Genomic DNA, 55133 nt, shown 5'->3' with positions numbered 1-55133 from the left:
TTGTCCTTGAGAACCCCAGCGACCTTGAGATCGCCGAAGCGATGGGGGTGACGCGGCCGCCGCCGGCGGACAAGATTTTCGATGTGCTGGTGGTGGGAGCTGGTCCTTCGGGTCTTGCGACCGCCGTTTATGCCTCCTCCGAGGGCCTGTCCACCATGGTGGTGGAGGGGGAAGCTGTGGGGGGCCAGGCCGGTACCAGCTCATTAATCCGCAACTACCCTGGCTTCTCCCGGGGTGTGAGTGGCGCGCACCTGGCCTACCGCTCCTTCCACCAGGCCTGGACTTTGGGCACTGACTTCCTGTTCCTGCGGAAAGTGGAGGGGCTCGAAAGCGAGGGGGCTTTGTACGTTGCTTCAATTTCGGATGGCAGCGTCGTGCGCTGCCGCACTGTCGTGGTGGCCACCGGAGTGGACTACCGCCGCCTCGGCCTGCCTCAGCTGGAGGATCTGGTGGGCAGGGGCGTCTTCTATGGCGCCACGGTCTCCGAGGCCCCGTCAATGGCGGGGAAGCACGTCTGCGTCGTGGGCGGCGGCAATTCGGCCGGACAAGCGGCGCTGCATCTGGCGAAGTACGCGAAGAAAGTGACGCTGCTGGTGCGCGGGCCCTCGCTGTCGGCCAGTATGTCGGAGTACCTCATCTCCCAGCTTGGGGCTACCCGCAACGTTGCTATCCGCTACCGCACCAGGATCGTGGGGGGCCGTGACCAGGACGGATTCCTTTCCGCCGTCAAAATCTCTGCAACGGGAGCGCATGAGTCAACCCCGAGCGAGGAAATTGAAGCCGGCGGCTTGTTCGTGCTGATCGGTTCGGTGCCGCGGACCGCCTGGCTGCCCGACGCCGTCGAGCGCGACCCCGCAGGCTTTCTGCGCACGGGAGTCAGCCGGGAGGTCAGCGACGCCGGGCCTGTCACGTCGGGGAGGCCTCCGTTGGCGCTGGAGACCAGCATGCCCGGCATTTTCGCCATCGGCGACGTGCGGGCCGGTTCGATCAAAAGAGTGGCTACCGCAGTCGGCGACGGGGCCACGGTGGTCTCGATGCTGCACACCTACCTCGCCGAGAACCCCCTGCCTGCCCCGCTCCCTGCCCCTGCTGAGGCACCCCTATCGGAGGAGTTGCCCGGCGATGCCGGCTTCAACTGAGGTCACACCCCTCATCCCGCCGATGCGGTGGCTGCTCTACGCCGCTGCATTTCTCGTGTTTCTTGCCGGGCTCGTGTTGTTCGTGTTTCCGCTCCGGACTGCGGAGTGGTTCGCATGGACAGTCAATCCGCCCATGACCGCGGTCTTCCTCGGGGCGGCTTACTGGGCGAGCGCTGGCCTGGAGGTGACAGGCGCCCGCTCAGCGACTTGGGATCTGGCGAGGCTGGCAGTCTGGCCCGTGTTCATCTTCACGACCTTGACTTTCGGAGTCACCCTGCTTCATCTCGATCGCTTCCACCTGTCCTCAGACACTGCCTTCCTTGCCCAGTTAGCCGCCTGGGCATGGCTGGCAATCTATGCCATTGTGCCCGTGGCCATGCTCGCCGTCAGCTGGATGCAGGTCCGGTCCCGGCCCCCGGCTACCAGAACCGCAACGGCGGGACGGCCCGTGCTGCCCCCGGCGCTCCGGTTGCTTTTGGCGGGAATCTCCGGGGTGCTGCTGCTATATGGCTTGGCGCTCCTGGCGATTCCCCTTCAGGCCGCAACCTGGTGGCCGTGGCCACTGTCCGAGCTCACCGCGAGGGCGATCGGCGCGTGGCTTGTCGGTCTTGGGTGGGCGGCCGCGCAGGGACAGTTGAGCCGCGACCTGAGCACCGTCCGGCCCGTGGCCGTAACGTCCGTTGCCTTCGTCATTCTGCAGGCGCTCGCACTGCTGCGGTACGGCTCCGCCCTGACCTGGTCAAGCGCCCCGGCGATCGGTTTCGTAACCGTGCTGCTTGCCATTGGAGTAGCGGGCGGATGGGCGCTCGCACTAACCCGTGACCGGGCAGCCCGAGCTAGGTAGAACAGCTGCGCATCACCCCTGGCGAGCCCAGGGGCGACGTGAACCGGGGACGACGAGGGGAGTCGCAGAGACAGCGCGGGACGCTTCAACCGGCAGCGGTTACGCGGACTCCGCCCACTGCCCCTGTCCAGGGCGTATCGCCCGGGCCGGGCAGCACCAGATGAGTGAAGACGTACGCCTCCTGAAGTTCAACGACTCGCGAAGAAGCGCCAGTGCAGTCCAGTGCAATCTCGGTAGGACGGAAGGGAGCGCCCGGATGCTCTTGTCCAACGGCGACCTTCGCTCCGGGAGCACCAACGCAGGCTGCGGTGACGGTGTACTGGCCGGCTGCGGGCACCTTCTCGGTTTTGCCAAAGCCCCGGACGGGGCCGTCCAGTGGCCCCACTTCGAAAAGGAGGGCCCGGCCCGGAGACGCCCGCAGGAGACGGTACAGCTCAGCGTAGTTCTTGGCCTCCTGCTCCAGGATCTGTGGGTCGCTGTAGGGCTTCGGTGCCCCTGTTGCCGGCGCCGAATCAGCTTGTGTCCGCACGGGCCCGGAGGTGGCGGCTGTTGTCTGTACGGGATCAGGGTAGTCATAGACACACGCTGATGTACCTGCGAGCAGGATCAGCGGCCACAGGGCAAACGCCCGCCGGTGCCCTGTGTTCTTCCTCGCCACACTTCCATAGTGGGCAAGCCTTCTGTTCAGTACAACCACCACCCGGCTAATTCGACCGCCGGGGCTTACTTCGACGTGAAGTCAGGGGTCTTTGGACACCGCTTATCTCTTGCAAGCGTGCCCCCTGCCGTCCATCCTTTCTGTAACCGTCATTGAAGCCTTGGTGAGGTGGCCGATGCTGCAGCTTGCCCCTGGCGTACGCCAGTTATCCGGATTCCCGCGCAACCAGATCAACATCTATCTGTTGGGGGACGTGCTTGTGGATGCAGGAACTGTCGCCGCGCGGAACCGCGTCCTTCGACAGGTCAAGGGCCTGGGCCTGCAGGCAAACCTCATTACCCATGCCCACCCGGACCACTTCGGCTCATCACGGGCCATCCGAGCCCGCCTCGGCATACCAATCTGGGCAGGCGCCGCGGACCGAGGGGCGATCCAAACGGGGACCACGGCGGCCGGAGAAGGTCGAGGATCCCGTTTCATGTCCAAAATTCCGCTGGCGCCGGCATGCCCGGTGGACAGGGAACTCAAGGAGGGGGACAGGGTGGCAGGGTTCACGGTCCTTGAAGTGCCGGGACACTCGCCGGGCCACATCGCCTTGTGGCGTGAATCCGACCGGGTACTGCTGTGTGGGGACGTCTTCTTCAACATCCGCCGGCTGTCCAGGCCTCCGAACTTCGTTACGTGGAAGCCTGAACTCAACCGGCAGTCCATGAAACGGCTGGCGGATCTGCGCCCAAGACTCGTTCTGTTCGGCCACGGCGCGCCAGCCGTTTACGGACCAGGGGAACGGATGCCTGTGTGATGACGACAACGCCGATTGCGGATTGCGCGGACTCTTTTCCCCGTTGCTGGCCTAGAAACTGGTCACCAGCTCGCCGAGCACCTCTTCGAGTCTTTGTGGATCTGTCGCGTCATAGTAGTGGGCCCCGCTTGCCCTGGCGATCTCCAGCAAAGTGGGGACATCCGCGTCAGGCCCGTAAGCGAGCGTAAAGACGAGCACCGGCGTCGAGTGGTTCTGGTGGCTTAACTGTTCTGCGAGCCCGCTGAGGTCTCCCGGATGCGTCGTATCGTTTTTGCCGTCGCTCAAGAGCACGATGGTGTTGATGTAGGTGTCCTTGTATTCCCTGGCCTGGTCGCCGGCGAAGCGGCTCACCGCCTCAAAGAGAGGCGTGGCATCGACGGCCTGGAGCTCGTTGAGCTTTGCGATGAGGTGGTCCTTGTTCGTCTTGAACGGGGCAACCGGGCTTACGACGCCGGGCGTCAAAGGGCCGTCCCCCACTTGGGAGAAAGCGGCAAGGCCAATTTCATCCTCACCCACAAAATGGTCCAGTGCTTTCAGAACGGCATCCTTCGCCCGCTGCAGCTTGGTCAGGCCGGGCTCCTGCACCATTGACTCCGAAATATCGAGCAGGAACAAGGCCCTGGCCCGCTTTCGGACCTCGGGGAAACTGCCCTGAAGGCCAGAAAGCACCTCCGACCTTGGCAGCGGCAGTGGCTGAAGCGTCTCCGCGTATCGGCCCACTCCGGCCACCCCGGCATCCAGCTTGCCCTGAATTGTGCGGTACCCGGACGCCTTGACAACCTGCTGGCCCTGCTCAGTCACCGCGAACGCAAGGAAATCCTGGGCCGCCAAGCGCTGCTGGCTATCCACCCATTCACCGTCAAGAATGACAGCCGGGTTGTCAGCCACGTGCACCCCGTCGGAGGGATAGATGGCACGGAGGGGCTCCCGGGGTGGGGGACCGGTTTGCTGGGCCTTTCCGTCCTCGCTGAATACTCCCCGGTTGTAATCCCAAACGGATTTTTCGTCCACAATCACTGCGGAGAGGAACTCTGCGACCTTCCCGGCGTCATCAGCCTCCCTCGCATGCCACAGGAAATGCTCGGGGGTGGCCATGTAGTGGCTGGTGCCCAATTCCACGGCGCGCACCTTTTCCTTCAAGGAAGGAGTATCCAGGTCCATGTCGTCCAAGCCCCCGACACTGCCCCCTGCGGCGCCGTAGGAAGCTGCCAAGGCCATCAAGCCCGACGTCGAGACCAGCGGACTCGCTTTGCCGAACTTGAATTTCCCCCAGTCGCCGTGGCCGAGGCGTTCCCAGACATCTTGATCCTCGGCCATCCGAAAGACTTCCGACCACGACGGCGCTTTGCTGTCCCAACCAAGGGTTTTAGCCATCGTCTCCGGCATGGCCACCACCACAGCACTCCTGGCAAGGCTCACCGCCTCCGACGGGACGGGGCTTCCGGCCGCGTCCAGGGCTGCGAGTTGCAGCCACGCGGAGGAGTCCGGCAGCCACACGGAGGGCTTGTCACCGGCCGGAACGCCGGGAAACAGGGCCGCTGCCTTGCCGGCGGCTACCCCCGACTTTTCCTCGGTAACTGCCGGCGTCACGCACTTGCCGTCCACGCTGCGGGGTTTCGCGGTGTACTCCGCCGCCAGGGCCCGGACCATCCCGGCGTTTTCCAGTGAAGTAAGGATCTTCAAGGGAATGCACGGAGCTGCGCCGGCGACGGCGGCGGGACTGTCCTGTGCCAGCGGTTCTCCTGCTGCTGGTGGGCTGCCATTACCGCCGGAAGTCCCACCTTCGCCTGAAGAGGCGGGGAAGATCAATGCCCGCAGCACAAATGCGCCGCCAACGATGAGAAGTGCCACCGTGGCCGCAGCAGCCATCCAGATCCAGCGCGGATAAGTCGGGTCAGATGCTGCGTGCCGGCGGCCCATGCTGTTTCCTTTGTAATCCGCCGGGTTTTCCCGGTGTGAGTCCAAATATTGAAACTGGCCCGCGGCAGTCACACCGCGGGTGCGCGTAGCCCCCGCCCGGATGCCCCCCACAACTGGATACGCACTTTGAGGATAACCCCGACGGGCGCAAAGGAAGTGCTTGTTTCCAAACCCGTGAGGTCGCGCACCTTATTATGAGCTTGTCATATTAATAGCGTAAAGTTGAGTCAGGCGTAGGGGCCCTCCTCGGCGCCGGGCAACCTCCCCACGTATTTGCAGCCGCCCGTAGGCCTAACTCCCGGTGACCACCGTCCCTTATGGGAAACAGCCTGCACCTACTGCGGCCGGCGACGCCGGCAAGCCCCCAATAACCAGGAGACACCATGACTCTGCAGTCCGAACTGACCGTAAACCAGGAATTCCAGGCGACCATCAGGAACAGTGTGCCCCGGGGAGGAAGCTACGTCAGCCTTCCCACCGACCGCGAAGCCTCACCCCGCCTTGAGGGAAGCTACGTCTCCCGTCCCGGCGCCCTTTCAGGCAGCGCCAACAGAGCCCAGGGCACCTACGTGACGCTCCACTCGGCTCCCTTGGGAAAGACGGAAACCAGCTACACCCGAATCGGCTAGTCCGGCAAAGCACCGGAAAGATTCCCGGCGCTGGCAGGAATCTCCTTGTTGAGAAGTTTCACTTCGCAGGCCCACAATCAAAGGGCCCTCATTTAGTACCGAAGTGAACAGGAGAGGGGGTGGTGGGCATGCCTGCCATCCACGCCACCTCTGGCCAACACTCACGTCTTCGGACGGGAGCCGCCCTGATGACGCTTGCCGGGTTGGCCTTCGTGGCATACGCCGCGGTTTTTTTGGTACTCAACTTCACAGGCGCTTTCCTGGAGTTGGGCATCGGCCCGGATCAGGTGGACAAGGGGAAAGCTGATGTTGAAGCGTTCAGCCCGCAGCTGTCCCACTACATCAGCCACTTGCACATAGCTCTGAGCGGCTTCATAGCCGCAACCGGGCTGGCCCTTGCAGGCCTGTCCTGGTACGGAGTCCGCCGGGGAGAACGATGGGCCCTCACCACAGCCCTTATCGTCTCGGCCGTGGGACTCGCAGTGGCAGTCCCGGCCCACTACCCCTGGGGCTTTGCCACCCTTGGGCACCTGGGCCCGGTGTATCTCGCCGTCCTCCTTTTGGTGGTGGGGGCAGGGGCAGCCTATAAGGGGATGCGAAGCTCACGAGAACCAGCGGACGCCTAAACGTCTTCCTGCCTGCTGTAGGAGGATCCCGAGGCGGTGCGTTGCAGAAGTCCGAAGTCCACCAGATAGCGGCGCAGCAGCACGACGTCGTCCGTATAGCTGAGCAGCCGCTCATTGACCTGCTTCTCAGTCAGGCTCTCGCCCGGCTCCACGGTTTCGCTGGCAATCCAGGCCAAAAGCTCCCGGCGCTCCGACAGGTTGGCCGGATACCTCTCGATCCTGCCCAGCCGCATGAAGCGTGCCAACCCGGTCTGCGCCTGCCGCCGCGGCTGCTGAGCCAAAAGGTCCCGGAAGATCGACTCAGGCGCAACCAGTTCGCCGTCGGCATTCCGCTCAACCAGCCCGGATTCAACGAGCGCTGCGAGCGCCCTGTTTCGCCGTTGGTCCTTAAGGCCGGCAAGCACCTCGGGGAGCTTAGCGCCGAGCACAATTTGCGCGTGGGCAGTCCGGGCGTCTGGGTTGGCAAGAGTAGCCACCACCCGCCGCCAGTGCGGTCCGCCGTATCTTGCCCCCTTCGTCACCGCATTTTCCTCAGCTCAGGTCCTTCAAAATGGAGCGCGCTTCAAGAATCCGCCGCGCATCCTCCTGGGCTGCCAAGGCAAGCGCACTCACCACCTCGCCCCTCATGTGGCCGGAGGCGGCAATGATTTCGCGGAGTTCTGACACTGTGCGCGGCGACACCACGGCGCGGTGGATCATGGCATGGCAATTGGGGCACAGCGGTACGAGGTCAGCCACCGGGTCAAGCTGGTACCCGCCCTCGAGCAACGCCGGGGGCGCTATGTGGTGCACGTCGATGAAACCGGTGCCAAGGTCGCCGTAGGCAGCCTCGAAGGAGAAACCGCACGCCGCGCAGGCTGTTCCGTGGAATGCCAGGCACATCCGGCGTGCGTCAGGGTCCTGCTCGTAGCGGCTCACCTCCACAGTGTTCACAGCGTCTGGCGGGTAAGTTCCGGGAACCAGCTGAGGGGGCTCTTTTACCGCTGGCCCGTAGTCCCGCCACAACCGGCGAAGGTCACGGTCCGCTCCGGGCGGAACGGCGAGGACTGCCTGAGGCATGGCGTCCCTCCACAAGTCTTCGGGGAGGGCTGCAGTGAGGACCTCAGGCCGTATTTGCTCACCAAACGGGAGGAGTGCATCGAAAGCGACCGTGACGTACCAGTCTGTCGCGGCAGGCTCATCCAACTGCCTGGCCTCGGACGCTTCGGACATAACGACGCCATGCCCTATGAGGCCGGTGCCGGCGTCGCTGCTGCCCTGCAGCAGGAGCCAGGCCTCGGCTCCCACGGGAATGTCCGAGTGGCAGCCAACGCTCCAGCATTCCAGGACCTTTCCGGACCGCGCGACCTTCTCGACGACGGCACGGTAGTTCCAACGGTTCCGCTTACTGGGGTCCCACCCCAGAATTACTGCAGCCACCAGTCACCTGTTCCAGACACGCCCGGGTTGCGGCCCCATGGATTATCCGCGGAACCTAGATGGGTTCCTTGGCGAGCGCCTTGGTCTTGGCCGGCGTTTCGCGTCCGAGGCGTTCATCGAGGGTGACGCGCAGCCTGGCTGCTGCCACCTGAACGCGATGCTCGGCAGGGGTGGTTTTCCGTTGCGCCGGTTTGGCGGAAGTGCCGGTTCGGGGAGTATGGACGAAGCGGTGTTCAGATGATGCAGCGCTCATGGTCCAGCCTCCTTGATCTTGCCCTCATCAGTTGTTCCATTCTCGCTTATGTTGCCACCTGAGTCCACGAACATGAACTCCTGGTCCAGGCGGTCCTCCTGCCCGTTGTCATCGCTGGTGTCCTCACCTGCGACGTTTTTCCAGGCGATGTCGAATAACTCGAGTTCCTCGGTACGTGCCAGGTCGCTGCGTGCCAGGACTTCCAGGGTTGCCAGCCCCAAAGCCTTTGTACCTTCGTCCTCGTCCAGTGCCCGGTCCAGCGCCCACTGCGTTCGGCGCCACCATTCAGCACGGCTGTCCGCTTCTGTCTTCTGCTGCAGCGCCTGGGCATCCGCTTCCCGCTTTTGGTCCAACGAGGTCTTGTCTGCTGCCGTGCGTTGCTTGAGTGTGCGCCAGTTGATGTAGAAGGCGAGCAGGGCTGCGACGAGGACAGCCAACGGACCTAAACCGGCGAGGATAACCCACCAGTCGGCTGGCCCCGAGTGGACCACGACATCAAGCGGGCTGGGGGACGGGGCGGGAGTCACCCGGTCAGCCTATGCTGCCGCGGGGGTCGCGCCGGGGAGGAGCGCGGCCGGAAGACCCCTCGTTGGCCGCCGAGGCAGCCTTTCGCAGGCTCCTGCTAGTTGCCGGATACCTGCGACAGGACTTCGGCTGCACCTTGTGCAACCGTGACGACATCGAGGCCGCTGTCCCGCACAGCTTTCATGTCTGCGTCCAGAACTGCAGTGTCCGTGGTGTAGACGCTGCCGCCTATGTTCCCGCCCACCCCGTGATAGGACAGGATCAGCCAGGCGTTGTTCGCTTTGGCGGAGTCGATCCAGCCCTGCACGGTTTCCGTGGTCGTCGTCGCCTCAACGAACTTCACCCTCAGGTTGTAGGGGTTGTAGTTGGTGCGGGTGTTGAAGCCGGAGTCTTCCGTCCCGTCGTCATCAAAGGCGCGGTGATTGGTATACAGGTGGCGGATTGCTGCCAGGGTCGAGTCGCTGTATTCGGCATAGGGGAAGCGAAACTGGTGGCCGCTGACGGGCCGAACATCTGCCGCAACGCGGCCTCCCGTGGCACTGCTTGTCGATACCGGCAATCCCCCTAATCTTCCTGTTGAAGCCCCCGTTTCCGGCCCGGATTACCCATGAGGTGTCAGCGCCGGGAGACGAGCACAGGACCCTGCGCGTGGTGAAGTACCGCGTGGGCGATGGAACCGATGGTTTCCCTGACGAGCCCGCGGCCTTGTGTACCAACAACCACGATTGAGGCGCCCCGTGAGGCATCGAGGATGGCATGGGGGATGGAGGTGTCAGTGAGCAGCACTTCCTGGATGTCTGCCGCGGGGGCGAGTGTGCGTGCGGCCTGGACGGCGGACCGCAGGGCTGCCTCGGGGGCGGCTCCTGCTTCCGTGCCGGCGTGGAAGCGCTGGTAGCCGCCGGGGATGTGCCGGACATGAACGACGGCGAGTCTCGCCCTGGTTGCCGACGCCAGGGTGCACGCATCTTCCAGCGCAACCGGTGAACCTCCTTCATCAACAGCAACCACTACCGGACCATCCGGGCGGAGGTCTGGGCGGATGACAGCGACGGGACAGGAGGCCGTGGCAGCCAGCTCCAGGCTGACTGACCCTACGATCAGGCCCAGGAAGCCGCCGAGGCCCCGGCTTCCCACCACCACCATTTCCTGGCGCGCGGATATACCGGCGAGTTCCTGGGCGGGAAGGCCATGCAGCAGGGTGCAGTCAACCGCCAGCCCCGGCTCGGCAGCGTTGGCAAGGCTGAGTCCTTCCTCGAGGATGGCCTCGGCGGAGCGTTCCAGCCCGCTGTCTGAGACACCGGGAACAGGACCGAGGTGCCTGGTCAGCAGTGGCCATATGGAGCAATGCACCACATGCAGCACCCGGCCCCGAAGGCGTGCCTGCCGCGCTGCCCAGCGGACAGCCTCTGCGGCGGGGGTCGAACCGTCGTAGCCGGCAACTATGGCCCGTGCCTCCTGCATGGCTCCTTCGTGCTCCTGATGGTTGCTGCCTTTGGTTTGCAGGGCTTCCCCCAGTATCTACCCGCTGTCCTTCCCAGCGACAGCAAGTGCCTGACTTCGTGGCTGTTATGGCCGCCAGGCAGGCTGTTTCTTCTTCCTCGCCCGGCGGCAGGAGAGTACGCTTATATGACCGTTTAGAAGCATGCGGCCACCATCGCTCGCTGGGTGTGGATGCCCCGGCAGTCCGGAGCCTGCCCCGTGGCCGTTCACATTCTTCCTGGCACTCCCGCCGTCAAGTTCACTTTTCCCCGCCCGGCGACTCCTGCAGGGCCGTCCAAGGCGTCTTTTCTGCCGGCAACCTCAGCCGGCAAATTCACCCCCAACAATTGAGAGGAGTTTCAATGGATCCTGGAGCAGCATTGGCGCTGATTGCGGGATACATTGCAGCCGCATTTGGTGTTTTTCTTCTGTACTCGCCGGTGCTCCTGCTTGCGGTGGGTCTGTTGCTGGCCGCAGGCGTCCTGCAGCTGCTGGCCTGGCCCTTCCTCATTCTGGTCCGGAAACTGCGCCGCAAGCCCGAACCGCCACAGGACGCATCGTGGCTCCTGCACTGATCCGGAATCTGACGGGGGATAGGGGCGTCGAGGGGCCGGCTGCGCCTTGACCCCAACAGCAGCACGAGCACCGGGAGCGCCATGCAAGCGGAAACCAACCAGAGGGTCATGGATTTTTTCGACCGCTATGCCTCCGCCCTGCTTGCCCGCGACGAAGTGGCGATGGGCCGGCTCTACGCCGTTCCCTCGCTGATCGTTTTTCCCGGGCACTTGCTCGCCGTCACGGAGCAGCGGCAGACAGAGGAGTTTTTCGCCTCCTCGTGGATGCAGTACGAGGGTGTCAATGACGTCGACAAGCAGGTGGAGGTGCTGGCCGAGACGCCAGGCAGTGCCTGGGCCGCTGTCACCTGGTCCTACCGGGGCCACGCCCGCGAACGGTTCTGCTACCAGCTGGTGGACGGCGCCGGGGGCTATCAGGTGGCAGTGCTGACCCTGATGGCACTCGACCAGGAGCAGCCCGGGAGTCAGGCGCAGTAGGGGCCGCAGCTGGCGGCCGCCAGGCTGATACCGGGGCGGACGGTTCACACTGCCGTCCGTTCGTCAGTATGCTTACTATTACCCGTACGCTGCTGAACAGAGAGGCATCACCATGACGGAACAGAACCTGCCTGACGACGAACTTGAAATTGTCGAAGAGAACGACGTGCTCCTCGACGAGACCCCGGGCGCGGCCTCATCCTTTGAACTGGATCCCTTGACCAACGGTGAACCTGACAGCTACCCCGGCGCTGCGGAAAACAACCCGGACCGCTGGCAGGAGGACCCGCTGCTTCAGGATGAGGTTTCCGGCGAGGAGGAAGATTTCCTCAGCGACCAGACCCTGCGGGATGACATGAAAGCAACCCGCGACGGGGCTGGGGACGAATTGCCGGCGAGCACGCCCACCCTTGGCGAGGCGGTGGCCGACGTCGACTTCGGCGAGGACCCCACCGGCCGGGAAGCCGATGCCAGCGACGATCAGGAAAACTTCGGCGGCTCGCCCCTGAGCGAGTTCGATCCCGACGACCTGGAGCGCTAAAACCCGCGGCAGGGCCGGCAAAAGAAACCACGCCCGCTCTGGCCGAAAAACGAAACTGCGCTAAAATAATAAGCAGGCTGATGAATATCGGTTGGCCGGGTCAAGACTGAAGGAGTTTCACATGAACTTGGGAAGCATGATCAGGAATGCCGCTGGACGGTTCGCCGGCAGGTCCGGCACCACCGGGACAGTCCGCGGCACCGGAATGAACACAACAGGGCGGACGCCCAACACCACCGGGGCCATGGGCGGCAGGGCCGGAACCGGCGGCATGGCCGGCAAAATCATGGGCATGCTCAAGCGGCGCTGACCCATCACAACGAACCACGAAGCAGGTCCCGGATGATTCCGGAACCTGCTTTTTGGTCTCCCGCAGACATGCGTGAACTCGTTGTCCTGGGCACCGCCTCCCAGGTACCCACCAGAACCCGCAACCACAATGGCTACCTGCTTCGGTGGGACGGCCAGGGGCTGCTCTTCGACCCCGGCGAGGGAACCCAACGCCAAATGATCCACGCAGGCGTATCCGCAACACACATCACCCGGATCTGCCTGACGCATGTGCACGGCGACCACTGCTACGGCTTGCCCGGGGTGCTGTCCCGCATGGCGCTGGACGGCGTGGCCCACCCCGTCCATCTCCATTACCCGGCGTCCGGAGAGGACGTGGTCCGGGCGCTCGTGTCCATCAGTTCGCCCGGAATAGACCTAAGGCTTCATCCGCACGGCGGCAACGGAACGGTGGCCGAAGGGCTTGAGGTCCGGGCGCTGAACCACCGCCTTGAAACGTACGGCTACCGGCTCCTCGAACCGGACAGCCGCAGCTTGCTCCCGGACCGTCTGGCGGCGGCAGGGATCCACGGGCCGGACATCGGGCGGCTGCAGCGAGAGGGCACGCTGGCGGGGGTCCATCTCGCCGACGTCAGTGTCCCACGGCCCGGCCAGCGCTTCGCCTTCGTCATGGACACCGCTCCCTGTGCGGGGGCTGAGGAGCTGGCCGACGGCGTGGACCTCCTCGTGGCCGAGTCCACCTTCAGCGACGACGACGCCGCGCTCGCCGGCAGGTATCTGCACCTGACTGCGGGGCAGGCGGGGAAGCTTGCAGCCGACGCCGGTGTTGACACGCTTGTGCTCACGCACTTTTCGGCAAGGTACGACGACGTCAGCGAGTTGGTGGCGCAGGCGGACTTGCGCGCCGCGGGCACAAAGGTGATGGCGGCCGAGGACCTGGACCATATCGCCTTTCCAAAGCGCCGGCGGTGGCATGCCAACCCCGTGCCGGGCAGCGGGGACGGCGTGGGGCTGCTGATTGCCAAACACCTGCAGGGGGTAGAGAGTGAACTATCCGGCATACCGCCCGGGCGCAGCCGCCCAACCTCTCGTGGAGGTCGACAATGAGCAAAACTTCCGAAGAAGTCTTCGACGCTACTCCTGAAGGAAAGGAACCCGAGCTCAAACGGGTCCTCGGCCCCAAACTCCTCCTGCTCTTCATCGTGGGCGACATCCTCGGCGCCGGTGTTTACGCCGTCACGGGGACCATGGCCGGAACGGTGGGCGGCATCGTGTGGCTGCCCTTCCTGCTGGCCTTCGTGGTGGCCACACTGACCGCCTTCTCCTACCTGGAACTGGTCACGCAGTACCCCCAGGCCGCCGGGGCTGCCCTCTATACGCACAAAGCATTCGGGATCCACTTCGTCACCTTCCTGGTGGCCTTCGCCGTGGTTTGTTCGGGCATCACCAGCGCCTCCACCTCCGCCAACGTCCTGGCCCAAAACCTCTTCGGCGGGTTCGAGATCAACGGCTGGATGGGACTTCCCGGGCAAGGTGTCATCACCGCCGTCGCCATGGCCTTTATGCTGCTCCTGGCCATCATCAACCTGCGCGGCGTGGGGGAAAGCGTCAAGTTCAACGTTGTCCTCACCCTGGTGGAAATGATCGCGCTGTGCATTGTGATCGGCGTCGGCTTCTTCGTGATGTCCCAGGGCACCGGAAACCCCGGCGAGATCCTTGTCTTCAGCGACTACCAGGACAAGGGATTGTTCCTGGCCGTTACGGCCGCCACCTCCATCGCGTTCTTCGCCATGGTGGGCTTCGAGGACTCCGTGAACATGGTGGAGGAAACCAGGAATCCGGAAAAAATCTTCCCGCGCACCATGCTGACCGGGCTGGGAATAGCTGTACTCCTCTACATGCTGGTGGCTGTCTCGGTGGTCAGCGTACTGACGCCAACCGAGCTTGAGAACATTCGGGAAGCCGAAGGAGCCGCGCTTCTTGAGGTGGTCCACAAAGGTTCGCCCGACTTCCCGATAGACAGGATCTTTCCGTTCCTGGCGGTCTTCGCCGTAGCCAACACAGCACTGATCAACATGCTGATGGCCAGCCGCCTCATCTACGGAATGGCACGCCAGCACGTCCTGCCGCGTACCCTCGGAAAGGTCCTGCCGGGCCGCCGTACCCCGTGGGCCGGCATCGTCTTCTCCACCGTCCTGGCGCTGGGACTCATCCTGTACGTCACCAGCGATCCGGAAAGCAACATCGTGGCCAACCTGTCCGGGACCACTGCCTTCCTGCTGCTCTGCGTCTTCACGGTAGTAAACGTTGCCTGCCTTGTACTGCGCCGCAAGCGGGACCCCAACCGCAAGGTGTTCTTCACCTCGCCCGGGCAGTTGCCGCTGGTGGCGGCCCTGCTGTGCGCTTTCCTTGCCGGCCCATGGGTGGGCAGGAACGTCATCCAGTACCAAATTGCCGGCGGTCTGATGGCCATCGGCGTTGTGCTCTGGTTTGTCACATGGCTGATAAACCGGAGAACGAACCACGAGGAAAGGCTTAACACATGACAGCTGCTGCAGAAACAACTGTCGCTTTGGACGGACGCTTTGCCCGGGAACTGCCCGAGCTGGCGGTTCCCTGGCAGGCAGAGGAAGCACCTGATCCAAAGCTGCTGGTTCTCAATGATGCGCTGGCAGGGGATCTGGGACTCGATCCGGAATACCTTCGGTCCGCGGAGGGCGTACGCCTCCTCCTCGGAAACCACGTTCCGGAAGGATCGACGCCGGTGGCCCAGGCCTACGCCGGCCACCAGTTCGGCGGCTACTCGCCCCTGCTCGGCGACGGCCGCGCACTCCTGCTAGGTGAGCTGACGGGCCCGGACGGCCGGCTGCGGGACATCCACCTGAAAGGGTCGGGCCGCACTCCCTTCGCCCGTGCCGGGGACGGGCGGGCCGTCGTCGGACCCATGCTGCGCGAGTACCTCATCAGTGAGGCGATGCACGCACTCGGCATCCCCTCAACGCGCTCCCTTGCCGTCGTGGCCACTGGCCGGCCGGTGCGCAGGGAGACCATGCTTCCAGGGGCGGTACTGACACGGGTGGCCAGCAGCCATCTGCGCGTGGGGAGCTTCCAGTACGCACGGGCCACCGAAAACATGGACCTCCTGCGCCGCCTGGCGGACCATGCGATCAGCCGGCACCACCCCCAGGCCGCAAACGCCGAAAACCCGTACCTGGCGCTCTTCGAAGCAGTGGTGTCCACCCAGGCGGAACTGGTGGCCCAGTGGATGCTGGTGGGATTCGTCCACGGCGTGATGAACACGGACAACATGACCATCTCCGGGGAAACCATCGATTATGGGCCCTGCGCTTTCATGGACGCCTTCAACCCGGCCGCGGTGTACAGCTCCATCGATGTGGGCGGGCGTTACGCCTACGCCAACCAGCCGGTTATCGCGGAATGGAATCTGGCCCGCCTGGCCGAGGCCATGCTGCCACTCTTCCATGAAGACCAGGAACAGGCCGTTGCCCCGGCGGTGGAAGTACTTGGCAAGTTCCGCCGGCAATACAGTGACGCCTGGTTCGCCGGCATGAAAACCAAACTCGGCCTGGCGGAAGCCCCGGCCGGAAGCGCGGAGGCCGAAGAGGCCTCGGAGCTGGTGGACGGGCTGGTGGCCCTGCTGAAGGACGGACCGATCGACTACACGTCCTTTTTCCGCAACCTCTCGCACGCGGCCAGGGGCAACGACCGCCCCGCCCGCGGAATGGTTCTTGACCTGGCGGCCTTCGACGCCTGGGCCGGGCGGTGGCGCGCCCTGCAACCGGACGGGGACCTGATGGACACGGTCAATCCCGCCTACATCCCGCGCAACCATTTGGTGGAGGAAGCGCTCGCCGCAGCAACGGGGGGAGACCTTGATCCCTTTACCCGGCTCCTGGACGTGGTCAGTGCCCCGTTCAATGAGAGGCCCGGGCTGGAACGCTATGCCGAAGGAGCGCCGGAGGACTTCGGCAGCTACCAGACCTTCTGCGGGACCTGAAAATCCCCACATGGTGCCGGAACCAGGGGAGACCCGATGAAGCAAAACAGGGGCGGCAGCCGGGATTAATCCCGTCTGCCGCCCCTGTTCGGGTGGTGTGACTATGCTACGCGGACGAAGGAAGCGCCGCCGAGCCAGCTGATGGAGTGGACCTCGGTCTTGAAGCCGTCCACGCCGCCGCTGACAACCTGGCCGTTGCCGGCGAAGACGCCAACGTGGCCTGCGGTGATAACCAGGTCACCGGGAGCCGGGGTGGCAACGGTGGTGCCGTACTGGTAGAACTGGCCGGGAGCGAGGTCGCCAACGCTCTTGCCAACTGCGCGGAGTGCCTTCTCCACCATGGCGGTGCAGTCCTGCTGGACGCCCAACTGGCCGTAGGCGTTGGCCAGGATGGCTGCGCCGGTGCCCGTGCCGGTGGCTGCGGGAGCTGCCGGGGCAGGTGCAGCCGGAGCAGGTACGGCAGCCGTGGAGGCGTAGGACAGGTTCATGCCGGTGTTGGCAGGAGCGGCAGCCTTGGCGGGAGCCGGGGCGGCGGCCGGAGCAACTGCAACGGAGCCGGCACCGGGGATCTGGATCTGGTCGCCGGGGTAGATGATGGCGGTGATCGCCAGGCCGTTGGCGGCCAGGACGTCGTTCAGGGCTACGCCGTGGGCTGCCGCGATGGCACCGAGGGTATCGCCGGAAACAACAGTGTGGACGTTGGCTGCGGCTGCTGCCGGGGCGGCCACTGCAGCAGCCGGTGCTGCGTAAGCCTGGGTGTTAGTGGTCTCGGTGGTGTCCGGACCGGTTACGCCTGCGTGTGCCGGGGCGCCGACACCGAAGGCAATGCCGGATGCTGCTGCAACGGCGAGCGCCGGGCGGCCAAGGGACTTGGCTGACACAGCCAAGCCCTGGAGCGCGATTGAGCGGGCCGGAGTCGCGCGGTGACGGGCGGTGATGGAATTTTTTGACACGGTTGATCGCCTCTCCCATGCCTGCGGGGTGAGCTGTCGGGTTCGGGTTGGAGATACCCGGCCGGGAGCACATCCGGAAAAAGCGGAGGTGCTATCGACTTAACCCCAAGGCCTCATATGAGGCCGCGGAAACTTGGTTCCCCCGTCCCTGCCAGCTGAAGAGCGTTGGTTCCCGGGTCAGTGGCAGGGCTCGGCATACTGAGGGGAATGTCCCGTCTGGGAGGGACACCTGAAGACCCTAACCCGCGCGGGGCCCCATTGTCACGTTTGGGTAACATACGAGGTGCTTCTACCGCATTCCGCAAACGACTGGATGGTTGCAGCACCCCAGCCTGACCTTGCGAGATAGGCGCGCCGGAGATGTGGCTCGTGTTCTTTGTCACAGACCTATAACCTCGGCGTGAAACAGGCCGCCCTGGGATTCCGCGGCAGGAGCATATCGGGCTGGAAGGAAGGCTCCGGAATTCGGCCAGGCAACCGGGGCCCAGCGTGGCAGGCACGGCCTGGAACCGCTCCGGTGACGGGGAACAGGCACTGACCGCGCGTAGGCTTTTGCCATGCCTGACTACGAAAGGTTCCGGATCCTGCTGGAGGAGGAGCGGGAGCGCAAAGTTGCTCTCCTCCCGGCCCTCCGCGAGGACATCGCCTCGGCAAACTCGGCCCGGCAGGACTCGAATGTGGATGACGAGCATGACCCCGAAGGCGCCACCATCGCCTTCGAGCTGTCCCAGGCTTCGGCCCTGCTGCAGCAGAGCAGTGCCGGGCTCCACCAGGTGGACGCAGCCCTGGCCAGGATCGCCGCCGGCACCTACGGCACCTGCGCCGTCTGCGGTGAAGCCATTGCCGAGGGCAGGCTGGAGGCAAGGCCGTGGACGCCGTTCTGCATCCGGCACGCCGCGCCAGGCCGCCGATGACCAGCGGCAGGGAGCAGGTGGCGGCTGCCGCCGCATTTATTGACCGCACCCTGCAGAATGAGGGCGCCTGGTACCGGGCGGACGACGTCGAGGCCCGGCTGGGCGGTCAGCTGGCCTCCTACGGTTCTTCAGTGGGCGCTGTCCGGGGAACGGTCCGCGACGCCCTGCGCAAGTTCAAGGATTTTGATCACGACGGCGTTATGCAGCTCGCGTCCGCCCTGTGGGGCCAGCCACGGCCCGGCTCAAGGGCCGTTTATGAACGCCGCTTCGCCGCCGTCGTCCTGCTGCAGTCCAAAGTGTCACTCCTGCGCCACACGGACCTGACCCGGGTTGAGGGCTTCCTGCGGACTGCCGCGACCCAAGAACTGGCCGGCCCCCTGCTGGCCGATGTTGTGGCGCCGTTTTTGGCACGGCTTGACGGACGCGGGCGGCAACGTGCCAATGTCGTCCTCGCCCGCTGGCTGACGGACCCGGACAGCCAGTTGCGCCGCGCAGCGGACTATCTTGAACAGCATTCAGAACCCGAAGCCCCACCACAAGGAGACACCCATGAACGGACCCTTTGACCTTGAACGATTCGTCCACGCCCAGGACAGCGGCGGAACGTACGACCAGGCACTGGCGGAACTGCAGATGGGCAGTAAGTCCGGCCACTGGATGTGGTTCATCTTTCCCCAGCTCGCCGGCCTGGGACAGAGCGACATGTCCCGCCGGTACGCCATCAGCTCCCTCGCTGAAGCCCGGGAGTACCTGGACCATGAGGTGCTGGGCCCGCGGCTGCTCGACTGCGCCCTGGCCCTTACCAACCATGCAGGCCGCACCGCAGAGGACATCCTGGGCGGCATCGATGCCCGGAAGCTGCACTCGTCCATGACGCTGTTCCTGCGCGCGGCACCCGGCGAAACCGTCTTCAAGACCGTCCTGGCCAAGTTTTTTGACGGACAGCCGGACGCCGCGACTGATGAGCTGCTGGCGGGCCAGGACGCGACCTAGAATTTCGAACAAAAGAGCCGACGGCGGTGCCTGCGCTTCCTGCGCAGGGCACCGCCGTCGAACATACCCGGCAGCGCCGGGCTACGGCGAGGGGCTGCCGCCGTTGACGTTCAGTGTTTCCCCGACGACGTAGCTTGACTCCGGCGAGGCCAGGAAGACATACGCCGGGGCGAGCTCGGCCGGCTGGCCTGCACGGCCCAGGGGAGTGGACTGTCCGAACTCCGGCAGTTCCTCCTTGGGCTGGCCGCTGCTGACCTGCAGCGGAGTCCAGATGGGCCCGGGGGCTACGGCATTGACGCGGATGCCCTTGGGCGCGAGCTGCTGGGCCAGTCCCTTGGTGAAGTTATTGATGCTGGCCTTGGTGGTGGCATAGTCCAACAGCGTGGGTGATGGGTTGTAAGCCTGGATGGAGGTGGTGTTGATGATGGTGGAGCCCGGCGGCATGTGTGGGAGGGCAGCCTTGGTCAGCCAGAACATGGCGTACACGTTCGTCTTCAGGGTGTGGTCGAACTGCTCGTCCGTGATGTCGGTCAGCTCCTCCTGGGCCACCTGCTTCCCGGCGTTGTTCACCAGGATGTCCACTCCGCCCAGCACGGCCACGGCGGTGTCCACCACTTCACGGCAAAGCACCGGGTCCTTCAGGTCGCCGGGCACCTTGACGGCCTTGCGGCCGGCGGCTTCGATGAATCCTGCGATGCGGGCGGCGTCCTCTTCCTCCTCCGGGAGGTAGGACAGGACGACGTCGGCCCCTTCCCGGGCGAAGGCGATGGCTGTGGCTGCACCGATACCGGAGTCCGCGCCAGTCACGATTGCCTTCCTGCCTTCGAGCCGGCCCGTACCGCGGTAGGTTTCCTCACCGAGGTCCGCTTTGGGTTCCAGCTCCGCGTCCAGGCCGGGCTCGGGCTGGTCCTGCTTCGGCGGGGAAATTGTCTCGTAGGCGGTGACCGGATTGCGGAAGGTGTACTGGTCTGTCATGGTGGTCCTCCTGTTGGATCGGAGTGGAACACGAGAAAGCTAAGCATGCTTACCGTTCCAGCCTAGGCAATCAGCCCGTCCCTGCCAACCCGCTCCGTGTTCCTGGCCCAGCCCCCGTTCAGTCCCGCTGAACCTCGACGAGCCTGACCTCCGTGATGCCGCCGGAGTCCACCGCCGCCGTCATGTAGGTGCAGGCAGGCTGGCGGCGCCGGTCTGTAGGTGAGCCGGGATTGAGCAGCCGCAGGCCTCCAGGGGCTGTGGTGTCCCACGGGATGTGGCTGTGCCCGAAGACCAGCACGTCAGCATCCGGGTAGAGCGCCCCGCACCCTGCCTCCCGGCCTTTCGCCGGGCCGGTCTCGTGCACCATGGCGAAGCGGACTCCGTAAAGCGTTGCGGTTGCCGTTTCGGGCAGCCTGGCGCGGAGGCCGGCGCCGTCGTTGTTGCCGTACACGCCGATCAGCCGCCGGCTTCGCCGCTCAAGCTCGTCCAGCAGGTCCACCGTCACCCAGTCGCCCGCGTGGAAAACCACGTCAGCATTCCCGACGGCGGCCCACACCTGCGCGGGGAGCGCCCTGGCGCGTTTGGGCACGTGGGTATCGGCGAGCAGGAGAAGATTCAGCGGCATGGGGAAATCCTGCCATGCTGCCGGTTCGGATTGGCCCTTTCCGGCCCTGTTCCCCGGAGGCAGACAGTCGTAATCTGGGGCTGGAGGTGATAGCCATGGAGGCAGCACAGGGCGACAGGATCATCGTTCACGGAAGGACCGTCGGTGCAACGGACCGGCACGGGGTGATCCTCGAAGTCCGCGGCAAGGGCGGAACCCCGCCATACCTGGTCCGCTTTGACGACGGCCACGAAACCGTCATGTATCCCGGCGGTGATTTCGCCGTCGAACGCGGAAACGGGCAGTAGCGCCGCAGTGTGATGCGCCGCTCCACCTGTCAGACTGGAGCGATGGATCACTTCCCGGCTTCAACACAGTCCTCCACGCCGCCTGTCCGCACCGGCCCCCGCGACCCCGGCGATGCCTGGGTGGAAGGGGAACGGGGCCGGTACTGGGGCAGATTCGGCGCCGCCGGGGTGCTTGCCTACGACCCTGCCAAAGGCGTGCTCCTGCAGCACCGCGCCATCTGGAGCCACAATGGCGGCACCTGGGGACTGCCGGGCGGGGCGCTGCACGAAGGCGAGGACGCCGTAGCGGGCGCCCTGCGTGAGGCGTTTGAGGAAGCAGCGGTGCCGCCGGAGAGCGTCGAGGTGCTCTTTACGTCGTTGCTGGATCTGGGCTACTGGTCCTACACCACCGTGGTGGTGCTGGTGACGGAGCCGTTTGATCCGGTGATCAGCGATCCGGAGAGCATCGAACTGCTGTGGATTCCGTTTGCTGATGTGGAACACCAGGAGCTGCATCCCGGTTTCGCGGCGGCATGGCCGGGCCTCCGGGAACGGCTCGCCTCCGGAACCTAGCCCGGACGCCCGGTCAGTAGTCCGGACCGTATTCGGCGGTCACCAGGATGGGCAGGTGGTCCGAGTTCCCGCGCGGGAGGGTCTCCACGCTGGTGATGTCCAGCCCCAATGAGGTGGCAAAGTCGAAATGGCCCTTGAATACCTTGTAGCGGGTGTACGTGCGCCGGTTGCTCAGCGACAATGCGTAGCCTGAATTTTTCATGTGGACATGCAGGTTCTTGGTGAAGAACGGGTAATTGAAGTCGCCCACCATCAGTGTCATCAAACCTTTGCCCATGGTCAGGAGTTCGGCGTGGGCCGCGTGGATCTGCTTCCGCCGCAGCGAGTTGGAGGCCGTCAGGGGCGCGGCATGGAAGGAACCGATCACCAGTTCATGCTGCGTTTCGTTGTCCATCACCCGGGTGCCGATAAGGCGTTCATGCGCCGGGGCCAGCACCCTGTCATGCATGGACTTCTTCAGCGCAAAGGACTGCGTGTCCAGGGCGGTGAACCGGCTGGTGCGGTAGTAGATGGCGAGCCCGAGCCGGTTCGCCTTGGTGGCGTCCGCGAGGTGAAGCGGGCCCAGGGTCTCCGGAAGGTCGCTGGAATCCACCTCCTGGAGGCAGAGCGCGTCAATATCGTGGTTCCGGGCCAGGGCAAGGAGCTCTCCGCTCGCCTTGTGCTCGCGGAGGTTGTAACTGATGACGCGCATGGAACACCTCTTCCGAGGGTTGCTGACAGGACCAGTTCCTGAGTCTACCCAGAGGACAGGTCCCGGGCTCCAAACATTTCACCGCGTCGGCCAGCGTCTCCAGGAGCGGTTCCGGGGCTAAACGATAGAGTTATTGCCACTTCACTGACATCTCCTGGAAGGGCCAACGTTGTCCGCTGATCTGCCTGAACTGGCCGAGGGAAATTTCTACTACCAATCCCTGGGCGGTGGCCGCTTCCGGTCCACCATCCACGCCCAGGGCGCCTGGAACGTCCACGAGCAGCACATGGCGCCTGCGTCCGGGCTGATGGCTGACAGCCTTGAACGGCACCAGCCGCGCACGGACATGCGGATGGCCCGGCTCAGCTACGAGATTCTGGGCCTGATTCCCGGCGGCGAATTCCGCATTGACACCACCACCCTGCGGCCTGGACGGACCATTGAACTGCTGCAGGCCGAGCTGGTGGCCGCAGGCCGGACGGTCATCCGGGCCACGGCCTGGCGGATGATCACCAGCGACACCTCCGACGTGGCCGCAGTGGAAGACGCCGGCATACCCGGACCCGAGGAGTGCAAGCCCTACGACGGCGGGGCGGTGTGGCCGGGCGGCTACATCCGTTCGCTGGAGATGCGCGTGGCGGAAGGGCACCGGCCGGGCGCCGGCAAGGTATGGCTGCGCACTGACCACCCCCTGACGGACAGCGCTGACAGCGGCGACCTCGCCCGGCTGATGGGGCTGGTGGACACTGCCAACGGCATCGCCGCCCGGGTGCCGCCGGGGAAGGACAGCTACGCGTTCCCCAACCTCGACCTGCAGATCCACATGTACCGCCGCCCGGCGGGGGAGTGGCTGGGGCTGGACAACGCCGTCTCTTTTGGCCGGGACGGCATCGGCCTGACGTCAACGGTGCTGCACGACCTCCAGGGCCCTTTCGGCCGGGCAGAGCAGATCCTGACCGTGCGCAGGACCTGACGGACCGGGTTGCGGCGTACCCTAGGCTTGGCTTGTCCGCGGAAGGCTTGCGATGCGCCTCCGGCGGAAAGAGGCCTATCAGCCTGAGCCGGCCCCGGCCAGTCACTGCCGGTGCGGCGGCGCCACCAAGGAACTGCACGATATTAAAGGGAGCTTCGCACCATGCACCAGGCCGGACCGGGACACCGCACACTCACAGTGGTGCGGCAGGAGGCATCGCTCGGGGCGGCCCGGGACCTGGAGTTCGGTTTGGAGCTCCTGGCCAAGGCAAGGACCGGCAGCATCGGCCCCACGCTGCGGTTGTACCGTCCTGCCCCCACCGTCGCCTTCGGCCAGCGGGACACCCGGCTGCCCGGCTTCGAGGCAGCCGCCCAAGCCTGCCGCGACAACGGATTTGAGCCGCTGGTCCGCCGCGCAGGAGGGCGCGCGGCCGCATACCACCAAGGAACCCTCGTGGTGGATCACATCGAGCCGGACGCCGACGCCATCGCCGGCTCCAAAAGCAGGTTCGGATACTTCGGGAAGCTGTTTGCCGAAACGCTGCAGAGCGTAGGGGTGCGGGCGGCTGTAGGGGAAATCCCCGGTGAGTACTGCCCGGGGGAATACAGTGTGCACGGCTCGGGTCCCGCCGGCGGCCCGCCGGTGAAGCTGGTGGGCACGGCACAGCGGGTGGTCTCCGGCGGCTGGCTGTTCAGCTCGGTCATTGTGGTGGAGAACTCCGCCCCCATCCGCAAGGTCCTCACCGACAGCTATGCAGCCCTGGGGCTGCAGTGGGACCCCGCTACGGCGGGAGCCGTCAACGACCTTGTGCCCGGGGTGGACGTCGCCGCCGTGGAGGAAGCACTGCTGGCCGCCTATGCCGGCAACGCCACCCTGGGCACCGCTGCCTTCAGCAGCCTGGGGGCCTGACTAGGCCGCGAGGCGGGACTTGACCTCGGCAGCGGAAGGATTGGTGGCCGCGGTGCCGTCCGGGAACAGGACGGTGGGCACCGTACGGTTGCCGCCGTTGAGCTGCTCCACAAGTTCTGCGGTGCCTTCCACTTCCTCGATGTTGATCTCGGTGAAGCCGATGCCCTGCGAGTCCAGCTGCTTCTTCAACCGGTTGCAGTAGCCGCACCAGGTGGTGGAAAACATGGTGATCGTGCCGGATTCGGGAATGAAGTCCATAAGTTTCTCCTATGAGTCGAGGTTTCCTTCCCGACAACGGTAGAGGAAAGCCGCGTATTCCCGGCTTCGTGCGCCTGCAGCGTCCCTGGATGACAGCTTCTGCCGCCGATGGCATGCTGGAGCCATGTGTGGACGCTATGTGATGGCACGTGCTGTGGGGGACCTCCTGGCAGAGTTTGACGCCGAACTTGAGGATGAGGTGAGCATCCCGCCGTCGTGGAATGTTGCGCCGACTGACGATGTGCCCATCGTCCTGGAGCGCTTGATTGATGAGGGTGCGGAGCCCAGGCAGGTGCGTCAGCTTCACGTGGCCCGGTGGGGGCTGGTTCCGTCGTGGGCCAAGGACCCGGGCATCGGCTCGCGGATGATCAACGCCCGAAGCGAATCGGTACTGGAAAAGCCGGCGTTCCGCAAGGCTGTCCAATCACGCAGGTGTGCGGTGCCCGCAGATGGCTACTACGAATGGAAGCAGGGCTCCGGAAAAGCGAAGCAGCCCTACTACGTGCACCCGGGTGAAGGCCGGGGCCTGGTTTTTGCCGGGCTCTATGAATGGTGGAAGGATCCCGGCCGGCCTGCGGGAGAACCGGGCGGGTGGATGCTTTCCACGTCCATCTTGACCGCCGACACCCCGCCCCCCGGCACTGAAGCCACCGTTTTAGGCAAGCTGACCGCGCTGCATGACCGCGTCCCGTTGCCGATGGACAAGGCCACCATGCAGGCCTGGCTGGACCCGCAGGCCGATGACGCCGCGGCGCTGGTTGACCTGGTCCGGTCCGGGGTCAAGGACGTGGCATCGGACTGGCGCGTTGAATCAGTGGGCAAAGAGGTGGGTAATGTCCGCAATAACGGCCCGGAGTTGATCCGCCCGGTGGAAGCCCTGTTCTAGGCCTAACCAATTTTCAGGCCCTGGCCTGCAGGTCCCCGGACCGCTGAGCGGAGGGCTAAAGGGTAACCGATCCGGCGTCGTCCACTGCCCATGCGGGGTTATACGCCACCTCCCAGCGGAAGCCGTCCGGGTCCGCGAAATAGCCGCTGTAGCCGCCCCACGGCTGGGTGATGGGTTCAGCAATGATGGCGGCTCCCGCTGCGGCCGCCTCATCCATGACCCGGTCCACATCCTGAGTGCTTGGCAGGTTGTGGCTGAGCGTGATGCAGGGGACGGGGCCGGGTTCGGAGACCCCGGCATCGGCCTGCATCTGGCGAACGTCCCACAGTGACAGCACCAGGCCGTGGTTCACCTGGATGAACACCACATCCCCCGTAAACTCACGGTGGACCGGCCAGCCAAGGCCCTCAACATAGAAGGTGCGGGATACCGGAACGCTGCGGACGCCTAGTGAAATGAAGTCGACTCTGGGCTGCATGGTTCGATACTGTCAGAGGATGGCAACAATTCAAGGGAATGATCGGGACGCCCTGGCCGATAAGGAACAGCTCGCTGCCGTCCGGGTTGCCGTTGACGAAGTGGATGACCAGATAGTTGCCCTTATTGCCCGCCGTGAGCGGCTGATCCGGATTGCCGGAACCCTCAAGGGTGACGACGCCGAGGTCCGTGCCCCGGGCCGGGTGGAGCGGGTCATCGAGCACGTCCGCTCCGCAGCTGCCAAGAAAGACATTGACCCGGACATCGTGGAATCCACCTACCGTGCCATGATCTCGGGCTTTATCGAACTCGAACTCCGGGTCCACAAAGAGAACAGCTGAGCCGTTTCAGCCCAGCTGTTTACAGGTTCTCCTCCACCGGAACATTGGACTGGAACTCCCTGCCGTCCGCTTCGCTGAAGCCGGTGATGACGTGCCCCTGGCCGAGCCCGTTGATGGCAGCGAGCGGGAAATGCCCGGTGATGGTGTTGCCGGAGTGTGTGACGCCCGAAAGATCGTAGTTCTCTTCCGTGCTCTGTTCGTGATTGAACGAGAAAAAGGCGATCGCCTCCCCGTTCATGAATTCAATACCCAAACGCCGTTGGGATGAGTAGTCCGGACTGGCTGCCATAAGCCCCACCACATAGGCGCCGGACCCGGGGATATTGCCGTCGATGTCGAAAGTAGCCACGAGGGTGGAGTCCTGGGCCTTGATGCTGACCTGTTTGAGGAGTGCGTCATGGGTGCTCATGGCACAATCCTGCTCCCTGCGAATCAGTCCGTCCACCCCCGCCTAGGATTTGTGCCGCCGCTGGCTTAGACTTGAAATATTCGAACACATATTCGAATGTGTTCGAGTTTCTTGCTCTGGCCGGGAGGTGCCCATGGGGATGTTCAGTGAATCCGTGGATGTTGCCTGCAACCAGGATGGCCAGCCGGTGAGCCTGCAATGGGCAGGGCGGTCCTATTCAGTCTGCGCCGAGCCGGTCCGATGGTACGAGCGCCGGCAGTGGTGGGCTGAAGAAAGCCGTGCACCGCTGGGCACCGGGCCCGGACTGGTTGACCATGAAATCTGGCGGGTTCAGGTGCTTCCCTCAGGTCCAGCTTCCGCTGCGGGCAATGGTCAGGATGAACCGCTCACTCTTGATCTGACCCGCCACATCCGCAGCGGCCGGTGGCGGCTGCTGCGGATCCATGACGCCCTTCGCCCACGAACAGCATGAGCTTCACGCACCTCCACGTCTCTACTGCCTTCAGTGCCCACTATGGCGTGTCCTGGCCTGAGGAGCTGGCCCAGGCCGCCGCTGCTGACGGGGCAACCGCGCTCGCCTGCACTGACCGTGATGGGCTCTACGGAACAATCAAGCACCTCAAAGCCTGCATGGACGCCGGCATTGATCCCATAGTCGGTGTGGACCTGGCGGTGTATGACGACGACGGCGATCACCGCACCCAGCTGGCAGGCCGCGTGGTGGTGCTCGCGCGCGGCAACAACAACGGTGCAGGGTACCGTGCACTGTGCCGGCTGGTGTCCGATGCCCACGCCCGCACTTCGGGCAAGTCCGGGGGAACCGTGCCCGTGGCTGTAACCAGGGCGGAACTTGCTTCCCGTACCCTGGACCCGCAAACCCTCAAACCCGTGCTGATGGTCCTGATCGGGCCGGATTCCGACGTCGGGCGTGCCATGGGAGGCCGCCGGTACCTGCGGCCCCGGACGCTCTTCAAGCAATGGCTTGATGCCATGCCCCCGGCAACAGTGGTCACCGAAATCGTCTCCCAGCTCAGCGCCCCGGGAGCACCTCTAAGTACGTCGCATGCCGTCCGCATGCTCAAGCTCGCGGAAGAGCATCACGTTCCGGCCATCCTCAGCAACGCTGTGAGGTACTGCGCGGAGGACGGCGCTGCCACGGCCGATGTCCTTGACTCAGCCCGGACCCTGAAATCGCTGCCGGAGCTGGCCCAGGAACCAATGCTGCAACCCAACGGCCAGGGCTGGCTGAAATCCGCCGGCCAGATGCTGAATTTGGGCAGGGAAATTATCTCCGCCGCCGGATACGGTGCAGCAGACCTCAAGCAGCTGATCGCACAAACCGAGGCGCTCGCCGATCTCTGCAGGATGGACCCCGAAACCGATATGGGCTGGAAGCAGCCCGTCGTGCCGGAAGCCTCCGTAATCGGGATCAGCCAGGATCCGCACCTTGAACTGGTGCAACGCTGCGAGGCGGGAATCGGAAGGCGGTTCCCGGGGCTTTCGGGCAGCAGTGAGAAGCAGATGCACCACCGGCTCGGGCACGAACTCGGCATTATCCAGAACCTGGGGTTTTCTTCCTACTTCCTTACCGTTGCCGAAGTATCCCGCATGATCCAGGACATGGGGGTCAGGGCAGCAGCCCGCGGATCAGGTGCCTCAAGCCTGGTCAATTACCTGATCGACGTCAGCCAGGTCAATCCACTGCAGCATGACCTGATCTTCGAACGCTTCCTCTCCCGGGACCGGGCCACCCTGCCGGACATTGACATCGACGTCGAAAGCGCCGAACGCCATAACGTCTACCGCCGGATCTTCGAACGCTTCGGTTCCGAGCGGGTCACGCTGATGAGCATGCAGAACGGATACCGGGCAAGAGGGGCAGTCCGGGACGCGGGCATGGCCCTGGGTATGGATGATGGCGATGTGGGGGACATCGCCAAACAGATGTGGCGGTTCTCCGCCCGGAAATTCCGGGAGGCGCTGCAGGAAAAACCTGAACTGCGGGAGTTTGCAGGCCGCGTAGAACAGCGCGATGCCCACGGAAACCAGCAGCTGGACCTGCTGGTGGACCTGACGGAACGCCTGGACCGGTTGCCGCGGCATATTTCGATGCATCCCTGTGGGGTGATCCTGGGGGACGCCACCTTGCTGGACCGCACCCCGGTACAGCCCAGCGGACTGGGACTGCCCATGAGCCAGTTCGACAAACACGATATGGACCCCATGGGCATGCTCAAGCTCGATGTCCTGGGAGTCAGGATGCAAAGTGCCATGGCGTTTGCGGTCCGGGAAGTCATCCGGATCCACCCTTCAAAGAAGGAAGTAGTGGAAGCCGGTAAGCATGGTTCCGGGCAGGACGGATCAGGCCCGGACTACATAGCTAAAAACGGGCACATCGACCTCAACGCCATTCCCCTCGATGATGAGGCAACTTTTGAACTCATCAGGAGTACTCATACCCTGGGCTGCTTCCAGATTGAGTCACCAGGGCAGCGCGAGCTGATCGGCAAGTTGGCGCCGCGGGAGTTCAACGACCTCATCATCGACATTTCCCTGTTCCGGCCCGGGCCCATGAAATCCGACATGGTCCGGCCCTTCCTTGAGCACCGGCATGGATTCGCACCCGAGGTATACCCCCACCCAGACCTGAAGCCCGTCCTTGCGGAAACCCACGGGGTGACGGTTTTCCATGAACAGATCCTGAAAACCTTCAATGTGATGACCGGCTGCGGCCTGGCCAGGGCTGACGAATTCCGGCGTGCCCTGGGCAACGAGGTCCAGGAACTGGCTGTTGAGAAGTTCTTCCGCCGGGAAGCCCGGAAAAAGGGTTATTCCCCGGAAGTAGTGGACAACGTCTGGGGGACCCTGAAGGCCTTTGGCAGCTTCGGTTTCTGCAAAGCCCACGGAGCTGCCTTCGCCGTACCCACCTACCAGTCCGCCTGGCTGAAGACCCATCACCCCGAAGCCTTCCTGGCCGGACTGTGGGAACACGATCCCGGCATGTACCCCAAACGGTTGCTGGTGGCCGAAGCCAGAAGGATGGGAATCCCCATCCTTCCCCTGGACATCAACCGCAGCAAGGGGGAATACCGGGTGGAACGGGTTCGGCAGGGACCCGATGCAGGAAAATTGGGAATCAGGCTGAGCCTGAACGGAATCTATGGGCTGTCCGCCACCGAACTGAAAAGGATCGTGGCAGGCCAGCCCTATGACTCACTCGCAGACCTCCGCGCGCGCTCGCGGCTCAGCAAACCCAGCATCAAACGCCTGGCACAGCTGGGAGCTTTTGATTCCCTGCACCGTGAGGCCGGCGGCACTGCCAACCGGGCAGACCTCGTTCAGCACCTGCAACAGCTCCAGAGCACGGCGGGCGGGCGGAAAGGCGTCGAGGTCCTCGAGGGGCAGCTGTCCCTTCCCCTGGGCGATGTTGAACTGCGCAACCTCAAGCCGGGACTTCCGGAACCCACCCTCATTGAAAATGTCCGGGCAGAACTGGACCTCCTGGCTGTTGACGTCAGCAGCCACCTCATAAACAGCCACCGGCCCATGCTGGACAGGTTGGGGGTAACCACCGCGGACAAGCTCCTGGGCCTGCGCAACGGGACCGAAGTGCTGGTGGCCGGAGTGCGCGTGGCCACCCAGACACCCCCCATGCGCGGCGGCAGGAGGGTAGTGTTCATCAGCATCGATGACGGCACTGGATGCATCGATTCGGTCTTCTTCCATGAGGCCCAGGAGAAAGCCGGCCTGCTCCTTTTCGGGACCCGAATGCTGCTGATCCGCGGCACCACCCGGAGGACAGGACCACGGGGAATCAGCATCAGCGCAAGCATGGCCTGGGACCTCAGCCAGACCGGGACCCTGCCCTTCCCGGATTCGGAGGCCTTGGCTCCGGTCGGCCCACATCCCCTGGATGGAATCAGCAGGAGCCTGGCCATCACGGGATTTAACGGCTGATCCTGCCGTGCGCCGCGTTGGTCGGCCCTCTGCTGACCCGATAGCATTGACGGTGGCTGGCTGTGGTCCCCGTATGCCACAAGCTATGAAGCCCTTAACTTTGAATAGGAGACACCCGTGTCAGATGCCCAGCAGATCACCCTTCTCGTCGATGGCGAAGAGACCAAGGTGACTACCGGGACAACCGGTGCGGAACTCTTCTTTGAGCGCCGTGATGTTGTTGTAGCCCGTGTCAATGGCGAGCTGAAGGACCTGGACCAGGAACTTCCGGAAGGCGCCGACGTCGAAGGCGTCACCATCGATTCCCCCGACGGCCTCAACGTGCTCCGGCACTCCACCGCCCACGTCATGGCCCAGGCCGTCCAGCAGCTGCGCCCGGACGCCAAACTGGGCATCGGCCCCTACATCACCGACGGTTTCTACTTCGACTTTGACGTGGCCGAGCCCTTCACCCCCGAGGACCTCAAAACCCTCGAAAAGATGATGCTCAAAATCGTCAACCAGAACCAGAAATTCGTCCGGCGGGTGGTGTCCGAGGACGAGGCCCGCGAAGCCATGAGAAACGAGCCCTACAAGCTCGAACTCCTGGGCAAGAAAAACGAGGCCGCCGAAGCCGGCGAAGGCGTAAACGTCGAGGTGGGCGCCGGCGACATCACCATCTATAACAACGTTGAGCGCAAGGAAGGGACCACCGTCTGGTGCGATCTCTGCCGCGGCCCCCACCTGCCCAACACCAAAATGATTTCCAACGCTTTTGCCCTGACCCGTTCCTCTTCCGCCTACTGGCTGGGAAACCAGAAGAACCAGCAGCTGCAGCGGATCTATGGCACTGCATGGCCCACCAAGGAGGCCCTCAAGGCCTACCAGGAACGCCTCGCCGAAGCCGAGCGCCGTGACCACCGCAAGCTCGGCGTCGAACTGGACCTGTTCTCCTTCCCTGACGAGCTCGGTTCAGGCCTGCCGGTGTTCCACCCCAAGGGCGGCATCATCCGCAAGGAGATGGAGGACTACTCCCGGCAGCGCCACGTCGAGGCCGGCTACGAGTTCGTCTACACGCCGCACATCACCAAGGGCCACCTGTACGAGGTCTCCGGCCACCTCGACTGGTACAAGGAAGGCATGTTCCCCGCCATGCGGGTTGATGAGGAACTCAACGCCGACGGCACCATCCGCAAGCCGGCACAGGACTACTACCTGAAGCCGATGAACTGCCCCATGCACAACCTCATCTTCCGTTCGCGCGGACGTTCCTACCGCGAGCTGCCCCTGCGCCTGTTCGAATTCGGTTCCGTTTACCGGTACGAGAAGTCCGGTGTGGTGCACGGCCTCACCCGGGTCCGCGGCATGACCCAGGACGACGCCCACATCTACTGCACCCGCGAGCAGATGAAGGACGAACTCACCAAGACGTTGAACTTCGTCCTTGGCCTCCTCAAGGACTACGGGCTGAACGATTTTTACCTTGAGCTCTCCACCAAGGATCCTGAAAAATACGTAGGTGATGACGCCACCTGGGAGGAAGCCACCCGCACCCTCGCCGAAGTCGCCCAGGAATCAGGGCTGGAGCTTGTTCCGGATCCGGGCGGAGCGGCGTTCTACGGCCCCAAAATTTCCGTGCAGGCGAAGGACGCTCTGGGCCGGACCTGGCAGATGTCCACCATCCAGCTGGACTTCAACCTGCCTGAGCGTTTCGAATTGGAATTCCAGGCCGCTGACGGCACCCGCCAGCGGCCGGTGATGATCCACCGGGCACTGTTCGGCTCGATCGAACGCTTCATGGGCGTGCTCACCGAGCACTACGCCGGCGCCTTCCCCGCCTGGCTCGCTCCCGTCCAGGTGGTGGGTATCCCGGTGGCGGAGGCGTTCAACGAGTACATGTTCGACGTCGTCGACCAACTCAAGGCCGCCGGTATCCGGGCCGAAGTGGACACCACCTCGGACAGGTTCCCCAAGAAGATCCGCACCGCCAGCAAGGACAAGATCCCGTTTGTCCTCATCGCCGGCGGCGACGACGCCGAGGCAGGCGCCATATCCTTCCGCTTCCGCGACGGAAGCCAGGACAACGGCGTGCCAGTCGCAGAGGCAATCAAGCGGATCACGGAAGCCGTCCGTAACCGGACCAGCTAGCGGAACGGAACAGCACCGTGCAGGAGAACACAGGCGCAGGATATCCGGACGATGCCGGCGTTACCGACGACTTTGACCTCGCCGGTGTCCCGGACGCTTTCCAGCGCCTGTGGACTCCGCACCGCATGGCCTACATCAAAGGCGGCCAGCACCAGTTCAAGAACGAAAACGACTGCCCCTTCTGTGTCGGGCCCGGCCGGACCGACGAGGATGCGCTGATCGTCCACCGGGGGAAGACCTGCTACGTAGTGCTGAACCTGTTTCCGTACAACCCTGGACATCTCCTGGTCTGCCCCTACCGCCATATCCCCGACTACACCGACCTGACGCTCGAGGAGACGGCGGAGTTCGCCGAACTGACCCAGACGGCCATGCGGGTCCTGCGGAAAGTATCAAACCCCGGCGGGTTCAACCTCGGCATGAACCAGGGCGTGGTGGGCGGCGCCGGCATCGCCGCGCATCTGCACCAGCACATCGTTCCGCGCTGGGGCGGTGACGGGAACTTCTTCCCCATCATCGCCCAGACCAAGGCGATCACGCAGACCCTGGACGAGGTCCGCCAACAGGTCGCTGACGCCTGGCCCGGGGAGACGGATGCTGAATAAGCACGCCCGCAAGTTCTTCACCGCCCTGTTCACCCCCCTTGCCCGCTGGCTCCTTCGAATCGGTGTCTCAGCGGATGCGGTGACCATTACCGGCACGGCCGGGGTGGTGGTGGGAGCCCTCGTCTTCTACCCGATGGGGCAGCTTTGGTGGGGGACACTGTTCATCACCGCGTTTATCTTCTCCGACGTCCTGGACGGCATCATGGCAAGGATGCAGGAGGTGGGCAGCCGATGGGGCAACTTCCTCGACTCCACCCTGGACCGGATTGCAGACGGCGCGCTCTTCGCCGGCGTGGCCGTGTGGTTCTTCACCGGTGGTGCTAACGTTCCCATCGCCATGGCAGCCACCGTCTGCCTCGTCCTGGGCATGGTGGTCTCCTACGCCAGGGCCAAGGCGGAGTCCCTGGGTTTCACCGCCAACATTGGCATAGCAGAACGGGCCGAACGGCTCGTGTCCGTGCTGGTCGTCACTGGATTTACCGGCCTCGGGCTGCCGCAGGTGGTGCTGCTCGCAACGCTCGTACTCCTGGCCCTTGCCAGCTTCATCACGGTGGTCCAGCGCATGGTGGCCGTACGCCGCCAGGCCCTGGCGGAACCAACCCCTGCCGATTAGCACACCAATTAAGCCGCCCGGGCGCGGTGAGACTAGTATTGGTACTGCCCGGTCAATGGATCCGGCAACCCGGAGTCTGCAGATATGGCACCTTCCTGCCGCCCTGCATACCCGGCGAATGTCATCTATCTACCCATAGGGGTTTTTGTGTCTACACCTGATGTAAGCAGCGAGGCCGGTTCGTCCGCGAACAGCGTCACGGGCAGCAACCGCGTGAAGCGGGGCATGGCTGAGATGCTCAAGGGCGGCGTCATCATGGACGTCGTTAACGTCGAACAGGCCCGCATCGCCGAGGACGCCGGTGCCGTTGCTGTGATGGCGCTGGAACGCGTTCCGGCCGATATCCGCGCCCAGGGCGGCGTGTCACGCATGTCCGATCCGGACATGATCGACCAGATCATCGACGCCGTGTCCATCCCGGTCATGGCCAAGGCCCGGATCGGCCACTTCGTCGAAGCGCAGGTCCTGCAGTCCCTCGGCGTGGACTACATCGACGAGTCCGAGGTCCTCACCCCGGCCGACTACGTCAACCACATCGACAAGTGGAACTTCAAGGTTCCCTTCGTCTGCGGCGCGACCAACCTTGGTGAGGCGCTGCGCCGCATCAACGAGGGCGCGGCGATGATCCGGTCCAAGGGCGAGGCCGGCACCGGTGACGTTTCCAACGCCACCGGGCACATGCGCCAGATCCGTTCCGAAATCGCCAAGCTCGCAGCCCTGCCCGAGGACGAGCTGTACGTGGCGGCCAAGGAACTGCAGGCCCCGTACGACCTGGTCAAGGAAGTTGCCGCTGCCGGCAGGCTGCCCGTGGTCCTGTTCACCGCCGGCGGCATCGCCACCCCGTCCGATGCTGCCATGATGATGCAGCTCGGCGCTGACGGCGTGTTCGTCGGTTCCGGTATCTTCAAGTCCGGCAACCCCGCCCAGCGCGCCGCCGCCGTCGTGAAGGCCACCACCTTCTTCGATGACCCCGACGTCATCGCCAAGGCCTCCCGCGGCCTCGGCGAAGCCATGGTGGGCATCAACGTCGACGAGATCCCCCAGCCCCACCGCCTCGCCGAGCGCGGCTGGTAAATCGCTCGTCCAGGGGCTGGCGCCTGTGGGGCGCCGGACGGCGCCATCCTCTGCGCGCTATTCCCCGCGCTTCCCTGGCAGCTTTTGTAGCTGGCTGGGGCGCGGGGGCCCTTTTACGCGCGCTGCCGGATAACTCCGTCCGTCTCTAAGCGGTCGCCTTATGTTTTATGTACGACGCCGGTTCCTCGCCTTTTTCAGGTGGGGGACCGGCGTCGTTCCTTTTGCAGGGGAGTAGTGCTTTACTCGAGGCCGCGGCGCTTTAGGAGGGGTTCCAGTTCGGCTTCGCGGCCGCGGAGGGTTTTGAAGGACTCGAGGGGGTCGCGGCTGTTTCCACGGGACAGCAGCTCCTGCCGGAAGCGTTCGCCGTTGGGCCGGGTGAGGCCTCCATGTTCGGTAAACCAGTCCACCGTCTCGGCGTCCAGCACTTCGCTCCAGATGTACGAATAGTAGCCGGCCGCGTAACCGGCTCCCGCGAAGACGTGCTGGAAGTACCCGGTGCGGTAGCGCGGCGGCACCAGGGCATGGGCGATTCCCGCAGCTGCCAGAGCCTTGTCCTCGAAAGCCACGACGTCCTCAGGCACCTCGCTGCTGCCGAGGACATGCCAGGCCAGGTCCAGCAGCGCCGCCCCCAGGTACTCCGTAGTGGCGACCCCTTCACCCCAGAGCCGTGATTCATCCAGTCTGTCCACAATCTCCTGCGGAAGCGGCGTCCCGGTTTTGTAGTGCTTCGCATAGTTGGCCAGCACCTCCGGCCACATAATCCACATCTCGTTCACCTGGGACGGGTACTCCACAAAGTCCCGCGGAACCGACGTTCCGGAAAACCGCGGATACGTGACATCGGAGAACAACCCGTGCAGGGCATGTCCGAACTCGTGGAAGGTGGTTCGCAGTTCATCGAGAGTCAGCAGCGCAGGTTCGCCGGCGGGCGGCTTGGAGATGTTGAGGTTGTTGATAACGACGGGCATGGTCCCCAGCAACGCCGACTGTTCCACTAGGGAATTCATCCATGCGCCACCCCGTTTGGTCCCCCGGGTGTAGTAGTCGCCGAGGAACAGCCCAAGGGCCCTTCCGTCCTCGTTTCGGACTTCCCAGACGCGCACATCGGGGTGGTAGCCGGAAAGGTCCTTCCGCTCGTGGAAGGTGATGCCGTAGAGCGACGTGGCAGCGAAGAAAACCCCGTCGGTGAGAACACGGTCCAGCTCAAAGTATGGCCGGAGGGCCTGCTCGTCTACCTCGTACTTTTCCCTGCGGACCTTCGCGGAGTAGAACGCCCAGTCCCAGGCTTCCAAGGGGTGCCCGGCTGCCTCAGCGAGAGCCGCTGCCTCACGATCTGCGTTGCGGACCGCCGCCGGCGCCATCCGGTTCAGCATGGACTGGACCGCTTCGAAATCAGGTGCGGTCTGGCGGTCCACCACGATTTCAGCGTAGTTGGCAAAACCCAGCAGGGCCGCTTTTTCAGCGCGCAGGGCCGCCATGGACCGGGCGAGGTCGAGCACGTGCAGGCTCCCGCCGCTGCTGCCGCGGGCCACGGACGCCTCATACAACCGGCGCCGGATCTCCCGGTTTTCCAGTGCGGCCAGGGCGGGCTGGTTACTCGGCTGGATCAGCGCCAGGAGGAACTTCCCGTCGTGCCCGGCCGCGCGGGCTGCTTCCGCGGCAGCGGACACGTCATCGTCCGGCAACCCCGCCAGGTCCGCGGGATCCTCAAGCAGGAGTGCCGCGGATTTCATGCCTTCCTTGACCCGCTGGCCGAACTCTGTGCCCAACCTGGACAGTTCGGCGTTGAGCTGGCGGAGCCGCTCCTGTCCGGGTGATCCAGCTGGATACCGGACTGCCGGAATTCCTTCAGATACTCCTCCACGAGACGGCCCGCCTCCGGATCAAGCCCGGCCGTCCCGATGGCCGCGAAGCGTTCGTACAGTGCCTTGTTCAAAAACACCTCGTCCTGGTGTGCTGAGAACAGCGGCGCAAGCCGGGTTTCGAGTTCCCGGATCTCCTCGGAAGCATCGGCAGAGACGAGGGTAAAAAAGGCGGCGGCAACCCTCTGCAGCAACTGGCCTGAGCGCTCCATTGCCACCGCAGTGTTATCGAAAGTGGCAGGATCACGGCTCTCCGTAATGGCTTGGATTTCCGCCAAATGCTCCGCGAACCCCGCCTCTGCCGCTTCAGCGTAATGGGAAGGTTCGATGTCGGCGAACGGCGGCAGAGCGAACGGCAGTTTGCTGGGAGAGAGCAGAGGGTTTGTCATGCCGCAAATCTTCCACACCGGCCACGCCATCTCAACGACCCCAAATGCTCGTGGCGGCCCGGGACTTTATCTAAACTGACCGCTATGGGGATCAGTTGGCGCAGCGCTGCGCCGCGAACCGGCGCCACCATCGGCACCTTGCTCGCAGCTGCCCTGCTGGCCGGCTGCGGCCTGGTCGCTGAACAGGACGGGCAGGGGCCGCGGCCTGCGGAGACTGCTACGCGGGGCGGGGGTTCCGGCGCCGGTCCGGCCCCTGCGGCCACTTCAACCCCAACACCCGTACCCGCACCCGCCCCCACCCCGGGCAAAGGCCCGCCCTGCCCTGCGGTCCGCTGTGCCACCCTCCTTGTTACCGGGGACATGCTCGTCCACGCCCAACTGTGGCAGCAGGCAGAGCAGGACGCCGCAGCAGCCGGGAAGCCTGGTCTGGATTTTAGGCCCCTCCTGCAGGGCCAACACCGGTACATCAACAACAGCGACCTTGCCATCTGCCATCTGGAGACGCCGGTGGCGCTACCTGACGGTCCGTTCTCCGCGTATCCGTCGTTCAACGTCCCGCCCCAGATCATCGCCGCGGCCAAGGACGTGGGTTACCAGGGGTGCACCACGGCCAGCAACCACACCATCGACCGCGGCACGGACGGGCTGCTGCGAACCCTGGACGCCTTGGATGCTGCCGGGCTGCAGCACACGGGCTCCTACCGGACCGAGCACGAATCGCACAGCATCCTCATCATGCAAACGCCGGCCGCAAAGATAGCCCTCATCCAGGCCACCTACGGGCTCAACGGCCTGCTCCCCGACCACCCCTGGCAGGTGGACATGCTGGAACCGGCAAAGATGATCGCCAAGGCTGACAAGGCGAGGGCCCTGGGAGCGGACATCGTGGTGGCAGCGATGCACGCCGGCGATGAGTATTCCAGTGAACCGAACACCCAGCAGCAGGAAGCGGCGCATGCGCTGGTGGACAGCGGACAGTTCAACCTGGTCTACGGGCACCACTCGCACGCCGTGCAGCCCATCGAAAACTACAAGGGCACCTGGATCGTGTACGGCCTCGGCAACGGCGTCACAGAATTGTCTCCCTGGTACCTGGTCAACAACGAAGGGCTCCTGGTAAGGGTGCAGTTCGGCCAGGACCAATCCGGACAATGGTCCGCGACGGATCTGGGCTGGGTGCCGTCCGTGATTGTCCGCGACCCTTACCGCTGGTGCTCGGCAGCAGCCGACGCGCCGCAGGGTCCATGTGCCGGCCCGGAAGCGGATGCGGCGACCCGGCACCGGACCGGGACCGTGGTGGAAGCACGCGGTGCTGCAGCGGCGGGCGCCCATGAGCTCCTCATCACGCGCGAACCGTAAACCGGCCCCGAAAAGGGAGTGCCGCCGTCGGCAGCCGGACCCTCGAACTCTCAGCGGGGCCGGCGCGCCACGTGTTCCCTGGCGAGTTCCGCGTAACGGTCGTTCGGCTGGCCGGGATCAAAGGACCCGAACTTCCGCTCCGCTGCCGTTTTGATCAGGAAGTCGGCAATGGCCGGGTTCTTCGGCAGCAGCGACCCGTGCAGGTAGCTGGCTACGATGTTTCGGTAGCGGGCACCTTCATGGCCGTCGCTGCTGTTGTTTCCGGTGCCCTTGGCCACGGTGCCGAGGGGGCGGACGCCGTTGCCCAGGGTGGTTTGCCCGCTGTGGTTTTCGTAACCCAGCACTTCGCCGAACTCGGGGGTAGCCACCTTGACGTTGCCGATCAGGCGCTCGTCCGTGCCATGGGTTTCGACGTCGAGGACGCCGATGCCCGGAATGACCGCTCCGGTCCGGGTTTTGAAAAAACGTCCGAAGAGCTGGTAAAGGCCGCAGATGACCAGCATGGGGGCGCCGTCCTCGGCCAGGTCCTTCAACACCTCCGCGCGCGCCTGCAGATCGTCCTGGATCACCAGCTGCCCGCTGTCCTGGCCGCCGCCGCCCACGATAATGTCCACGTCTTCCGGGAAGGGGTCGCCCACGTTGTATTCGAGCAGCTCCGGTGTGTAGCCGTGCCACCGGATGCGCTGCTTGAGGACCAGGGCGTTCCCCCAGTCGCCGTAGATGTTCATGTCGCGCGGGTAGAGCTGCACCACCCGGAGGGTGCCCTTGCTCTCCGCGCTCTCCGCTGTATCCGCGCCTGCCTGGCTCACGAGACAACCTCCACGGTGGTGATTTTGGACAGCTCGCGCCGGATGGCCAGCATGGCGGTGTATGTGCAGAAGATGCGCTTCGGCTTGCCCTGGGCTTCCCTGATGAAGGCAGCAAGGGCGGGCGCAATCTCGGTCTCCACGCCGCCGATCGGCACCTCGTCGTACTGCAGGCGCAGTGCCATGTCGTAGGCGCGGGAGCCGGTCAGCTGGTCCACTCCGCCTGCGCGCAGCGAGTCGAACTCAACATCCCAGAGCCAGGACATGTCGCGGCCGTCAGCGTAGTTGTCGTTGATGGCGATCATGGTGGCGTAGCCGCCGGCGGGAAAGGACTTCAGTCCGAGCCGGAACCCGCTGGGATTCTTGACCAGGACCAGGTCCAGGGGCTGGCCGTCCACGGTGAGGCTTTCGCCGCGTCCGAAGGCGGGCGCAACCTGGGCGAGTGCCGCCAGCAGTGTGCCGTGGTCGGCGGTGGCTGCGCCGCCGCCGCAAATGCTCCGCGCGAGGGTCAGCGCGGCGGCCGCATTGAAGATGTTGTACACGCCGCGCAGCTTCATCCCGGTGGTGACCGTGACGCCGTCGTACTCAAATTCGGCAGTGTCCGCACCTACTTTGCGGAGTACGACGTCGGCCGCCGGCTTGTCCGGAAGGTCCGCCGGGGCGGGACTTCCGGGAGCGGCGCGCATGTCGTCATCGTTCGGGAAGGTGCCCAGCAGCGAATCATCCAGGCCGAAGTACTTGACCTCCTGCCCCGTAAGGGTCTCCGCAATCCTCGCTACGCGGGGGTCCTCACGGTTCAGCACCACAGTTCCGGTGGTCTTGGCTGCGATGTGCTGGAGCAGTTGCGCTGTCTTGTCGATCTCGCCGAACCGGTCCAGCTGGTCGCGGAGGACATTCAGGAGCAGGCAGTAACGGGGCGGCACACTGTTGACGAAGTGCACGGCGTGGGCCTCGTCGAGTTCCAGGACAGCGACATCGGCGTCGAGCCGGCCGCGCCAGTCCACCTCGCCCAGCAGCGCCGCAGCCACACCGCGGGTGAAGTTGCTGCCGGTGCGGTTGGTGAAAACCTTCAGCCCCTGGCTCTCGAGCAGCTCCACCACCATCTTGGTGGTGGTGGTTTTGCCGTTGGTGCCGCTGACCACGGCGACGCCGTGGGGGAGCGTGGTGAGCGTCCGCCGCATAAAGCCCGGATCGATTTTTTCGACCACCAGTCCGGGGAAGGCAGACCCGCCGCCCCGCAGCCGGGACACCCGGCGGACCAGCTTGCCGAGCGGAACACTGAAATAGAGCATTAGTCGAATATATCCCAGCAACGGCATGGAACCGGCGTCGGGGCGGGGCATGCCAGGCAGGTCAAAGAGGCCGCGGCCCGTATGCTGGATGGATGACAAATCCCCCTTCAGCGGCTGCCGCGCGCCTGGGTGCCGGCCTGCGCATAGGCGTGCTGGCACTCCAAGGAGACTTCCGCGAGCACCTTCGTGCTGTTGAAGAAACCGGAGCCGAGGGCGTTGGCGTCCGCCGCCCGAAGGAATTGGACGGCCTGGACGGCCTGGTTATTCCCGGCGGCGAATCCACCGCCATCGACAAACTCGCGCGTGCCTTCGACCTGGCCGGACCCATCCAGGACCGCATCGCCGGCGGTTTGCCTGTATATGGCTCCTGCGCCGGCATGATTCTGCTCGCCACGGACATCGCCGACCCCGCCACCGACCTTTCCGGGGCACCACAGCAGACGTTTGGCGGGCTGGACATCACGGTGCGGCGCAACGCGTTCGGCCGGCAGCGGGAATCCTTCGAAACGGACCTGGACTTTAAGGGACTGGACTTCAGCGCCACCGATGCCGGCGTTCCTCCCGTCCACGCCGTCTTCATCCGTGGCCCCTGGGTGGAACGCGTAGGCCCGGAGGTGGAAATCCTGGCCCAGGTGGAACCCGCGGATCCGGAGCACGCGTCCCACGCCGTCCCGCTGCCGGGGACGGCTAGAATTGTTGCAGTGCGTTCCGGCCACCTGCTGGCCACCTCCTTCCACCCGGAAGTGACTGGGGAAAAACGCGTACACGAACTTTTTATCCGCATGATCAGAGGAGAAGCGTAGTAGCATGTCAGGCCACTCCAAATGGGCAACGACGAAGCACAAGAAGGCCATCCTCGATAGCCGCCGTGCAAAGTCGTTCGCCAAACTGATCAAGAACATCGAAGTCGCTGCCCGCATGGGCGGCCCGGACCTTTCCGGCAACCCGGGCCTCGAACTGGCCGTGACCAAAGCCAAGAAGACTTCTGTTCCGGCTGACAACATTGACCGCGCCATCAAGCGCGGCGCCGGGCTCACCGGTGAAGTGGTCGACTACACCGAGATCATGTACGAATGCCGCGGCCCGCAGGGTTCGGCGCTGCTCATCGAATGCCTGACGGACAACAAGAACCGCGCCGCCTCGGAAGTCCGCCTGGCCATTTCCCGCAACGGCGGCACCATCGCCGACCCCGGCTCGGTCAGCTACCTCTTCAGCCGCAAGGGCGTGGTGTCCCTGCCGAAGAAGGACCTCACCGAGGATGACGTCCTCATGGCTGTCCTCGACGCCGGTGCCGAGGAAGTCAAGGACAACGGCGACTCGTTCGAGATCCACTCCGATCCTAAGGACCTCCAGGCCGTCCGGGATGCCCTCAAGGAGGCAGGGATCGAGTACGACACGGACGAGGCCGAATTCGTTCCGTCCATGGAAGTGCCCCTGGACCTTGAAGCCGCCAGGAAGTTCATGAAGCTCGTTGACGCCCTGGAGGACCTCGACGACGTCCAGAACGTCTACAGCAACGCCGACCTCAGCGACGAAGTCCAGGCTGCCCTGGAATCCGAGTGACGCCCGGCCTTGCCCCCTGAATCCGTCCCGCCTCGCAAGACCGGGATGCCCGCTGAAGCCGGGTGCACGTGACACTGCGTGTACTGGGCGTTGACCCCGGACTGACCCGCTGCGGCATCGGCGTGGTGGACGTGGAACGGAACAGGCGCGCCACCATGGTGGCCGTTGGTGTGGTGGGAACCTCTCCCGAGGAGACCCTCGATCAGCGGCTCCTGGTGATCGCCCTGGCCATCGACGAGTGGCTGGACCGCTACGAACCCCAGGTCCTCGCCGTCGAGCGGGTCTTTTCCCAGCTCAACGTCAGCACGGTGATGGGCGTCGCCCAGGCGTCGGGGGTAGTAATTGCCGCGGCGGCGCGGCGCGGGATCCCGGTGGCGCTGCACACGCCGTCGGAAGTCAAGGCTGCCGTCACCGGCAGCGGCAATTCCAACAAGGATGCGGTGACCAAGCTGGTCACCAAGATCCTTAGGCTGGACGCACCGCCCCGCCCGGCCGACGCTGCGGACGCGCTGGCACTGGCCATCACGCACGCGTGGCGTGCCGGCAGCGGTGCCGCCGTTGCCACCACCGGGCCGGGCAGTTCCTCGCTGACGCCGGCGCAAAGGGCGTGGGCAGAAGCCGAGGCCAAGGTGCGGCGCGCACGCTGATTGTCTTGGCCGCTTGCTAGGGTATTCGTAGATATGTTCGGATAGCCGGTCCAGCCTCTCCCATGGGCAGCCCGGCGGTACACCAGGAGCCAGCCCCTTGATCAGTTTCCTTCGCGGAACCGTAGCGCACGTGGGGCTGTCCACGGCCGTCATCGACCTCAACGGCGCGGGCATGAGCGTTAACGCCACTCCCCAGACCCTCAGCCGGCTCCGCACGGGCGAGGAGGGCCAGTTGTTCACCTCCCTGATCGTCCGGGAGGATTCGCTCACCCTCTTCGGCTTCGCGTCCGACGACGAGCGCGAAGTTTTTGATGTCCTGCTCAGTGTCAGCGGGGTGGGCCCGAGGCTGGCACTGGCGGTCCTCGCCGTGCATGATCCGGAGGCAATCCGGGTTGCGGCACACACAGGCGACAGCAAAACTTTTACGAAAGTCCCGGGCATCGGCCCCAAAGTGGCCGGCCGGATCGTTTTGGAGCTCGCGGGGAAGCTGGTTCCGCACGGCACGGCCGGTTCGGCCGGTGCCCCCACCGCTGCCGAGGCTGCCTGGAAGCCGCAGGTGGTCGCGGCCATGACCAGCCTCGGCTGGTCCGAGAAAGACGCTTCGGCAAGTATCGACAAGGCACTGGCCGATGACCCCGAGGTGTCCTTCCGCGGCAACGTGCCGGAGATCCTGCGGACCACCCTTCGCTGGCTGGGCCAGGACGGTGCACGCGCCGGCAACCGCGTAGGCAGCCGTGGCTGAACCGTCAGTGGTCGCCGCCGGGGAGGAACCCGAGGAGCGGGCCATTGAGGCCGCGCTCCGGCCCAAAAACCTCCACGACTTCGTGGGCCAGCACCGGGTCCGCAAGCAACTGTCCCTGGTGCTGCAGGCTTCCCGCATGCGGGGGAGAAGCGCGGACCATGTGCTCTTTTCCGGCCCTCCGGGCCTCGGGAAGACCACGCTGGCCATGATTGTGGCCTCCGAGATGAACGCCCCGCTGCGGATCAGCAGCGGCCCCGCCATTCAGCACGCCGGAGACCTCGCGGCCATTCTCTCCTCCCTGTCCGAGGGCGAAGTCCTGTTCCTGGACGAAATCCACCGCATGTCCAGGCCGGCAGAAGAAATGCTCTACATGGCCATGGAGGACTTCCGGGTGGACATCGTGGTGGGCAAGGGAGCCGGCGCCACGGCCATTCCCCTCGAACTTCCGCCGTTCACGCTGGTGGGCGCGACCACCCGGGCAGGCCTGCTGCCCGGGCCGCTCCGGGACCGCTTCGGCTTTACCGGGCACCTGGAGTTCTACTCCGTTGCCGAACTTGAGCTGGTCCTGCGGCGCTCGGCCGGGCTGCTGGACCTTAAGGTGAACTCTGCCGGGTTCAGCGAAATCGCCGGACGTTCGCGCGGCACGCCCCGCATTGCCAACCGGCTCCTGCGGCGGGTCCGTGACTGGGCCCTGGTTCATGGCATCGAACAGATTGACGCGCGGGCGGCATCCGCAGCACTGGATATGTATGAAGTGGACAAGAAAGGCCTGGACCGGCTGGACCGCTCGGTCCTGGAGGCGCTGATCACCAAGTTCGGCGGCGGCCCCGTCGGTCTCTCCACCCTCGCGATCGCCGTCGGGGAAGAAACCGAAACGGTGGAAACCGTGGCAGAACCGTTCCTGGTCCGCGAGGGTCTCCTGGGCCGCACACCCCGGGGCCGGATCGCCATGGCCCCGGCCTGGACCCACCTCGGCTACGCCGTCCCCGCAGGCGTCTTCGGGCAGGAGCCACTGGACCTGTTTGATACGGCGGGTGAGGACGCCGGCCCCGGCGAAGACTGGGCCCCGCAAGGCGAATAACAGGCTCCCTTCAGTTTTTCCCTTTAGACTGGTATGACGCTCGGCACGTTCGGGTCTTTGTTCCCGCAGGCAGCACTACCAGCAGCCCGTGGACGGATGGCGCTTCGCGCCAGACCACACGTTCAAAGCGGACGGCGCTGTCAATCAGCTCTACGCAAGTACAGAATGGAACTTCCCCGTGTTCGGACATATCACTGCCCAGACCACCACTACGCAGCCCGGCGGCGGCATTGACATCATGTCGATCCTGCTGTTCGCCATGCTCGGCGTCTTCATCTTCATGATGTTCCGCCGGAACAAGAAGACCCAGCAGCAGCAGGCGGCGCTCCAGTCGCAGTTCGCGCCGGGGGTTGAGGTAATGACCAGCTTCGGGCTGTTCGGCCGTATTGTCGCCATCGACGATGAAGAGAACAAGGTCACCCTGGAACTCTCCCCGGGCAACCTCGCCACCGTACACCGCCAGGCCGTTACAAAGATCGTGGAGCCGGCAGCAGCGCCGGACGCCGTTGCCCCCGCCGTGCCGGATGACGCTTCATCCCTCACCGCCCAGGAGACCGGCAGTTCCGCTGTTACCGCTGAAACCCCGGACGAGACCCCCAAGCGCCTCAGCGATGAGGGCAAAAAGGACAGCTAGTCCCGCTGGTTTTGTAAAACACCTCTACGGCTGCGGAAGGCCGCCGGTGCCGGCAACAGGCAGGCACCGGCGGTTCCTCCGTGAATAAGAGAAAGATCAACAATGGCACGAACTGGTTCTAGGAAACCAGGCCTCAGGGTCCTGGTCTGGCTCGGCGTAATCCTCGCCGTGCTGACTGCTGTCCTGGCAGGCGGCACTATGGCCGGCCAGGCGAGCTGGGCGCCCAAGCTGGCGCTGGACCTCGAAGGCGGCACACAGATGATCCTGGCGCCGAAGGTGGAGGGCGGTTCGGACATCAATGAAGAACAGCTCAACCAGGCTGTGGCGATCATCCGCCAGCGCGTGGACGGTTCCGGCGTCGCTGAAGCCGAAATCAGCACCCAGTCGGGGCGCAACGTGGTGGTCAGCCTTCCGGGCACCCCGTCTACCCAGACGCGCGACCTGATCCAGGCCTCCGCCGACATGAACTTCCGCCCTGTCCTTCTCAACGGCGCCGGTGCACCCGTCCCGGAGGAGTCGCGGGCCCCCGAGGACCAGCTCCCCAAGCCGACGGCGGAACCTGCCAACAGCAGCGACACGAACTGGATCACTCCGGAGATTTACCGGCAGTTCGAAGCCCTCGACTGCGACAACCCGTCCCAGGACGAGCAGGAACGCTCCGATCCGGCCAAGCCGTTGGTGACGTGTGAGCCTGCTTCCGGCACAAACCCCGCCATCAAGTACATCCTTGGTCCGGTAGAGGTCAAGGGCAGCAACATCGTCACGTCCTCCTTCCAGCTCCAGCAGGGCGCCCAGGGTGCCGTCACGAACGAGTGGGCCGTCAACATCCAGTTCGACGACGAAGGCACAGCGAAGTTCAAAGAGGTCACCGAACGCCTGAACCAGTTCTACGTGGCTGCCGGCGGCGACTCGGGCAACGACCCCAAGGCCCAGTTCGCCATTGTGCTCGATGACCAGGTCATCTCAGCTCCCCGTTCGCTCGCTGTCATCACCGACGGCCGGCCCCAGATTACCGGCGGCTTCACGGAACAGAGCGCCAAAGCCCTGTCGGACCAGCTTCGGTTCGGCGCACTGCCCATCAGCTTCGAAATCCAGAGTGAGCAGCAGATCTCTGCAACCCTCGGCGGCGAACAGCTCCGCATGGGCCTCCTCGCCGGTGTAATCGGCTTGCTCCTGGTGGTGGTGTACTCCCTCTTCCAGTACCGGGCCCTGGGATTCGTGACCATCGCCTCCCTGGTGGTTGCCGGCATCCTGACCTACCTTGCCATCGCCATCCTGGGCTGGACCGAAAACTACCGGCTGTCCCTGGCCGGCGTCGCGGGCATCATCGTCGCCATCGGCCAGACTGCAGACTCCTTCATCGTCTACTTCGAGCGCATCCGCGATGAGCTCCGTGAAGGCCGCGGCCTGGTCTCCGCCGTCGAAAACGGCTGGAAGCGGGCTAAGCGGACCGTCCTTGCCTCGAAGGCCGTCAACCTCCTTGCCGCCCTGGTCCTGTACTTCGTGGCTGTGGGCAACGTCCGCGGGTTCGCATTCACGCTGGGCCTCACCGCCATCGCCGACCTCATTGTGGTGTTTATGTTCACCCACCCCACGCTGCAGCTGCTGGCGCGCACGAAGTTCTTCGGCGAGGGACACCGCTTCTCGGGCCTTGACCCCAAGCGCCTCGGCGCCGTGCCGCTGTACCGCGGCGCAGGCCGGATCCGTACCCCGGAAGACAAGCCTGCCCAGGTTGTCCGCGCCAAGAATTCCGGTGCCGCAGCCGAAGCGGAACGCCGGATGACCATTGCCGAACGCCGCATGGCGCAGAAGCAGGAGCAGCTCGCAGGCTCCTCGAAGTCTGCAGCGAAGGAGAACAAGTAATGCCAAGCTTCGCGAATTTCGGCAACGAGCTCTACACGGGCAAGCGCTCCTACAACTTTGTGGGCGCGAAAAAGATCTGGTTCATCATTGCGGCGGTTGCCGTTGCCCTGTCCATCCTTATTCCGCTTGCCAAGGGCGGTTTCAACCTGGGTATCGAGTTCCGCGGCGGATCTGAGTTCACGGTTTCGAACGTGAGGACCACTGACGCCGCCGTAGGTGAAAAGGCCGTCACCGACGTGGTGGAAGGCAGCGTTCCCCGCGTAGCAAACGTGGCCGGAACCACCATGCGGATCCAGACCGACAAACTCACCGATGACGAGACCCTCCGCATCAAGGAAGGCCTGACTTCGGCCTATGGCGTCACGGACAACGAAGTGACATCAACGTTCGTGGGTCCCACGTGGGGTGCTGACGTCACCAAGCAGGCCCTGATCGGCCTGGTGATCTTTGTGCTCCTGGCTGCGGTGCTGATGGCGCTGTACTTCCGCACCTGGAAGATGTCCCTCTCGGCTATCGCCGGCATGGCCGTCACGATGTTCGTTACCGCCGGTGTTTATGCCCTCAGCGATTTCGAAGTCACTCCGTCCGCCATCATCGGGTTCCTGACCGTCCTGAGCTACTCGCTTTATGACACAGTGGTGGTCTTCGACAAAATCCGCGAGAACACCGCAGACCTGGATGCATCCACCCGGCGTACCTTCGCTGAGGAAGTCAACCTGGCCGTGAACCAAACCCTGGTCCGCTCGATCAACACCATGATGGTGGCGATCCTGCCCGTTGGCGCCATCCTGTTCATCGGCGCCGGACTGCTGGGCGCCGGAACACTGCGTGATCTCTCCCTCGCGCTGTTCGTCGGCATCCTGATCGGAACCGCAGCCACGATCTTCGTGGCAGCTCCCATGTATGCCTGGCTGCGGCAGAACGAGCCCGACCTGGCCAGGCAGGCAAAGCGCGTGGAGCACCGTCGGGCCGAGGCCTCTTCCAGGTCCGGATCGACGGTTGTGGAGCCGGCCCAGACCTGAGCCGCTTCCCGCCGGCCGGGCAGTGTCAGAATGCTGACGCTGCCCGGCCGTCCTGTTTAACCGGCGGCCCGTTTAAAAAGTCTGCGGGCGGGGGAATAGACTGAAGTAATTAAACGGTGGTGAGGGGTGCTTCATTGGAAGAACGTTCGGCGTCCGTGCCAACGGCACAGGGAGATAAAAGTCCTGCCGGACTGCAGACCGGCGCGGCCGCTTCCGCGCGTTCAGGTTCGCTGGTCCCGGTGGATAACTCCGGCTCACGCCCCACTTTCCCCGGCCGGCGGGAACGTACCCGCTCCAGGCTCGCGCGGCTGACCGGACGTGGTGCCGCAAATTATTCTCCGATCCTTGAGCCGCTGCTGCGGACGGTCAGGGCCAACAATCCCAAAGAGGATTTTGACCTGATCCAGCGTGCTTTCGACGTGGCGGAACAGAGCCACCGGGGGCAGAAGCGCAAGAGCGGCGATCCCTACATCACCCATCCGGTGGCAGTTGCCACCATCCTCGCCGAACTGGGACTGAGCGGGACCACTTTGGCGGCGGCCCTCCTGCACGATACGGTCGAGGACACCGCCTACACGCTTGCGGACCTGAAGCGGGACTTCGGTCCCGAAGTGGCCATGCTTGTGGATGGCGTGACCAAACTGGACAAGGTCAGCTTCGGCGAGGCAGCCCAGTCCGAGACCGTGCGCAAGATGGTCGTGGCCATGGCCAAGGACATCCGGGTGCTGATGATCAAACTGGCAGACCGCCTTCACAACGCCCGCACGTGGCGTTTCGTCTCTGCGGAATCCTCCGCCCGCAAGGCGCGCGAGACCCTGGAAATTTTCGCCCCGCTGGCGCACCGGCTGGGTATGAACACCATCAAGTGGGAACTTGAGGATCTCTCCTTCGCGGCCCTTTACCCCAAGGTGTACGAAGAGATCGTTCGCATGGTGGGGGACCGGACGCCCGAGCGGGAAAAGAGCCTAAGCGTCATCCGCGACCAGATCACCGAGGATCTCCGGGACGCCAAGATCAAGGCGACCATCACCGGCCGGCCCAAGCACTACTACTCGATTTACCAAAAGATGGTTGTCCGCGACAAAGACTTCGACGACATCAATGACCTCATGGGTGTCCGGGTCCTGGTGGATTCCGTGCGGGACTGTTACGCGGCCCTCGGAACCATGCACTCGCGCTGGAACCCCTTGCCGGGCAGGTTCAAGGACTACATCGCGATGCCCAAGTTCAACATGTACCAGTCGCTGCACACCACGGTGATCGGCCCGGGCGGGAAGCCGGTGGAGATCCAGATCCGGACCCACGAGATGCACCGACGCGCGGAGTACGGTGTGGCTGCGCACTGGAAGTACAAGGACCAGCCCAACCGGACTGCGGTCGGTCCGGGCAGCCCCCGCGACGGTGACATGGGATGGCTGCGGTCCCTGGTGGACTGGCAGCAGGAAACTTCCGATCCCGGCGAGTTCCTGGATTCGCTGCGGTTCGAAATTAACGCCCGTGAGGTGTTTGTTTTCACGCCCAAGGGTGAAGTCATGGCTTTGCCGGCAGGGTCCACCCCGGTGGACTTTGCGTACGCGGTTCACACAGAGGTGGGACACCGGACCATCGGCGCACGCGTCAATGGGAAACTGGTGCCGCTCAACAGCGAGCTGAACCACGGCGACTGGGTGGAAATCTTCACCTCGAAGGCCGAAGGGGCAGGACCCAGCCAGGACTGGCAGCACTTCGTCAAGAGCGCCAGGGCGCGCAACAAGATCCGCCAGTGGTTCAGCAAGGAACGCCGCGAAGAGGCGATCGACCGCGGCAAGGAACTCCTGACCCGGGCCATGCGGAAGCAGAACCTTCCGCTGCAGCGCCTGATGACGCATGAGGCCCTGGCCGCAGTGGCAGCGGAGTTCAAGTACGTTGACATTTCCGGCCTCTATGCCGGTGTAGGGGACGGACACACCTCCGCCCAGTCCGTCATGGAGAAGCTCGTCGAAAGCCTCGGCGGGAATGAAAGCACTGACGACGACATCACCGAAGTCAGCGTGCCCACCCAGGTCACCAAGGCCCGGTTCTCCGATTCCGGTGTTGTGGTCCGCGGAGTCGGTGACGTTTGGGTGAAGCTTGCCCGCTGCTGCACCCCGGTGCCCCCTGATCCCATCCTCGGTTTTGTGACCAGGGGCTCGGGCGTGTCCGTGCACCGGACCGACTGCACCAACATCTCGGACCTGAAGGATCAGCCGGACAGGATTGTGGACGTGGACTGGGCCCCGACGCAGTCCAGCGTGTTCCTGGTGGAGATCCAGGTGGAGGCGCTGGACCGCAAGTCCCTGCTTTCCGACGTCACGCGCGTGCTGTCCGAAAACCACGTCAACATCCTTGCCGCCAGCGTGCACACCTCCACGGACAGGGTAGCCATTTCAAAGTTCGCCTTTGAGATGGGCGACCCCAAGTACCTGCACCACGTCCTCAGCGCCGTCCGCCGCATCGACGGGGTCTTCGACGTCTACCGCACCACCGGAAACAAACGCCGGAGCTAAGCGGGCCAGCTTCTCCAACGCGGCCTTCTTGTAGGGGACGCGGGGGCTGGCCTCAATGGCAAGAACCAGCAGGCGCAGGCGCACGTCATTCTGCGGGCGGGCCAGCAGCCCTTCCAGGGTGGGGATGGCGCGTTCGGCTTCGACGTGCAGGGCAACGTCCAGGGCAGTCCGCAACGGGCTGGACACCATCAGGCCGCCCATGCTCACGACGTCGAAGGGGCCCAGCTTCACCTCATGCAGGGTGCAGCCCCTGGTGTTCCGCAAACTCGAAACCCGCCTTTTGGCGTCCACCAGAAGGGCCAGCCGGTCCGGTTCGCCCGCGCAGCCGTAGATCCATGCAGCTGTCATACGCCCTGCAACCACGCGCTGGCGCACAGCCGCGGGCACGGCCCCCGCTGCTGCCCGGGCACGCAGCTGCGGAGTAGCTGTGGCTCCGGGGACGGTATAGCCGTGCTGGTGGAAACGTTCCAGCAGCCCGTCCGAGGCCAGGGACTGCAGCTCGGGGGAAGTGAAAGGCATGCCAGGGGCGTACAGCTCCGGAAAGCGGGGTGCTGTTTCGCCTCCCTGGTGGTCCGTGCCACGGGCGGCGGAGGGAGGAGGTGGGGGATTCGCCATTGGCCCATCCTGCCGTTCCCGCCATTAACAGGCACAGGCCCGGCTCCGGATATGTGGATAACCGGAGCCGGGCCTGTCAGAGCCGGAAGCCTGCGTGAGGCAGGCGACTGACCTAGGAGAGTTCGCTGGCCGAGCGCTGGATCTGGTCAAGCCAGGCCTGGCGCGCCTCCAGAGCTTCCTGCGCGGCCTTGATCTTGCGCTGATCGCCCGTCTTTTCAGCCTTGGCGAGATCGTCCTGCAGGCCCGCTATCGCGGATTCCAGCTGGGAGAGGGCGCTGTTGGTGCGGGCCTTCCGCTCGGGGTTTGAACGCTGCCACTGCTCTTCCTCGGCGTGGCGCACTGCATCCTCAACCTTCCGCAGTCCAGCCTCGACACGGCCCATGTCTGCGCGCGGAACCTTGCCGGCTTCTTCCCAGCGGTCGCGGACGGACTGAAGAGCCTTTTTGGCGGCTGCCAAATCCTTGACCGGGAGGATCGCGTTGGCCTCGGCGAGGAGGGCTTCCTTGACGGTGAGGTTGGCCGCATACTCCTGGTCGATCTCGTCGTTGGCGGCCTGGCGGTTGGTGAAGAAGACGTCCTGGGCGGCGCGGAACCGTGCCCACAGGGCGTCGTCGTCCTTGCGGCTCGCCCGCGGGGAGGCCTTCCACTGGTCCATCAGGCGGCGGTACTCGCCGGCGGCAAAACCCCAGTCAGTCGAGGAGGACAGCGCTTCCGCTTCGGCGATCAGCTTCTCCTTGGCGGACTTGGCAGCGGAGTTGTTGCTGTCCAGCTGCGAGAAGTAGGCGCGGCGGTGGCGGTCAAAAACGGTGCGTGCTGCACGGAACCGCTTCCAGAGGGCGTCCTCGTTGCTGCGGCCCAGGCGGACTCCGCTCTTCTGGGCAGTTTTCCAGCTCTCGAAGAGCTCGTTCATCCTGGAGCTTGAGGTCTTCCACTGGGTCTGGGCCGGATCCTGGCCGGAAATCTGCTCGGCCTCGGCCACAATGGCTTCCCGGGCGGCAAGTTCGGAGGCGCGGACGGCGTCGTGCTCGGCCTTTTCCGCCTTTTCCAGCTCAGCGATCTGGGTGGAGAGTTTGTCCAAGCGCGCCTCAGCGGACCTGAGGTCGCCCACCATGTTCCGTTCCGCCAGCTGCTCGCGGAGATGCGTGACAGTCTTCTGCATGTCGGTGCTCGGGGCCTTGGAACTGACGCGCTGCTCGAGCAGCACAATCTGGGCCACGACGTCGTCGTACTTCCGGGCGAAGTAGGCCAGGGCTTCTTCGTCGCTGACGTCCGGGTACTGGCCCACCGGGTGCTCGCCGCCGTCGATGTTAAGGAATACATGCCCGTCGCCCTCAACGCGCCCCCATTTCGAGGCTTCGGCCAAGGACGTGGAGGGAACTGTGGCAACAGGAGCAGCAGCAGGTGCGGCGGCGGGTTTCGGCCGGGAGGCGAAAGCGGCAGGGGAGGGCGCGGGGCGGGGCGCCGGTGCCGGGGCGCTGCCCGCGGAGGGCTGGTCCGGGGTGCCGCTTTCGGGGGCGCTCTCCACGGGTGCTTCCGCTGCCGGGGTGGTGGCTGCAACGGAATCTTCCCCGCCGGCGGCTGGTGCCGCCGTCTCGGTCACATCTGTTGCTGTTTCGTCGGATTTCTGACTGTCTGTCACCGCTAAAAGTCTTTCGCTTGAAGGAAAATGCTCAGGTCCTGCACCGCAGCTCCATGGCCGGGCTTCCTACTTCAGAGAGAACGAGTCTATCGTGACTGGTTCAACAGGTGCGCCGTCCGTGTCGCTGCTGCCCGGCGTAATTCCGGCAGCAGCTATGTTCGACACCGCGTCAAGGCCGGATGTTACCCTTCCCACCACCGTGTAGCCGCCGGCAGTGTCGGCCGGGATCACGGTGTCCTTGTAGACGATGAAGAATTGTTTCCCGTTTCCAAAGGCGTTGTTGCCGGTACGGGCGACGGCGACAGTTCCGGCCGGATAAGTGTTGTCAGCGGGGGTGTTTTCCAGGGGTCCCCAGGTGTAGGCAGGATCGCCCTGGCCCCCGGGGCCTGAGGCGCCGCACTGCAGCAAGCCGAAGGTCTCACCGGTGGTGAGGCGGTGGCACGTCTTTCCGTTGTAGTAGCCCTCGTCGCTGAGGGACTTGAAGACGGCGGCGGCCTGCGGGGCCTTGGTCCCGTCAAGCTCCACAGCGAGGGACGTTCCGTTGAGGACCAGATCACCGGTGAAGGTCTTGCCCGCAGCGGTATCGGCACCGGGGATATTCGGGCCGTTGGTTGCCGGTGCAGCCGGGCTTGCAGGAGCCGAGGGGGACGGGCTGGTCAGTCCCGCCTCTGCGGCAGCGAACTCCTCCTCGGTGGGGTTTCCGGCAAAAGCGGTGAGGTGGAGTACGACGGCGAGCACCACGGCGGCGGTTCCGGCACCAGCGGCAATGAGGTTGTCGCGCCTGCGCCGCTTCTCCTGGTCCCGCCGCAGCTCGCGCTTTGCTTCCATTTGCTGGATGCGGCGCTTTGCTTCGCGGGCGCTGCGTGAACTGGCCGGCAAGGGTCCTCCTTATTGTCGGGCTGCTGCACAGCCGTGGTGTGGGCTCCGGCGCGCAGTGGTCTGACGGCCGAGCCTTGCCGGTCCGTCCATTAGAGATGCTGGCGGATGATGCATAAACTGACTGCCGCACATAGTTTATGCATGACTGGCTGGACTGCCGCCGTTCCTGGCCTGTTCGCCGGCGCCGGGCAAGTCCCAGGCACAACACCTACGAGGAGAACATCCACCATGGCACGCACCGCTTCCCTGTCCGGATTCCCCGAGTGGCTTCCCGAGGAGCGGCTGGTGGAGCTGCATGTTCTGGACACGCTGCGCCGGGTATTCGAGCTGCATGGATTCGGTTCCATCGAGACACGGGCAGTGGAAACAGTGGGCCAGTTACTGCGCAAGGGCGAAATCGACAAGGAAGTCTACGGCCTGAGCCGGCTTCAGGAGGACGAGAGCGAAAACCCTGTCAAGGGAGGGAAAGCGGATCCGCACGCACTTGCCCTGCACTTTGACCTCACGGTCCCGTTCGCCCGCTACGTGGTGGAAAACGCCGGATACCTTGCCTTCCCCTTCCGCCGCTACCAGATCCAGAAGGTGTGGCGCGGTGAGCGGCCACAGGAAGGGCGCGCACGTGAGTTCACGCAGGCGGACATTGATGTGGTGGGGGACGGTGACCTGCCGTTCCGTTACGACGTTGAAATCGCGCTGGTTATTGCCGAGGCCCTGAACGCCCTGCCCATCCCGGATTTCCGCCTGCGGATCAATAACCGCAAGCTTGCCGAGGGTTTTTACCGGGGCATCGGCCTCGAGGATACGGCCGGCGTCCTGCGGAGCATTGACAAGCTCGAAAAGATCGGCGCGGACAAGGTGGCCGGGTTGCTGAAGGAGGAACTGGGGGCCACGGACGAACAGGCCCGGAAGGCCCTGCAGCTGGCTGCCATCCGGACTGAGGACACTTCCTTCGTGGAACAGGTCCACGCGCTGGGCGTCAGCAATGAGCTGCTGGACGAGGGTCTCAACGAGCTTGAACAGGTCATCGAGGCCGCTGTCCAGCGTGCTCCGGGCAAGGTGGTTGCCGACCTCAGCATCGCCCGCGGCCTGGATTATTACACCGGCACCGTGGTGGAAACCGTTCTGGTGGGGCACGAGCAGCTCGGCTCCATCTGCTCCGGCGGGCGTTACGACGCACTGGCCTCGAAGGGCAACCGGAAGTTCCCGGGGGTGGGCCTGTCCATCGGCGTCACCCGGCTGGTGTCCCGCATCCTCAGCCAGGACCTGGCCAAGGCTTCACGCTGCGTTCCCACCGCCGTGCTGGTTGCGCTTACCTCTGATGACAGCTGGAGTGCGGCGCAGGACGTGGCCGCCCAACTCCGCGGCCGGGGAATTGCCACTGAGGTGGCGGCGAAGGCGGA

At 64.6% G+C, this 55133-nt stretch carries 58 protein-coding genes, 1 pseudogene and 1 riboswitch (2 of these 60 running past the window's edge); of the genes and pseudogenes, 38 read left to right on the top strand and 21 right to left on the bottom strand.

All coding sequences use genetic code 11. The features are described 5' to 3' along the window. Positions 1-1139, top strand: the 3' portion of a protein-coding gene (locus AC5RT4_RS03670) for an NAD(P)/FAD-dependent oxidoreductase (protein ID WP_494104884.1). The gene continues 628 nt to the left of window position 1, outside the view; 1139 of the gene's 1767 nt are visible here — the last part of the coding sequence; its start codon lies off the left edge, out of view; its stop codon occupies positions 1137-1139. Next, the gene (locus tag AC5RT4_RS03665; RefSeq protein ID WP_494104883.1) at positions 1123-1983 is read left to right on the top strand and encodes a hypothetical protein; all 861 of its coding nucleotides are present in this window, start codon (positions 1123-1125) and stop codon (positions 1981-1983) included. Before AC5RT4_RS03670 ends, AC5RT4_RS03665 begins: the two co-directional genes overlap by 17 nt. Positions 1984-2068: 85 nt before the next feature. On the opposite strand, the gene AC5RT4_RS03660 is transcribed toward AC5RT4_RS03665, so the two are convergent. Beyond that, positions 2069-2641, bottom strand: a complete 573-nt coding sequence (locus tag AC5RT4_RS03660) for a hypothetical protein (protein WP_494039854.1) — start codon at positions 2639-2641, stop codon at positions 2069-2071. A gap of 175 nt (positions 2642-2816) precedes the next feature. On the opposite strand from AC5RT4_RS03660, the gene AC5RT4_RS03655 reads away from it, so the two are divergent. Next, entirely contained in the window at positions 2817-3443 is a 627-nt protein-coding gene (locus AC5RT4_RS03655; protein ID WP_494039853.1) for an MBL fold metallo-hydrolase, read from the top strand. A gap of 51 nt (positions 3444-3494) precedes the next feature. Here the strand turns inward: AC5RT4_RS03655 and AC5RT4_RS03650 are convergent, their stop codons facing one another. Continuing rightward, positions 3495-5363 (bottom strand): vWA domain-containing protein, encoded by a 1869-nt coding sequence (locus AC5RT4_RS03650; RefSeq protein ID WP_494039852.1) that lies wholly within the window; start codon positions 5361-5363, stop codon positions 3495-3497. A 383-nt stretch (positions 5364-5746) separates the two neighbouring features. Between AC5RT4_RS03650 and AC5RT4_RS03645 the strand changes: the two genes are divergently transcribed. Both AC5RT4_RS03645 and AC5RT4_RS03640 read left to right on the top strand, forming a co-directional pair. Further along, complete coding sequence (locus AC5RT4_RS03645) at positions 5747-5992, top strand: hypothetical protein (RefSeq protein WP_494039851.1); 246 nt, start codon at positions 5747-5749, stop codon at positions 5990-5992. 128 nt (positions 5993-6120) lie between these two features. Further along, complete coding sequence (locus tag AC5RT4_RS03640; protein ID WP_494039850.1) at positions 6121-6618, top strand: hypothetical protein; 498 nt, start codon at positions 6121-6123, stop codon at positions 6616-6618. Here AC5RT4_RS03640 and AC5RT4_RS03635 read toward each other — a convergent pair. The 6 genes from AC5RT4_RS03635 to AC5RT4_RS03610 all read right to left on the bottom strand — a co-directional run bounded on the left by AC5RT4_RS03635 (position 6615) and on the right by AC5RT4_RS03610 (position 10276). Beyond that, the gene (locus AC5RT4_RS03635; RefSeq protein WP_494039849.1) at positions 6615-7139 is read right to left on the bottom strand and encodes a DUF2087 domain-containing protein; all 525 of its coding nucleotides are present in this window, start codon (positions 7137-7139) and stop codon (positions 6615-6617) included. The two genes, AC5RT4_RS03640 and AC5RT4_RS03635, sit on opposite strands and share 4 nt — an antisense overlap. Before the next feature lie 10 nt (positions 7140-7149). Then, complete coding sequence (locus AC5RT4_RS03630; RefSeq protein WP_494039848.1) at positions 7150-8037, bottom strand: HNH endonuclease; 888 nt, start codon at positions 8035-8037, stop codon at positions 7150-7152. A gap of 55 nt (positions 8038-8092) precedes the next feature. After that, a complete protein-coding gene (locus AC5RT4_RS03625) occupies positions 8093-8290 on the bottom strand; it encodes a hypothetical protein (RefSeq protein WP_494039847.1) in 198 nt (65 codons plus the stop codon). Next, a complete protein-coding gene (locus tag AC5RT4_RS03620) occupies positions 8287-8817 on the bottom strand; it encodes a hypothetical protein (RefSeq protein WP_494039846.1) in 531 nt (176 codons plus the stop codon). The genes AC5RT4_RS03625 and AC5RT4_RS03620 overlap by 4 nt, the downstream gene beginning before the upstream one ends. A gap of 95 nt (positions 8818-8912) precedes the next feature. Further along, on the bottom strand, positions 8913-9374 hold the full coding sequence (locus AC5RT4_RS03615; RefSeq protein WP_494104882.1) for a polysaccharide deacetylase family protein: 462 nt from the start codon (positions 9372-9374) through the stop codon (positions 8913-8915). A 56-nt stretch (positions 9375-9430) separates the two neighbouring features. Next, positions 9431-10276, bottom strand: a complete 846-nt coding sequence (locus AC5RT4_RS03610; RefSeq protein WP_494104881.1) for a universal stress protein — start codon at positions 10274-10276, stop codon at positions 9431-9433. Between the two features lie 380 nt (positions 10277-10656). On the opposite strand from AC5RT4_RS03610, the gene AC5RT4_RS03605 reads away from it, so the two are divergent. The 7 genes from AC5RT4_RS03605 (at position 10657) to AC5RT4_RS03575 (ending at position 16196) form a co-directional block, all read left to right on the top strand. Further along, positions 10657-10869 carry a hypothetical protein gene (locus AC5RT4_RS03605; protein ID WP_494039843.1) on the top strand — a complete coding sequence of 71 codons (213 nt, stop codon included), beginning with the start codon at positions 10657-10659 and terminating at the stop codon, positions 10867-10869. Positions 10870-10977: 108 nt separating this feature from the next. Then, a complete protein-coding gene (locus AC5RT4_RS03600; protein WP_494104880.1) occupies positions 10978-11346 on the top strand; it encodes a hypothetical protein in 369 nt (122 codons plus the stop codon). A 112-nt stretch (positions 11347-11458) separates the two neighbouring features. Further along, positions 11459-11887, top strand: coding sequence for a hypothetical protein (locus AC5RT4_RS03595; protein ID WP_494039841.1), 429 nt, complete (start codon positions 11459-11461; stop codon positions 11885-11887). 121 nt (positions 11888-12008) lie between these two features. Then, positions 12009-12197, top strand: a complete 189-nt coding sequence (locus AC5RT4_RS03590) for a hypothetical protein (RefSeq protein WP_494039840.1) — start codon at positions 12009-12011, stop codon at positions 12195-12197. A 68-nt stretch (positions 12198-12265) separates the two neighbouring features. Continuing rightward, positions 12266-13285 carry a ribonuclease Z gene (locus AC5RT4_RS03585; RefSeq protein WP_494104906.1) on the top strand — a complete coding sequence of 340 codons (1020 nt, stop codon included), beginning with the start codon at positions 12266-12268 and terminating at the stop codon, positions 13283-13285. Beyond that, positions 13282-14724, top strand: coding sequence for an APC family permease (locus AC5RT4_RS03580; protein WP_494039838.1), 1443 nt, complete (start codon positions 13282-13284; stop codon positions 14722-14724). The genes AC5RT4_RS03585 and AC5RT4_RS03580 overlap by 4 nt, the downstream gene beginning before the upstream one ends. Next, positions 14721-16196: a protein adenylyltransferase SelO gene (locus tag AC5RT4_RS03575; RefSeq protein ID WP_494104879.1), complete on the top strand. Its 1476-nt coding sequence runs from the start codon at positions 14721-14723 to the stop codon at positions 16194-16196. The genes AC5RT4_RS03580 and AC5RT4_RS03575 overlap by 4 nt, the downstream gene beginning before the upstream one ends. A 101-nt stretch (positions 16197-16297) precedes the next feature. Here AC5RT4_RS03575 and AC5RT4_RS03570 read toward each other — a convergent pair whose 3' ends face one another. Then, positions 16298-17149, bottom strand: a complete 852-nt coding sequence (locus AC5RT4_RS03570) for a LysM peptidoglycan-binding domain-containing protein (RefSeq protein ID WP_494104878.1) — start codon at positions 17147-17149, stop codon at positions 16298-16300. Between the two features lie 3 nt (positions 17150-17152). Then, positions 17153-17324, bottom strand: a riboswitch (cyclic di-AMP (ydaO/yuaA leader). A 382-nt stretch (positions 17325-17706) separates the two neighbouring features. On the opposite strand from AC5RT4_RS03570, the gene AC5RT4_RS03565 reads away from it, so the two are divergent. Genes AC5RT4_RS03565 through AC5RT4_RS03555 form a run of 3 tightly spaced genes read left to right on the top strand, consistent with a single transcriptional unit; the run spans position 17707 to position 19056 of the window. Next, positions 17707-18063, top strand: a complete 357-nt coding sequence (locus AC5RT4_RS03565) for a TraR/DksA family transcriptional regulator (RefSeq protein WP_494104877.1) — start codon at positions 17707-17709, stop codon at positions 18061-18063. Next, on the top strand, positions 18060-18629 hold the full coding sequence (locus AC5RT4_RS03560; protein ID WP_494104905.1) for a DNA alkylation repair protein: 570 nt from the start codon (positions 18060-18062) through the stop codon (positions 18627-18629). Before AC5RT4_RS03565 ends, AC5RT4_RS03560 begins: the two co-directional genes overlap by 4 nt. Continuing rightward, the gene (locus AC5RT4_RS03555; RefSeq protein WP_494039834.1) at positions 18613-19056 is read left to right on the top strand and encodes a DUF1810 domain-containing protein; all 444 of its coding nucleotides are present in this window, start codon (positions 18613-18615) and stop codon (positions 19054-19056) included. Before AC5RT4_RS03560 ends, AC5RT4_RS03555 begins: the two co-directional genes overlap by 17 nt. Before the next feature lie 81 nt (positions 19057-19137). Here AC5RT4_RS03555 and AC5RT4_RS03550 read toward each other — a convergent pair whose 3' ends face one another. Both AC5RT4_RS03550 and AC5RT4_RS03545 read right to left on the bottom strand, forming a co-directional pair. After that, positions 19138-20031: a glucose 1-dehydrogenase gene (locus AC5RT4_RS03550; RefSeq protein ID WP_494104876.1), complete on the bottom strand. Its 894-nt coding sequence runs from the start codon at positions 20029-20031 to the stop codon at positions 19138-19140. Between the two features lie 118 nt (positions 20032-20149). Next, positions 20150-20656, bottom strand: coding sequence for a metallophosphoesterase family protein (locus AC5RT4_RS03545; protein WP_494104875.1), 507 nt, complete (start codon positions 20654-20656; stop codon positions 20150-20152). Between the two features lie 95 nt (positions 20657-20751). On the opposite strand from AC5RT4_RS03545, the gene AC5RT4_RS03540 reads away from it, so the two are divergent. Both AC5RT4_RS03540 and AC5RT4_RS03535 read left to right on the top strand, forming a co-directional pair. Next, positions 20752-20943 (top strand): DUF1918 domain-containing protein, encoded by a 192-nt coding sequence (locus AC5RT4_RS03540; RefSeq protein ID WP_494104874.1) that lies wholly within the window; start codon positions 20752-20754, stop codon positions 20941-20943. Positions 20944-20985: 42 nt separating this feature from the next. After that, a complete protein-coding gene (locus tag AC5RT4_RS03535; protein WP_494039830.1) occupies positions 20986-21495 on the top strand; it encodes an NUDIX domain-containing protein in 510 nt (169 codons plus the stop codon). Between the two features lie 13 nt (positions 21496-21508). On the opposite strand, the gene AC5RT4_RS03530 is transcribed toward AC5RT4_RS03535, so the two are convergent. Further along, the gene (locus tag AC5RT4_RS03530; RefSeq protein ID WP_494039829.1) at positions 21509-22186 is read right to left on the bottom strand and encodes an endonuclease/exonuclease/phosphatase family protein; all 678 of its coding nucleotides are present in this window, start codon (positions 22184-22186) and stop codon (positions 21509-21511) included. 169 nt (positions 22187-22355) lie between these two features. On the opposite strand from AC5RT4_RS03530, the gene AC5RT4_RS03525 reads away from it, so the two are divergent. Both AC5RT4_RS03525 and AC5RT4_RS03520 read left to right on the top strand, forming a co-directional pair. Then, complete coding sequence (locus tag AC5RT4_RS03525; RefSeq protein WP_494104873.1) at positions 22356-23159, top strand: thioesterase family protein; 804 nt, start codon at positions 22356-22358, stop codon at positions 23157-23159. A gap of 162 nt (positions 23160-23321) precedes the next feature. After that, the gene (locus AC5RT4_RS03520) at positions 23322-24068 is read left to right on the top strand and encodes a lipoate--protein ligase family protein (RefSeq protein WP_494104872.1); all 747 of its coding nucleotides are present in this window, start codon (positions 23322-23324) and stop codon (positions 24066-24068) included. Here AC5RT4_RS03520 and AC5RT4_RS03515 read toward each other — a convergent pair whose 3' ends face one another. Beyond that, a complete protein-coding gene (locus AC5RT4_RS03515) occupies positions 24069-24326 on the bottom strand; it encodes a mycoredoxin (RefSeq protein ID WP_494104871.1) in 258 nt (85 codons plus the stop codon). A 124-nt stretch (positions 24327-24450) separates the two neighbouring features. Here AC5RT4_RS03515 and AC5RT4_RS03510 point away from each other — a divergent pair, with 124 nt between their 5' ends. Beyond that, the gene (locus tag AC5RT4_RS03510; RefSeq protein ID WP_494104870.1) at positions 24451-25212 is read left to right on the top strand and encodes an SOS response-associated peptidase; all 762 of its coding nucleotides are present in this window, start codon (positions 24451-24453) and stop codon (positions 25210-25212) included. Between the two features lie 55 nt (positions 25213-25267). Here AC5RT4_RS03510 and AC5RT4_RS03505 read toward each other — a convergent pair whose 3' ends face one another. After that, positions 25268-25690 carry a VOC family protein gene (locus tag AC5RT4_RS03505; protein WP_494104869.1) on the bottom strand — a complete coding sequence of 141 codons (423 nt, stop codon included), beginning with the start codon at positions 25688-25690 and terminating at the stop codon, positions 25268-25270. A gap of 19 nt (positions 25691-25709) precedes the next feature. On the opposite strand from AC5RT4_RS03505, the gene AC5RT4_RS03500 reads away from it, so the two are divergent. Beyond that, positions 25710-26030: a chorismate mutase gene (locus AC5RT4_RS03500; protein ID WP_494039823.1), complete on the top strand. Its 321-nt coding sequence runs from the start codon at positions 25710-25712 to the stop codon at positions 26028-26030. Between the two features lie 19 nt (positions 26031-26049). Here the strand turns inward: AC5RT4_RS03500 and AC5RT4_RS03495 are convergent, their stop codons facing one another. Then, positions 26050-26439 carry a hypothetical protein gene (locus AC5RT4_RS03495; RefSeq protein WP_494039822.1) on the bottom strand — a complete coding sequence of 130 codons (390 nt, stop codon included), beginning with the start codon at positions 26437-26439 and terminating at the stop codon, positions 26050-26052. A gap of 133 nt (positions 26440-26572) precedes the next feature. On the opposite strand from AC5RT4_RS03495, the gene AC5RT4_RS03490 reads away from it, so the two are divergent. The 6 genes from AC5RT4_RS03490 (at position 26573) to pdxS (ending at position 34815) form a co-directional block, all read left to right on the top strand. Continuing rightward, complete coding sequence (locus AC5RT4_RS03490; protein ID WP_494039821.1) at positions 26573-26911, top strand: DUF6504 family protein; 339 nt, start codon at positions 26573-26575, stop codon at positions 26909-26911. Next, positions 26908-30396, top strand: a complete 3489-nt coding sequence (locus tag AC5RT4_RS03485) for a DNA polymerase III subunit alpha (protein WP_494104868.1) — start codon at positions 26908-26910, stop codon at positions 30394-30396. Before AC5RT4_RS03490 ends, AC5RT4_RS03485 begins: the two co-directional genes overlap by 4 nt. 117 nt (positions 30397-30513) lie before the next feature. Then, positions 30514-32523 carry a threonine--tRNA ligase gene (gene thrS, locus AC5RT4_RS03480; protein ID WP_494104867.1) on the top strand — a complete coding sequence of 670 codons (2010 nt, stop codon included), beginning with the start codon at positions 30514-30516 and terminating at the stop codon, positions 32521-32523. A gap of 17 nt (positions 32524-32540) precedes the next feature. Continuing rightward, positions 32541-33128, top strand: a complete 588-nt coding sequence (locus AC5RT4_RS03475; RefSeq protein WP_494039818.1) for an HIT family protein — start codon at positions 32541-32543, stop codon at positions 33126-33128. Beyond that, a complete protein-coding gene (pgsA, locus tag AC5RT4_RS03470) occupies positions 33118-33741 on the top strand; it encodes a phosphatidylinositol phosphate synthase (protein ID WP_494104866.1) in 624 nt (207 codons plus the stop codon). The genes AC5RT4_RS03475 and pgsA overlap by 11 nt, the downstream gene beginning before the upstream one ends. A 147-nt stretch (positions 33742-33888) precedes the next feature. Further along, the gene (gene pdxS / locus AC5RT4_RS03465) at positions 33889-34815 is read left to right on the top strand and encodes a pyridoxal 5'-phosphate synthase lyase subunit PdxS (protein WP_494039816.1); all 927 of its coding nucleotides are present in this window, start codon (positions 33889-33891) and stop codon (positions 34813-34815) included. A gap of 239 nt (positions 34816-35054) precedes the next feature. Here pdxS and AC5RT4_RS03460 read toward each other — a convergent pair. Then, positions 35055-37066: pseudogene (locus AC5RT4_RS03460) on the bottom strand (M3 family metallopeptidase). A gap of 84 nt (positions 37067-37150) precedes the next feature. On the opposite strand from AC5RT4_RS03460, the gene AC5RT4_RS03455 reads away from it, so the two are divergent. After that, positions 37151-38425 carry a CapA family protein gene (locus AC5RT4_RS03455; RefSeq protein ID WP_494039814.1) on the top strand — a complete coding sequence of 425 codons (1275 nt, stop codon included), beginning with the start codon at positions 37151-37153 and terminating at the stop codon, positions 38423-38425. 50 nt (positions 38426-38475) lie between these two features. Here the strand turns inward: AC5RT4_RS03455 and AC5RT4_RS03450 are convergent, their stop codons facing one another. Next, positions 38476-39234 carry a type 1 glutamine amidotransferase gene (locus tag AC5RT4_RS03450; protein ID WP_494104865.1) on the bottom strand — a complete coding sequence of 253 codons (759 nt, stop codon included), beginning with the start codon at positions 39232-39234 and terminating at the stop codon, positions 38476-38478. After that, positions 39231-40523, bottom strand: coding sequence for a MurT ligase domain-containing protein (locus AC5RT4_RS03445; RefSeq protein WP_494039812.1), 1293 nt, complete (start codon positions 40521-40523; stop codon positions 39231-39233). Before AC5RT4_RS03445 ends, AC5RT4_RS03450 begins: the two co-directional genes overlap by 4 nt. A gap of 92 nt (positions 40524-40615) precedes the next feature. On the opposite strand from AC5RT4_RS03445, the gene pdxT reads away from it, so the two are divergent. The 9 genes from pdxT (at position 40616) to AC5RT4_RS03400 (ending at position 50600) form a co-directional block, all read left to right on the top strand. Beyond that, positions 40616-41326, top strand: coding sequence for a pyridoxal 5'-phosphate synthase glutaminase subunit PdxT (pdxT, locus tag AC5RT4_RS03440; RefSeq protein ID WP_494104864.1), 711 nt, complete (start codon positions 40616-40618; stop codon positions 41324-41326). A gap of 4 nt (positions 41327-41330) precedes the next feature. Then, positions 41331-42086, top strand: coding sequence for a YebC/PmpR family DNA-binding transcriptional regulator (locus tag AC5RT4_RS03435; RefSeq protein WP_494039810.1), 756 nt, complete (start codon positions 41331-41333; stop codon positions 42084-42086). A 68-nt stretch (positions 42087-42154) separates the two neighbouring features. Continuing rightward, positions 42155-42733, top strand: a complete 579-nt coding sequence (gene ruvC / locus AC5RT4_RS03430) for a crossover junction endodeoxyribonuclease RuvC (RefSeq protein ID WP_104044563.1) — start codon at positions 42155-42157, stop codon at positions 42731-42733. Between the two features lie 97 nt (positions 42734-42830). Beyond that, entirely contained in the window at positions 42831-43475 is a 645-nt protein-coding gene (gene ruvA / locus AC5RT4_RS03425; RefSeq protein ID WP_494039809.1) for a Holliday junction branch migration protein RuvA, read from the top strand. Continuing rightward, positions 43468-44556: a Holliday junction branch migration DNA helicase RuvB gene (gene ruvB, locus AC5RT4_RS03420; protein ID WP_494104863.1), complete on the top strand. Its 1089-nt coding sequence runs from the start codon at positions 43468-43470 to the stop codon at positions 44554-44556. The genes ruvA and ruvB overlap by 8 nt, the downstream gene beginning before the upstream one ends. A gap of 238 nt (positions 44557-44794) precedes the next feature. Continuing rightward, on the top strand, positions 44795-45190 hold the full coding sequence (gene yajC / locus AC5RT4_RS03415) for a preprotein translocase subunit YajC (RefSeq protein WP_494104904.1): 396 nt from the start codon (positions 44795-44797) through the stop codon (positions 45188-45190). Between the two features lie 102 nt (positions 45191-45292). Beyond that, complete coding sequence (secD, locus tag AC5RT4_RS03410; protein ID WP_494039807.1) at positions 45293-47053, top strand: protein translocase subunit SecD; 1761 nt, start codon at positions 45293-45295, stop codon at positions 47051-47053. After that, entirely contained in the window at positions 47053-48075 is a 1023-nt protein-coding gene (secF, locus tag AC5RT4_RS03405; protein WP_494039806.1) for a protein translocase subunit SecF, read from the top strand. Before secD ends, secF begins: the two co-directional genes overlap by 1 nt. Positions 48076-48209: 134 nt before the next feature. Continuing rightward, complete coding sequence (locus AC5RT4_RS03400) at positions 48210-50600, top strand: RelA/SpoT family protein (protein WP_494039805.1); 2391 nt, start codon at positions 48210-48212, stop codon at positions 50598-50600. Here AC5RT4_RS03400 and AC5RT4_RS03395 read toward each other — a convergent pair. The 3 genes from AC5RT4_RS03395 to AC5RT4_RS03385 all read right to left on the bottom strand — a co-directional run bounded on the left by AC5RT4_RS03395 (position 50481) and on the right by AC5RT4_RS03385 (position 53733). Further along, positions 50481-51215 carry a type IV toxin-antitoxin system AbiEi family antitoxin gene (locus AC5RT4_RS03395; RefSeq protein WP_494104862.1) on the bottom strand — a complete coding sequence of 245 codons (735 nt, stop codon included), beginning with the start codon at positions 51213-51215 and terminating at the stop codon, positions 50481-50483. The two genes, AC5RT4_RS03400 and AC5RT4_RS03395, sit on opposite strands and share 120 nt — an antisense overlap. Positions 51216-51327: 112 nt before the next feature. Further along, the gene (locus AC5RT4_RS03390; RefSeq protein ID WP_494104861.1) at positions 51328-52854 is read right to left on the bottom strand and encodes a DUF349 domain-containing protein; all 1527 of its coding nucleotides are present in this window, start codon (positions 52852-52854) and stop codon (positions 51328-51330) included. A 66-nt stretch (positions 52855-52920) separates the two neighbouring features. Further along, complete coding sequence (locus AC5RT4_RS03385) at positions 52921-53733, bottom strand: peptidylprolyl isomerase (RefSeq protein WP_494104860.1); 813 nt, start codon at positions 53731-53733, stop codon at positions 52921-52923. Between the two features lie 228 nt (positions 53734-53961). Here AC5RT4_RS03385 and hisS point away from each other — a divergent pair, with 228 nt between their 5' ends. Beyond that, on the top strand, positions 53962-55133 hold the 5' portion of the coding sequence (gene hisS, locus AC5RT4_RS03380; protein WP_494104859.1) for a histidine--tRNA ligase. 205 nt of this gene lie beyond the right edge of the window; the window shows 1172 of its 1377 coding nt (coding positions 1-1172); its start codon is at positions 53962-53964; its stop codon lies off the right edge, out of view.

This window comes from Arthrobacter sp. sptzw42 (assembly GCF_059089685.1).
Note: the sequence above shows the minus strand (reverse complement) of the source record. Positions and strands in the feature narration are given on the sequence as shown.

Coding starts and splice junctions, on each gene's coding strand:
- AC5RT4_RS03665 (WP_494104883.1), top strand. CDS start 1,123: ATGCCGGCTTCAACTGAGGTCACACCCCTCATCCCGCCGATGCGGTGG.
- AC5RT4_RS03655 (WP_494039853.1), top strand. CDS start 2,817: ATGCTGCAGCTTGCCCCTGGCGTACGCCAGTTATCCGGATTCCCGCGC.
- AC5RT4_RS03650 (WP_494039852.1), bottom strand. CDS start 5,363: ATGGGCCGCCGGCACGCAGCATCTGACCCGACTTATCCGCGCTGGATC.
- AC5RT4_RS03645 (WP_494039851.1), top strand. CDS start 5,747: ATGACTCTGCAGTCCGAACTGACCGTAAACCAGGAATTCCAGGCGACC.
- AC5RT4_RS03640 (WP_494039850.1), top strand. CDS start 6,121: ATGCCTGCCATCCACGCCACCTCTGGCCAACACTCACGTCTTCGGACG.
- AC5RT4_RS03625 (WP_494039847.1), bottom strand. CDS start 8,290: ATGAGCGCTGCATCATCTGAACACCGCTTCGTCCATACTCCCCGAACC.
- AC5RT4_RS03610 (WP_494104881.1), bottom strand. CDS start 10,276: ATGCAGGAGGCACGGGCCATAGTTGCCGGCTACGACGGTTCGACCCCC.
- AC5RT4_RS03605 (WP_494039843.1), top strand. CDS start 10,657: ATGGATCCTGGAGCAGCATTGGCGCTGATTGCGGGATACATTGCAGCC.
- AC5RT4_RS03600 (WP_494104880.1), top strand. CDS start 10,978: ATGGATTTTTTCGACCGCTATGCCTCCGCCCTGCTTGCCCGCGACGAA.
- AC5RT4_RS03595 (WP_494039841.1), top strand. CDS start 11,459: ATGACGGAACAGAACCTGCCTGACGACGAACTTGAAATTGTCGAAGAG.
- AC5RT4_RS03590 (WP_494039840.1), top strand. CDS start 12,009: ATGAACTTGGGAAGCATGATCAGGAATGCCGCTGGACGGTTCGCCGGC.
- AC5RT4_RS03585 (WP_494104906.1), top strand. CDS start 12,266: ATGCGTGAACTCGTTGTCCTGGGCACCGCCTCCCAGGTACCCACCAGA.
- AC5RT4_RS03580 (WP_494039838.1), top strand. CDS start 13,282: ATGAGCAAAACTTCCGAAGAAGTCTTCGACGCTACTCCTGAAGGAAAG.
- AC5RT4_RS03575 (WP_494104879.1), top strand. CDS start 14,721: ATGACAGCTGCTGCAGAAACAACTGTCGCTTTGGACGGACGCTTTGCC.
- AC5RT4_RS03565 (WP_494104877.1), top strand. CDS start 17,707: ATGCCTGACTACGAAAGGTTCCGGATCCTGCTGGAGGAGGAGCGGGAG.
- AC5RT4_RS03560 (WP_494104905.1), top strand. CDS start 18,060: ATGACCAGCGGCAGGGAGCAGGTGGCGGCTGCCGCCGCATTTATTGAC.
- AC5RT4_RS03555 (WP_494039834.1), top strand. CDS start 18,613: ATGAACGGACCCTTTGACCTTGAACGATTCGTCCACGCCCAGGACAGC.
- AC5RT4_RS03550 (WP_494104876.1), bottom strand. CDS start 20,031: ATGACAGACCAGTACACCTTCCGCAATCCGGTCACCGCCTACGAGACA.
- AC5RT4_RS03545 (WP_494104875.1), bottom strand. CDS start 20,656: ATGCCGCTGAATCTTCTCCTGCTCGCCGATACCCACGTGCCCAAACGC.
- AC5RT4_RS03540 (WP_494104874.1), top strand. CDS start 20,752: ATGGAGGCAGCACAGGGCGACAGGATCATCGTTCACGGAAGGACCGTC.
- AC5RT4_RS03535 (WP_494039830.1), top strand. CDS start 20,986: ATGGATCACTTCCCGGCTTCAACACAGTCCTCCACGCCGCCTGTCCGC.
- AC5RT4_RS03530 (WP_494039829.1), bottom strand. CDS start 22,186: ATGCGCGTCATCAGTTACAACCTCCGCGAGCACAAGGCGAGCGGAGAG.
- AC5RT4_RS03520 (WP_494104872.1), top strand. CDS start 23,322: ATGCACCAGGCCGGACCGGGACACCGCACACTCACAGTGGTGCGGCAG.
- AC5RT4_RS03515 (WP_494104871.1), bottom strand. CDS start 24,326: ATGGACTTCATTCCCGAATCCGGCACGATCACCATGTTTTCCACCACC.
- AC5RT4_RS03510 (WP_494104870.1), top strand. CDS start 24,451: ATGTGTGGACGCTATGTGATGGCACGTGCTGTGGGGGACCTCCTGGCA.
- AC5RT4_RS03505 (WP_494104869.1), bottom strand. CDS start 25,690: ATGCAGCCCAGAGTCGACTTCATTTCACTAGGCGTCCGCAGCGTTCCG.
- AC5RT4_RS03500 (WP_494039823.1), top strand. CDS start 25,710: ATGGCAACAATTCAAGGGAATGATCGGGACGCCCTGGCCGATAAGGAA.
- AC5RT4_RS03495 (WP_494039822.1), bottom strand. CDS start 26,439: ATGAGCACCCATGACGCACTCCTCAAACAGGTCAGCATCAAGGCCCAG.
- AC5RT4_RS03490 (WP_494039821.1), top strand. CDS start 26,573: ATGGGGATGTTCAGTGAATCCGTGGATGTTGCCTGCAACCAGGATGGC.
- AC5RT4_RS03485 (WP_494104868.1), top strand. CDS start 26,908: ATGAGCTTCACGCACCTCCACGTCTCTACTGCCTTCAGTGCCCACTAT.
- pgsA (WP_494104866.1), top strand. CDS start 33,118: ATGCTGAATAAGCACGCCCGCAAGTTCTTCACCGCCCTGTTCACCCCC.
- AC5RT4_RS03455 (WP_494039814.1), top strand. CDS start 37,151: ATGGGGATCAGTTGGCGCAGCGCTGCGCCGCGAACCGGCGCCACCATC.
- AC5RT4_RS03445 (WP_494039812.1), bottom strand. CDS start 40,523: ATGCTCTATTTCAGTGTTCCGCTCGGCAAGCTGGTCCGCCGGGTGTCC.
- pdxT (WP_494104864.1), top strand. CDS start 40,616: ATGACAAATCCCCCTTCAGCGGCTGCCGCGCGCCTGGGTGCCGGCCTG.
- AC5RT4_RS03435 (WP_494039810.1), top strand. CDS start 41,331: ATGTCAGGCCACTCCAAATGGGCAACGACGAAGCACAAGAAGGCCATC.
- yajC (WP_494104904.1), top strand. CDS start 44,795: ATGTCGATCCTGCTGTTCGCCATGCTCGGCGTCTTCATCTTCATGATG.
- secD (WP_494039807.1), top strand. CDS start 45,293: ATGGCACGAACTGGTTCTAGGAAACCAGGCCTCAGGGTCCTGGTCTGG.
- secF (WP_494039806.1), top strand. CDS start 47,053: ATGCCAAGCTTCGCGAATTTCGGCAACGAGCTCTACACGGGCAAGCGC.
- AC5RT4_RS03395 (WP_494104862.1), bottom strand. CDS start 51,215: ATGGCGAATCCCCCACCTCCTCCCTCCGCCGCCCGTGGCACGGACCAC.